The 55,701-nt window shown below is 66.8% G+C and carries 58 protein-coding genes (2 of these 58 cut by a window edge); 34 read left to right on the top strand and 24 right to left on the bottom strand.

The window, feature by feature from the left end; genetic code table 11:
- The 9 genes from nagA to trpE form a co-directional block, all read right to left on the bottom strand.
- On the bottom strand, positions 1–175 hold the start of the coding sequence (nagA, locus tag AC1DYS_RS06550) for an N-acetylglucosamine-6-phosphate deacetylase (protein ID WP_477897205.1). It extends 959 nt beyond the left edge of the window; the window shows 175 of its 1,134 coding nt (coding positions 1–175); its start codon is at positions 173–175; the stop codon falls past the left edge of the window.
- Positions 172–912: a GntR family transcriptional regulator gene (locus AC1DYS_RS06545; RefSeq protein ID WP_477897203.1), complete on the bottom strand. Its 741-nt coding sequence runs from the start codon at positions 910–912 to the stop codon at positions 172–174. The genes nagA and AC1DYS_RS06545 overlap by 4 nt, the downstream gene beginning before the upstream one ends.
- The gene (locus tag AC1DYS_RS06540) at positions 909–1,784 is read right to left on the bottom strand and encodes a glucosamine kinase nucleotide-binding domain-containing protein (RefSeq protein WP_477897201.1); all 876 of its coding nucleotides are present in this window, start codon (positions 1,782–1,784) and stop codon (positions 909–911) included. Before AC1DYS_RS06540 ends, AC1DYS_RS06545 begins: the two co-directional genes overlap by 4 nt.
- A 186-nt stretch (positions 1,785–1,970) precedes the next feature.
- Positions 1,971–2,699, bottom strand: a complete 729-nt coding sequence (locus AC1DYS_RS06535) for a uracil-DNA glycosylase (protein ID WP_477897199.1) — start codon at positions 2,697–2,699, stop codon at positions 1,971–1,973.
- The gene (trpC, locus tag AC1DYS_RS06530) at positions 2,696–3,484 is read right to left on the bottom strand and encodes an indole-3-glycerol phosphate synthase TrpC (RefSeq protein WP_477897197.1); all 789 of its coding nucleotides are present in this window, start codon (positions 3,482–3,484) and stop codon (positions 2,696–2,698) included. Before trpC ends, AC1DYS_RS06535 begins: the two co-directional genes overlap by 4 nt.
- Positions 3,485–3,569: 85 nt before the next feature.
- Positions 3,570–4,601, bottom strand: a complete 1,032-nt coding sequence (gene trpD / locus AC1DYS_RS06525) for an anthranilate phosphoribosyltransferase (RefSeq protein WP_477897195.1) — start codon at positions 4,599–4,601, stop codon at positions 3,570–3,572.
- Between the two features lie 11 nt (positions 4,602–4,612).
- Positions 4,613–5,623: a low-specificity L-threonine aldolase gene (gene ltaE, locus AC1DYS_RS06520; RefSeq protein WP_477897193.1), complete on the bottom strand. Its 1,011-nt coding sequence runs from the start codon at positions 5,621–5,623 to the stop codon at positions 4,613–4,615.
- Positions 5,620–6,204: an aminodeoxychorismate/anthranilate synthase component II gene (locus tag AC1DYS_RS06515; protein WP_477897191.1), complete on the bottom strand. Its 585-nt coding sequence runs from the start codon at positions 6,202–6,204 to the stop codon at positions 5,620–5,622. Before AC1DYS_RS06515 ends, ltaE begins: the two co-directional genes overlap by 4 nt.
- On the bottom strand, positions 6,205–7,689 hold the full coding sequence (gene trpE / locus AC1DYS_RS06510) for an anthranilate synthase component I (protein ID WP_477897189.1): 1,485 nt from the start codon (positions 7,687–7,689) through the stop codon (positions 6,205–6,207).
- Between the two features lie 420 nt (positions 7,690–8,109).
- Between trpE and AC1DYS_RS06505 the strand changes: the two genes are divergently transcribed.
- Positions 8,110–8,730: a chalcone isomerase family protein gene (locus tag AC1DYS_RS06505; protein ID WP_477897299.1), complete on the top strand. Its 621-nt coding sequence runs from the start codon at positions 8,110–8,112 to the stop codon at positions 8,728–8,730.
- 54 nt (positions 8,731–8,784) lie between these two features.
- Here AC1DYS_RS06505 and AC1DYS_RS06500 read toward each other — a convergent pair whose 3' ends face one another.
- The 5 genes from AC1DYS_RS06500 to rpe all read right to left on the bottom strand — a co-directional run bounded on the left by AC1DYS_RS06500 (position 8,785) and on the right by rpe (position 15,718).
- On the bottom strand, positions 8,785–9,435 hold the full coding sequence (locus AC1DYS_RS06500) for an HAD family hydrolase (protein ID WP_477897187.1): 651 nt from the start codon (positions 9,433–9,435) through the stop codon (positions 8,785–8,787).
- Positions 9,436–9,515: 80 nt separating this feature from the next.
- The gene (mdeB, locus tag AC1DYS_RS06495) at positions 9,516–12,209 is read right to left on the bottom strand and encodes an alpha-ketoglutarate dehydrogenase (RefSeq protein WP_477897185.1); all 2,694 of its coding nucleotides are present in this window, start codon (positions 12,207–12,209) and stop codon (positions 9,516–9,518) included.
- 68 nt (positions 12,210–12,277) lie between these two features.
- Positions 12,278–14,209 carry a YhgE/Pip domain-containing protein gene (locus tag AC1DYS_RS06490; RefSeq protein ID WP_477897183.1) on the bottom strand — a complete coding sequence of 644 codons (1,932 nt, stop codon included), beginning with the start codon at positions 14,207–14,209 and terminating at the stop codon, positions 12,278–12,280.
- 56 nt (positions 14,210–14,265) lie between these two features.
- On the bottom strand, positions 14,266–15,015 hold the full coding sequence (locus AC1DYS_RS06485) for a DNA-formamidopyrimidine glycosylase family protein (protein WP_477897181.1): 750 nt from the start codon (positions 15,013–15,015) through the stop codon (positions 14,266–14,268).
- 13 nt (positions 15,016–15,028) lie between these two features.
- Entirely contained in the window at positions 15,029–15,718 is a 690-nt protein-coding gene (gene rpe, locus AC1DYS_RS06480; protein ID WP_477897179.1) for a ribulose-phosphate 3-epimerase, read from the bottom strand.
- A gap of 34 nt (positions 15,719–15,752) precedes the next feature.
- Here rpe and apaG point away from each other — a divergent pair, with 34 nt between their 5' ends.
- The 3 genes from apaG (at position 15,753) to mltA (ending at position 19,464) form a co-directional block, all read left to right on the top strand.
- Positions 15,753–16,127, top strand: coding sequence for a Co2+/Mg2+ efflux protein ApaG (gene apaG, locus AC1DYS_RS06475; RefSeq protein ID WP_047487117.1), 375 nt, complete (start codon positions 15,753–15,755; stop codon positions 16,125–16,127).
- 13 nt (positions 16,128–16,140) lie between these two features.
- A complete protein-coding gene (locus AC1DYS_RS06470; protein ID WP_477897176.1) occupies positions 16,141–18,177 on the top strand; it encodes a site-specific recombinase in 2,037 nt (678 codons plus the stop codon).
- Positions 18,178–18,414: 237 nt separating this feature from the next.
- Positions 18,415–19,464 carry a murein transglycosylase A gene (mltA, locus tag AC1DYS_RS06465; protein WP_477897174.1) on the top strand — a complete coding sequence of 350 codons (1,050 nt, stop codon included), beginning with the start codon at positions 18,415–18,417 and terminating at the stop codon, positions 19,462–19,464.
- Between the two features lie 114 nt (positions 19,465–19,578).
- Here mltA and AC1DYS_RS06460 read toward each other — a convergent pair whose 3' ends face one another.
- From AC1DYS_RS06460 to AC1DYS_RS06445, 4 genes are all read right to left on the bottom strand, one after another.
- Complete coding sequence (locus AC1DYS_RS06460; RefSeq protein WP_477897172.1) at positions 19,579–19,992, bottom strand: globin family protein; 414 nt, start codon at positions 19,990–19,992, stop codon at positions 19,579–19,581.
- A gap of 106 nt (positions 19,993–20,098) precedes the next feature.
- A complete protein-coding gene (locus AC1DYS_RS06455; RefSeq protein WP_477897170.1) occupies positions 20,099–20,221 on the bottom strand; it encodes a hypothetical protein in 123 nt (40 codons plus the stop codon).
- Positions 20,222–20,320: 99 nt separating this feature from the next.
- The gene (locus AC1DYS_RS06450) at positions 20,321–20,533 is read right to left on the bottom strand and encodes a DUF3606 domain-containing protein (protein WP_477897168.1); all 213 of its coding nucleotides are present in this window, start codon (positions 20,531–20,533) and stop codon (positions 20,321–20,323) included.
- A 114-nt stretch (positions 20,534–20,647) separates the two neighbouring features.
- Positions 20,648–21,760, bottom strand: a complete 1,113-nt coding sequence (locus AC1DYS_RS06445) for a GGDEF domain-containing protein (RefSeq protein WP_477897166.1) — start codon at positions 21,758–21,760, stop codon at positions 20,648–20,650.
- Positions 21,761–21,939: 179 nt separating this feature from the next.
- Here AC1DYS_RS06445 and AC1DYS_RS06440 point away from each other — a divergent pair, with 179 nt between their 5' ends.
- The gene (locus AC1DYS_RS06440; protein ID WP_477897164.1) at positions 21,940–22,713 is read left to right on the top strand and encodes an alpha/beta fold hydrolase; all 774 of its coding nucleotides are present in this window, start codon (positions 21,940–21,942) and stop codon (positions 22,711–22,713) included.
- On the opposite strand, the gene AC1DYS_RS06435 is transcribed toward AC1DYS_RS06440, so the two are convergent.
- Complete coding sequence (locus tag AC1DYS_RS06435; RefSeq protein ID WP_047487132.1) at positions 22,694–23,161, bottom strand: nuclear transport factor 2 family protein; 468 nt, start codon at positions 23,159–23,161, stop codon at positions 22,694–22,696. The genes AC1DYS_RS06440 and AC1DYS_RS06435 overlap by 20 nt on opposite strands.
- A 403-nt stretch (positions 23,162–23,564) precedes the next feature.
- Here AC1DYS_RS06435 and AC1DYS_RS06430 point away from each other — a divergent pair, with 403 nt between their 5' ends.
- The 11 genes from AC1DYS_RS06430 to AC1DYS_RS06380 all read left to right on the top strand — a co-directional run bounded on the left by AC1DYS_RS06430 (position 23,565) and on the right by AC1DYS_RS06380 (position 35,638).
- Positions 23,565–24,563 carry an ABC transporter ATP-binding protein gene (locus AC1DYS_RS06430; protein ID WP_477897162.1) on the top strand — a complete coding sequence of 333 codons (999 nt, stop codon included), beginning with the start codon at positions 23,565–23,567 and terminating at the stop codon, positions 24,561–24,563.
- On the top strand, positions 24,560–25,633 hold the full coding sequence (locus AC1DYS_RS06425; RefSeq protein ID WP_477897160.1) for an ABC transporter ATP-binding protein: 1,074 nt from the start codon (positions 24,560–24,562) through the stop codon (positions 25,631–25,633). Before AC1DYS_RS06430 ends, AC1DYS_RS06425 begins: the two co-directional genes overlap by 4 nt.
- A 27-nt stretch (positions 25,634–25,660) precedes the next feature.
- The gene (locus AC1DYS_RS06420) at positions 25,661–27,175 is read left to right on the top strand and encodes an ABC transporter substrate-binding protein (protein ID WP_477897158.1); all 1,515 of its coding nucleotides are present in this window, start codon (positions 25,661–25,663) and stop codon (positions 27,173–27,175) included.
- Between the two features lie 21 nt (positions 27,176–27,196).
- Positions 27,197–28,138: an ABC transporter permease gene (locus AC1DYS_RS06415; RefSeq protein ID WP_477897156.1), complete on the top strand. Its 942-nt coding sequence runs from the start codon at positions 27,197–27,199 to the stop codon at positions 28,136–28,138.
- A 12-nt stretch (positions 28,139–28,150) separates the two neighbouring features.
- On the top strand, positions 28,151–29,035 hold the full coding sequence (locus tag AC1DYS_RS06410) for an ABC transporter permease (protein WP_477897154.1): 885 nt from the start codon (positions 28,151–28,153) through the stop codon (positions 29,033–29,035).
- A 25-nt stretch (positions 29,036–29,060) separates the two neighbouring features.
- Positions 29,061–30,668 carry a gamma-glutamyltransferase family protein gene (locus tag AC1DYS_RS06405; RefSeq protein ID WP_477897152.1) on the top strand — a complete coding sequence of 536 codons (1,608 nt, stop codon included), beginning with the start codon at positions 29,061–29,063 and terminating at the stop codon, positions 30,666–30,668.
- 102 nt (positions 30,669–30,770) lie between these two features.
- Positions 30,771–31,274, top strand: a complete 504-nt coding sequence (locus AC1DYS_RS06400; RefSeq protein ID WP_477897150.1) for a hypothetical protein — start codon at positions 30,771–30,773, stop codon at positions 31,272–31,274.
- Position 31,275: 1 nt separating this feature from the next.
- On the top strand, positions 31,276–31,944 hold the full coding sequence (locus AC1DYS_RS06395; RefSeq protein ID WP_477897148.1) for a PspA/IM30 family protein: 669 nt from the start codon (positions 31,276–31,278) through the stop codon (positions 31,942–31,944).
- Positions 31,941–32,567 (top strand): YqiJ family protein, encoded by a 627-nt coding sequence (locus AC1DYS_RS06390; RefSeq protein WP_477897146.1) that lies wholly within the window; start codon positions 31,941–31,943, stop codon positions 32,565–32,567. Before AC1DYS_RS06395 ends, AC1DYS_RS06390 begins: the two co-directional genes overlap by 4 nt.
- A 52-nt stretch (positions 32,568–32,619) precedes the next feature.
- Entirely contained in the window at positions 32,620–34,317 is a 1,698-nt protein-coding gene (locus AC1DYS_RS06385) for a flotillin family protein (protein WP_477897144.1), read from the top strand.
- 112 nt (positions 34,318–34,429) lie between these two features.
- Positions 34,430–35,638 carry an alkane 1-monooxygenase gene (locus AC1DYS_RS06380; protein ID WP_477897142.1) on the top strand — a complete coding sequence of 403 codons (1,209 nt, stop codon included), beginning with the start codon at positions 34,430–34,432 and terminating at the stop codon, positions 35,636–35,638.
- A 17-nt stretch (positions 35,639–35,655) separates the two neighbouring features.
- Here AC1DYS_RS06380 and AC1DYS_RS06375 read toward each other — a convergent pair whose 3' ends face one another.
- From AC1DYS_RS06375 to AC1DYS_RS06365, 3 genes are read right to left on the bottom strand one after another with little or no spacing between them, the layout of a single operon-like run.
- A complete protein-coding gene (locus AC1DYS_RS06375; protein ID WP_477897140.1) occupies positions 35,656–36,507 on the bottom strand; it encodes a tetratricopeptide repeat protein in 852 nt (283 codons plus the stop codon).
- On the bottom strand, positions 36,504–37,424 hold the full coding sequence (ku, locus tag AC1DYS_RS06370; RefSeq protein ID WP_477897138.1) for a non-homologous end joining protein Ku: 921 nt from the start codon (positions 37,422–37,424) through the stop codon (positions 36,504–36,506). Before ku ends, AC1DYS_RS06375 begins: the two co-directional genes overlap by 4 nt.
- A 1-nt stretch (position 37,425) precedes the next feature.
- On the bottom strand, positions 37,426–37,620 hold the full coding sequence (locus AC1DYS_RS06365; RefSeq protein WP_477897136.1) for a DUF3606 domain-containing protein: 195 nt from the start codon (positions 37,618–37,620) through the stop codon (positions 37,426–37,428).
- A 200-nt stretch (positions 37,621–37,820) separates the two neighbouring features.
- Between AC1DYS_RS06365 and AC1DYS_RS06360 the strand changes: the two genes are divergently transcribed.
- The 13 genes from AC1DYS_RS06360 (at position 37,821) to AC1DYS_RS06300 (ending at position 50,014) form a co-directional block, all read left to right on the top strand.
- On the top strand, positions 37,821–38,294 hold the full coding sequence (locus tag AC1DYS_RS06360; RefSeq protein ID WP_477897134.1) for a Spy/CpxP family protein refolding chaperone: 474 nt from the start codon (positions 37,821–37,823) through the stop codon (positions 38,292–38,294).
- The gene (locus AC1DYS_RS06355; protein WP_477897132.1) at positions 38,278–38,820 is read left to right on the top strand and encodes a methyltransferase family protein; all 543 of its coding nucleotides are present in this window, start codon (positions 38,278–38,280) and stop codon (positions 38,818–38,820) included. The genes AC1DYS_RS06360 and AC1DYS_RS06355 overlap by 17 nt, the downstream gene beginning before the upstream one ends.
- A gap of 28 nt (positions 38,821–38,848) precedes the next feature.
- A complete protein-coding gene (locus AC1DYS_RS06350; protein ID WP_477897130.1) occupies positions 38,849–39,541 on the top strand; it encodes a response regulator transcription factor in 693 nt (230 codons plus the stop codon).
- Positions 39,538–40,827: a HAMP domain-containing sensor histidine kinase gene (locus AC1DYS_RS06345; protein ID WP_477897128.1), complete on the top strand. Its 1,290-nt coding sequence runs from the start codon at positions 39,538–39,540 to the stop codon at positions 40,825–40,827. Before AC1DYS_RS06350 ends, AC1DYS_RS06345 begins: the two co-directional genes overlap by 4 nt.
- Before the next feature lie 76 nt (positions 40,828–40,903).
- On the top strand, positions 40,904–41,494 hold the full coding sequence (locus AC1DYS_RS06340) for a helix-turn-helix domain-containing protein (RefSeq protein WP_477897126.1): 591 nt from the start codon (positions 40,904–40,906) through the stop codon (positions 41,492–41,494).
- Complete coding sequence (locus AC1DYS_RS06335; RefSeq protein ID WP_477897124.1) at positions 41,491–42,018, top strand: GNAT family N-acetyltransferase; 528 nt, start codon at positions 41,491–41,493, stop codon at positions 42,016–42,018. The genes AC1DYS_RS06340 and AC1DYS_RS06335 overlap by 4 nt, the downstream gene beginning before the upstream one ends.
- 152 nt (positions 42,019–42,170) lie before the next feature.
- On the top strand, positions 42,171–42,977 hold the full coding sequence (locus AC1DYS_RS06330; RefSeq protein WP_477897122.1) for an inositol monophosphatase family protein: 807 nt from the start codon (positions 42,171–42,173) through the stop codon (positions 42,975–42,977).
- A gap of 620 nt (positions 42,978–43,597) precedes the next feature.
- Complete coding sequence (locus tag AC1DYS_RS06325; RefSeq protein WP_477897120.1) at positions 43,598–45,148, top strand: beta-propeller fold lactonase family protein; 1,551 nt, start codon at positions 43,598–43,600, stop codon at positions 45,146–45,148.
- 461 nt (positions 45,149–45,609) lie between these two features.
- Positions 45,610–45,828, top strand: coding sequence for a DUF4287 domain-containing protein (locus AC1DYS_RS06320; protein WP_477897118.1), 219 nt, complete (start codon positions 45,610–45,612; stop codon positions 45,826–45,828).
- Positions 45,829–45,953: 125 nt separating this feature from the next.
- Positions 45,954–47,036, top strand: coding sequence for a type II asparaginase (locus AC1DYS_RS06315; RefSeq protein ID WP_477897116.1), 1,083 nt, complete (start codon positions 45,954–45,956; stop codon positions 47,034–47,036).
- A gap of 111 nt (positions 47,037–47,147) precedes the next feature.
- Positions 47,148–47,924, top strand: coding sequence for a MipA/OmpV family protein (locus tag AC1DYS_RS06310; protein ID WP_477897114.1), 777 nt, complete (start codon positions 47,148–47,150; stop codon positions 47,922–47,924).
- Between the two features lie 37 nt (positions 47,925–47,961).
- Positions 47,962–48,648, top strand: a complete 687-nt coding sequence (locus AC1DYS_RS06305; protein ID WP_477897112.1) for a response regulator transcription factor — start codon at positions 47,962–47,964, stop codon at positions 48,646–48,648.
- Positions 48,617–50,014, top strand: a complete 1,398-nt coding sequence (locus tag AC1DYS_RS06300) for a sensor histidine kinase (RefSeq protein WP_477897110.1) — start codon at positions 48,617–48,619, stop codon at positions 50,012–50,014. The genes AC1DYS_RS06305 and AC1DYS_RS06300 overlap by 32 nt, the downstream gene beginning before the upstream one ends.
- Positions 50,015–50,107: 93 nt before the next feature.
- Here AC1DYS_RS06300 and AC1DYS_RS06295 read toward each other — a convergent pair whose 3' ends face one another.
- Positions 50,108–51,136, bottom strand: coding sequence for an alpha/beta hydrolase family protein (locus AC1DYS_RS06295; protein WP_477897108.1), 1,029 nt, complete (start codon positions 51,134–51,136; stop codon positions 50,108–50,110).
- A gap of 198 nt (positions 51,137–51,334) precedes the next feature.
- Here AC1DYS_RS06295 and AC1DYS_RS06290 point away from each other — a divergent pair, with 198 nt between their 5' ends.
- The 4 genes from AC1DYS_RS06290 (at position 51,335) to AC1DYS_RS06275 (ending at position 54,321) form a co-directional block, all read left to right on the top strand.
- A complete protein-coding gene (locus AC1DYS_RS06290) occupies positions 51,335–51,685 on the top strand; it encodes a YciI family protein (RefSeq protein ID WP_477897106.1) in 351 nt (116 codons plus the stop codon).
- The gene (locus AC1DYS_RS06285) at positions 51,670–53,019 is read left to right on the top strand and encodes an RNA polymerase sigma factor (protein WP_477897104.1); all 1,350 of its coding nucleotides are present in this window, start codon (positions 51,670–51,672) and stop codon (positions 53,017–53,019) included. The genes AC1DYS_RS06290 and AC1DYS_RS06285 overlap by 16 nt, the downstream gene beginning before the upstream one ends.
- Positions 52,977–53,582: a methyltransferase domain-containing protein gene (locus tag AC1DYS_RS06280; RefSeq protein WP_477897102.1), complete on the top strand. Its 606-nt coding sequence runs from the start codon at positions 52,977–52,979 to the stop codon at positions 53,580–53,582. The genes AC1DYS_RS06285 and AC1DYS_RS06280 overlap by 43 nt, the downstream gene beginning before the upstream one ends.
- 367 nt (positions 53,583–53,949) lie before the next feature.
- Positions 53,950–54,321: a VOC family protein gene (locus AC1DYS_RS06275; RefSeq protein WP_477897100.1), complete on the top strand. Its 372-nt coding sequence runs from the start codon at positions 53,950–53,952 to the stop codon at positions 54,319–54,321.
- A gap of 6 nt (positions 54,322–54,327) precedes the next feature.
- On the opposite strand, the gene AC1DYS_RS06270 is transcribed toward AC1DYS_RS06275, so the two are convergent.
- Positions 54,328–55,245, bottom strand: coding sequence for a LysR family transcriptional regulator (locus AC1DYS_RS06270; protein WP_477897098.1), 918 nt, complete (start codon positions 55,243–55,245; stop codon positions 54,328–54,330).
- 104 nt (positions 55,246–55,349) lie between these two features.
- Between AC1DYS_RS06270 and AC1DYS_RS06265 the strand changes: the two genes are divergently transcribed.
- On the top strand, positions 55,350–55,701 hold the start of the coding sequence (locus tag AC1DYS_RS06265; protein ID WP_477897096.1) for an SDR family oxidoreductase. The gene runs 398 nt beyond the window's last position; only the first 352 of its 750 coding nucleotides appear in the window; the start codon lies at positions 55,350–55,352; its stop codon lies off the right edge, out of view.

The raw sequence follows: 55,701 nt of genomic DNA, 5'->3' as shown, positions 1-55,701 counted from the left end.
GAACGTGCAAGTCGATGAAGCCGGGCACGATGAGCGGCAGTGCCGAGTCGCGAGCTTCCCGCTCGTCGACGGCATCGCCGGTGATGCCTGCGACCCGGCCGTCGTCACCGATTGAAATCTCGCCACGCACGAAGCCGCGCGGTGTGAGGACGTGGCCCTTCAACGAGGTACTCATCCTTCTCGCCTCATCTCAGCCACGAAGTCGTAGTAGTCGCTGCGGCAGTACGAATGCGTCAGCTCCACCGCCTGGCCCGATTCGAGGTAGCCAATGCGGGTGATGAACAGCACCGCCTGCCCAACCGGCACGCCGAGCTGCTCGGCCAACCGCGGCTGCGCATTGAGCGCGCGGATGTGCTGCAGCGCGCGCACGGGCGCCATGTGAATGCTGGTCAGATATTCGTAGAGCGAGCCGGTGACCGCCTCGGCGTTGGGCAGCACCGTCTGCGGCAGCACGCTCATCTCATAGGCCATGACAACGTCGTCGGCGAGACGCAAACGCTCCAGCCGCGCCACGCGTGCGCCGGGCGAGAGGCCCAGGCTCAGCTGCTCGTCGGGCACGGCCGAGGTGATGGCGCGCTCGAGCCAGCGAGACGACGGTGTGTAGCCGCGCTGGTGCAGCTCTTCGGAGAAGCTCGTCAGGCGCGACAGCGGCTGCTCGATGCGCGGCGCGATGTAGTTGCCCGAACCGCGGCGGCGCACGATCAGGCCTTGGTCGACCAACTGGTCGATGGCCTTGCGCGCGGTGACGCGCGACACGTCGACCGACTCCGACAACACGCGCTCCGACGGCAGCGCTTCGTCGGCCTGGTAACGGCCATCCCGGATGGCCTGCCCGAGCTTGCGCGAGAGCTGCACATAGAGCGGCGAGCTGTCACGCGGGTCGGGCTTGAATTCGAACAAGGGTTTGCTCATCGATCGGTCTCGATCTCACGTCGAATCAAAGTCAGCGCGCCGGCGGCGGGGCCAGCGGCCTCAGTCACGCAACGGCGACGCACTTCAGGGGACAGGCGGTGGGCCAGGCGCTTGCCCACGCTGCCCAGCACCGCCAAAGGAAGATGGCCCGGCGCATCGAGCGCCAAGGCCGTGACATCGAGCGCGCTCACTGCGCGGCTGAGCAAAGCTGCTGCGGCCGAGTCGCTGGCCTCACAGTCGAACACGGCAGGCGCCAGCTGCGCGTAAGCGAACTGGCCGGCGTTGCCGCACCAGGCCTGCAGGCTTTCGCGATCGCTGCCGCAGGCGGCCCACACGCGGCGCACCAGCGGGCTGGCCTCGGCACGACCATCCATCGCTTGCTGCGCGAGGTTCACTGCATGCACGCCCAGCCAGGCACCGCTGCCTTCGTCGCCGACCGGAAAGCCCCAACCGTTCGCGCTGGAGCGCGACCCGTCGGCACGCCATACCTCGCCGATGGCGCCCGTGCCCGCCGCAACGATGGCGCCCGGCCGGCCCGCATGCGCGCCCACCAGCATCACGAACGAATCGGTCTCGACCAGCAGCCGGCCGAAGCCCGGGTTTTGCGCAATGAACGCGTTGTACCAAGGCGCATTGTTGGCACCCGACAAGCCCGCGGCCAAGCCGCAGTGCGCCCAGGGCGCTGCGGCTAGGCCGGCATGAGAAAACGCCGCGCGGACCGCCTCCTGCACCTGTACCCAGGCAGGCTCGATGCCCTGGCCCAGCGCCGACGGCCCTGCCTCACCCTGGCTGAGCACGACACCATCGGGGCGCGCCAGCAAGGCACGTGTTCCCGATCCGCCGCCATCCACCCCGATGAGAAAGTCGACCATCTCGCTGATGCCTCCGGTTCTGTGTTTTGCGGCTGTTCCCCGGGCATGACGCCCGTCGATAGAACCAGTTTAGTACCAGTAATACCAATGCGTCAATTGGTATTACGAAACTTAACTCAGGCTTTGGCCGCTTCTCCGAGGCATGCCCGGAAAGGCCACGCAAATTCGATACCAGTCTCAGGCCAGCTAGGCGCCGATCCAGTCGACCGGGCCGCCGCGCGAGGCGAGGAACGCGTTGGCAGCGCCGAAGTGGCCGTTGCCTACAAATGGCACCGGCGGCCGGCGCGCCGACAGCGGCGAGGGGTGGTTGGAACTCAGCACCAGCGTGTCGGCCGGAGCACCGGCATGCGCACGAATCAGCGGCTCGAAGCGCTGCGCATGCGCGCCCCACAGCAGGTAGACGCAGGGCTGCGGGCGCTCGGCCACTTCCACCAGCAGCCGCTCGGTCAGGCTTTCCCAACCGCGCTTGGAGTGGCTGGCGGCCTGGCCATCTTCAACGGTCAGCGTGGTGTTGAGCAGCAGCACGCCCTGGTGGGCCCAGCCTGAAAGATCGGTGCCGGCAGGTGCCGCGCCAAACTCGCGCTGCAGCTCGACGAAGATGTTGCGCAGGCTCGGCGGCGTGCGAATGCCATGCGGCACCGAGAACGACAGGCCATGCGCCTGCCCGGGGCCGTGGTACGGGTCTTGTCCGAGGATGACGACGCGCACGGCCGCGAGCGGCGTGAGCGTCAACGCCCGCAGCAGCTCGGCTGGGTAGACGATCGCACCGGCGGCGATGCGCTCATCGACGTAGGTGATCAGCTTCAGCGCCTGAGGCGTCTTGCGCCAAGCCTCGACGATCGGTTGCCATGACGCCGGCACGCGATCGAGCACACGCTCCAGCGGTTCAGCCAGGCGTGTCGGCGGGTGGATCAACTGAACAGCTCCGCCAGCGCGGCCCCGGGGTCGGCTGCGCGCATGAAAGCCTCGCCGACGAGGAAGGCATGGACGTTAGCGTCGCGCATGCGCTTCACATCGGCCACACCGAGGATGCCGCTTTCGGTGACCAGCAGGCGCTCGGGCGGCACGCGCGGCAGCAAGCCCAACGTGGTGTCCAGCGTCACCTCGAAGGTGCGCAGGTTGCGGTTGTTGATGCCGAGCAGCGGCGTCTTCAGCCGCAGCGCACGGTCGAGTTCGGCGCCATCGTGCACTTCGACCAGCACCGCCATGCCGAGCGCGTGGGCCTGGGCCTCTAGGTCGGCCATCTGCGCATCGTCGAGGCAGGCGGCGATCAGCAGGATGCAGTCGGCCCCCATCGCGCGGGCCTCGAACACCTGGTAGGCGTCGACCATGAAGTCCTTGCGCACGATGGGCAGGCTGCAGGCGGCACGCGCTTGTTCGAGGTAGGCGGTGGCGCCCTGGAAGAACTGCACGTCGGTCAGCACGCTGAGGCAGGCAGCCCCATGGCGCTCGTAGCTCGCCGCGATCTCGGCCGGAACGAAGTGCTCGCGCAGCACACCCTTGCTCGGGCTGGCCTTCTTCACCTCGGCGATCACCGCGGCCTGGCCTGCGGCGATCTTGCTGCGCAAGGCACCAGCGAAATCGCGCACATCGGTCCGGCCTTCAGCGTCACGGCGCAGCGAAGCGAGATCGCGCTGCTTGCGCGCTGCTGCGACCTCTTCGCGCTTGACCGCAACGATCTTGTTCAGAATGTCGCTCATGACTGCCCCTCGTCAGCGGGGTACCGCCGCCGATCCCCCAAGGGAATACGGGCCGGCTTGGGAGCGGCCCAGCGCTCTGCCCGGCTCATGACTTGAACTGCTGCGTGGCCGCAACGAACTGGCTCAGCTTCTTCATCGCGCCGCCCGAGGCCACCACTTCGCGTGCGCGCTTCACGCCTTCGGCCACCGAGCTCGCCACGTTGGCGCAGTACAGCGCCGCGCCGGCATTGAGCAGCACGATGTCGCGCATCGGCCCGTCTTCGTTCGCGAAAGCGCGCTGGATGCATTGCACCGACTCGGCCTTGTCGGCCACCTTGAGCACGCGGGTGTCGTACACCGGCATGCCGAAGTCGCTCGGGTGCACGACGTACTCGCGCACCTCGCCGTTCTTCAGTTCGCCCACCAGCGTCTCGCCAGACAGCGAGATCTCGTCCATGCCGTTCATGCCGAAGACCACCATCACGTGGTCCGACCCGAGCCGCTGCAGCACGCGCACCTGGATGCCGACCAGGTCGGCGTGGAACACGCCCATCAGCTGATTGGGCGCGCCGGCGGGGTTGGTGAGCGGCCCCAGGATGTTGAACAGCGTGCGCACGCCCAGCTCCTTGCGGACCGGCCCGGCGTGCTTCATCGATGCATGGTGGTTGGGCGCGAACATGAAGCCGATGCCGGTCTGCTCCAGGCACAAACCCACCTGCTCCGGCGTGAGGTTGACGTTGGCGCCGAAGGCCTCGAGCACGTCAGCACTGCCGGTGCTCGATGACACGCTGCGCCCGCCGTGCTTGGCCACACGCGCGCCGCCGGCGGCGGCAACGAACATCGCTGCGGTGGAGATGTTGAAGGTGTGCGCGCCGTCGCCGCCGGTGCCGCACAGGTCGACCATGTTGGCCTTGTCGGCCACGTTCACCGGCGTCGCGAACTCGCGCATCACCTGCGCGGCCGCGGCGATCTCGCCGATGGTTTCCTTCTTCACGCGCAGGCCCATCGCAAAAGCCGCGATCATCACGGGCGACATCTCGCCGCTCATGATGCGGCGCATCAGCGTGAGCATCTCGTCGTGGAAGATTTCGCGGTGATCGATGATGCGAGCCAGCGCTTCGGTGTTGGTGATGCTCATGGCGTGGGCTTTCAGGCAGTCAGGTGTTCGCGCACCGCGGCGATGGCACGGTCGACGCCAGCGGCATCGACGTCGAGGTGCGTGACGAAGCGCAGGCGGTACAGGCCGGTGGCCAGCACGCCGCGCGACTTGAGGTAAGGCAGCAGCGTCTGCGCACGCTTGCCTTCCACGTCGATGAAGACCATGTTGGTCTGCGGTGGCTCGACACGCACGCCGGGGATGCCTTGCAGACCCTCAGCCAGCCGGCGCGCCAGTGCGTGGTCATCGGTCAGGCGCGTGACGTGGTGGTCCAGCGCATGCAGCGCCCCCGCCGCCAGAACACCCGCCTGGCGCATGCCACCACCGAGCATCTTGCGCCAGCGGTGCCCGCTCTTGATCAGTGCCTTCGAGCCGCACAGGGCCGAACCTACAGGAGCGCCCAGGCCTTTGGAGAAGCAGACCGAGACGCTGTCGAAGTGTTGTGCAATGTCTTTCGCCGTCACGCCAAGCGCGGTGGCTGCGTTGAAGAGCCGCGCGCCGTCGAGGTGAGTGGCCAGCCCGTGCTTGCGGGCGAGCGCGGTCGCGTCGGCCATGTAGCTCAGGCTCAGCGCCTTGCCGCCCAGCGTGTTCTCCAGGCACAGCAAGCGGCTGCGGGCGAAATGCGAGTCGTCGGGCTTGATGGCAGCAGCGATGTCAGCCAGCGCCAGCGTGCCGTCGGCCTGGTGCTCCAGCGGCTGCGGCTGCACGCTGCCGAGCACCGCCGCGCCGCCGCCTTCCCAGCGGTAGGTGTGCGCCATCTGCCCGACGATGTATTCGTCGCCACGTCCGCAGTGGCTCATCATCGCGACGAGGTTGCTCTGCGTGCCGGTGGGCACGAACAGCGCCGCCTCCTTGCCCAGCATGGCGGCGATGCGCTCCTGCAACGCGTTGACCGTCGGGTCGTCAGCGAACACGTCGTCGCCGACCTCGGCGCGGGACATGGCGTCGCGCATGGCGGCAGTGGGTCTGGTGACCGTGTCGCTGCGCAAGTCGACGATGTTCATTTCTTCAACTCCAGGAAGTTCTTCAGCATCGCGTGCCCGTGTTCGGTGAGGATGGACTCGGGATGGAATTGCACACCTTCGAGCGGCGTGGGCGTACCGGCCAACTCGCGGTGCCGCACGCCCATGATCTCGTCGTCTTGCGACGTGGACGTGACGTCCAGCGACGAGGGCAGCGATTCACGCTCGATCACGAGCGAGTGGTAGCGGATCACCGTGAACTGCCCGGGGAGGTCGCTGTACACGCCCTGCCGGTCGGTCGTGATGATGTCGGTCTTGCCGTGCATCTGCGTCTTCGCGCGGATGATCTTGCCGCCCAGTGCCGCGCCGATGGCCTGATGACCCAGGCACACGCCAAGGATCGGCAGCTTGCCGGTGAACTGCTGGATGGCGCTCACGCAGATGCCGGCTTCGGCAGGCGAGCATGGGCCCGGTGACAGCACCAGCTTGGTGGGCTTCAACTCGCTGATGCCTTCGAGCGTGATCTCGTCGTTGCGGAACACACGCACGTCTTCACCCAACTCGGCGAAGTACTGCACCAGGTTGAACGTGAAGCTGTCGTAGTTGTCGATCATGAGCAGCATTTAGAAGCCCTCCTCGACGAGTTCAGCGGCGCGCAGCAACGCACGCGCTTTCGCTTCGGTTTCTTTCCACTCCAGCTCGGGCACCGAATCGGCGACTACACCCGCGGCCGCCTGCACGTACAGCACGTTGTCCTTGACGATGCCGGTGCGGATGGCGATGGCCACGTCCATGTCACCGGCAAAGCTAAGGTAGCCACAGGCGCCGCCGTAGATGCCGCGCTTGACCGGCTCCAGCTCGTCGATGATTTCCATCGCGCGCACTTTGGGCGCACCGGTCAGCGTGCCGGCCGGGAAGGTGGCGCGTAGCACGTCGAGGCTGGTCATGCCGTCTTTCAGCAGGCCTTCGACATTGCTGACGATGTGCATCACATGCGAATAGCGCTCGACGGTGAAGGCCTCGGTCACCTTCACGCTGCCGGTCTTGGCGATGCGCCCGATGTCGTTGCGCGCCAGGTCGATCAGCATCACGTGCTCGGCGCGCTCCTTCGGGTCGCCGCTCAGTTCGGCTTCGAGTGCCTTGTCTTGCTCGGGCGTGGCACCGCGCGGGCGTGTGCCGGCCAATGGGCGGATGGTGACCTTGTCGCCCTCGGGCGTGTGCTCCTGCCGCACCAGGATCTCGGGCGAGGCGCCGACGATCTGGAAGTCGCCCATGTCGTAGAAGTACATGTACGGCGATGGGTTCAGAGAGCGCAGCGCGCGGTACAGGCTGAGCGGCGACTCGGTGTAGCGCTTCTGCAGTCGCTGGCCGATCTGCACCTGCATCATGTCGCCGGCGGCAATGTAGTCCTTGGCCTTGAGCACCGCCGCGATGTAGTCGCTCTTGGCGAACTCACGCTCCACTGCATGCGAGGTGCCGCGCTTCACGGGCGGCGCGGTCACGCTGTACTTGAGCTTGTCGGTCAGCTCGGTCAGGCGGCGCTTGGCGCGAAAATAGGCCTCGCTCTGGCCAGGGTCGGCATAGACGATGAGGTAGAGCCGGCCCGACAGGTTGTCGATCACCGCCAGTTCCTCGCACTGCAGCAGCATCACGTCGGGCGTGTCCAGCCCACCCGGCAACTGGGTCTTGGAGAGCTTGGGCTCGATGTAGCGCACCGCGTCGTAGCCGAAGTAGCCGGCAAGGCCACCGCAGAAGCGCGGCAGGCCCGGCCGCAATGCGACCTTGAAACGCTTCTGGTAGGTGGCGATGAAATCGAGCGGGTTGCCTTCGTGCGTTTCGACCACCTGGCCATCGGTCACGACCTCGGTGTGAAAGCCGGTCGATCGCAGCAGGGTGCTGGCCGGCAGCCCGATGAACGAATAGCGGCCGAAGCGCTCGCCACCCACCACCGATTCGAGCAGGAAGCTGTGCCGGCCGCTGCCAGACCCGTGGGCCAGCTTGAGGTACAGCGAGAGCGGGGTTTCGAGGTCCGCGAAGGCCTCGGCCATCAGCGGAATGCGGTTGTAGCCTTGAGCGGCAAGGCTCTTGAATTCAAGTTCGGTGATCACGTTGCAGGGCCCTCCACGGCCCGGCGGGCGGCCTGAGTGTGGCCCGCATGGTGATTAGATTCAAACGGTTGGCAGCAGCGAAGCAGCCAGTGGAGCCGGGGCGCGCAACGCTCCGAAGAAGAGAGCGGCCAGCGGCAAACTAAACCCAAGCAGGCTGGCAACGCCAGGGCCATGCTCCCCGGTCGTTCGACCCTTTGGTTTGTTTGCGCGCAATGAACATGCAAAAAGTGTAGCAGGGTGACCCACCCCGGAAGACGCGGCCACGCAGGGTGTGGAGTTGTTCCGCGCTTCACCTAGGCTTTTCCCTCAGATCAAGCCGATCGTGACTTCGGCACGTCTGATCTATCGGCAATTTTGGGAGAATGGCCGGCTGCTCAGAGCACGCCCGTGCGACAGCCTTTGAACGTGGAGATTCTTGTGATCCATCGTCTGATCCTTGCAGCGGCTTTGTCGCTCGGCACCTTGAACCTGGCCCATGCGCAAGCCGCGGCCGCCGCTCCCGCCGTTGAACTGGCGGGCGTGAAGTATGAAAACACCGAAACCGTGGCCAACACGCCGCTGGTGCTCAACGGTGCCGGCATTCGCTACAAGGCCATCTTCAAGGTCTACACCGCAGGCCTCTATCTCACGAAGAGGGCCAACACGCCCGAAGCCATTCTGGCCACGCCCGGCCCCAAGCGCGTTCACATCGTGATGCTGCGCGACATCAACGCCAGCGAGCTCGGCAAGCTCTTCACGCGCGGCATGGAAGAGAACGCGCCACGCGACGAGTTCTCGCGCTCCATCCCCGGCACGCTCGCGCTGAGCGACCTGTTCTTCGAGAAGAAGAAGCTGGTGGCGGGCGATGCGTTCTCTGTCGACTGGATTCCCGGCACAGGCACCATCATCATGATCAACGGCAAGGCATCGACGGCACCGATCAAGGAGCCGGAGTTCTTCACCGCGTTGCTGCGGATCTGGCTCGGCAAGTCGCCGGCCGATTCGATGCTGAAAGATGCGCTGATGGGCATCGACCCGAAGAGCCCCAAGCGCGGCAACTGAGCCGCTCAGGGACCAACAAAAAGCGCCGCATGCGGCGCTTTTTTCATGCCGGCGTCATGCCAGCGCATCCAACCGCGCGATGACGCCATCGGCATCCACACCCGTCACCGGCTCGCCGTGGTTGTAGCCGTAGTTCACCAGCAGCACCGGGCAGCCGGCCGCGCGTGCGGCACGCGCGTCGTTGCTCGAGTCGCCAATCATCAGCGTGTGCCGCGGCAGCGTGCCGAGCGCTTCGCAGGTCTTGATCAAAGGCAGCGGATCGGGCTTCTTGCGCTCGAAGGCATCGCCGCCGAACACAAGCTCGAAGAAGTGCGCGAGGCCTTTTCTCGCAAGCAAGGGTTTGGCAAAGGCAGTCGGCTTGTTGGTCAGGCAGGCCAGCTTGAGGCCACGTCGCCGCAAAGCCGCCAGGCCTTCGGTCACGCCGGCATAGACCTTTGAATGGTCGCCGTTGAACCGCAGGTAGTGGTGCTGGTAGCGCGCCCACGCGTCGTCATACAGCGCTGCGGGCGCGCCCACGTGGGCCAACGTGCTGCGGATCAGGTGCTCCGAGCCCTTGCCGACCGTGAGCTCGATGAAGGGGCGATCGACCAACGCCAGCGACAGATCGGCCAACACCGCATTGAGTGCGGCTTCGAAGTCGCCGAGTGTGTCGATCATCGTGCCGTCGAGATCTACGATCGCGGCTTGCCAGGACGGGTTCAGCATGCGTAGTGGTTGGATAGTGAGACAGCATGGAGCGACGGATTCTTCCATTCGCTTCGCGCAAAGCGGGAGCGCGGGTTCCGTCAGCGCCGCCAGGGCGAGTCCTCAGCCGTGGCGATGCGATAGCGCGCGATGGCCGCCGCGCAGTCGTCGGCATCCACGCGGCCTAGCGCCCGCAACGCGCTCAGCGCCGCCAGCACGATCTGGTGCCGGTCGACCTCGAAGAACTCGCGCAGTGCAGCGCGCGTGTCGCTGCGACCGAAGCCGTCGGTGCCGAGCGCGGTAAAGGGTGCGCTGACATAGCCCGCCACCAGCTGTGGCCAAGCGCGCACGTAGTCGGTGGCCGCGACGATGGGCGCGTCCCCCGGCAGGCACTGCTGCACGTGAGAAAGGCGCGAGACTTCTTCCGGATGCAGCCGGTTCCAGCGCTCCACCTCGCGCGCATCGCGCGCCAGCTCGCTGAAGCTGGTGGCGCTCCACACCTCGGCCTGCACACCCCAGTCGTCGGCCAGCAAGGCAGCGGCCTCGATCACCTCGCGCAGGATCGTGCCGGAGCCCAGCAGCCGAACCGTGCCGCGGTGCTCGTGCACGGCCTGCACCGAGTATCGATACAGACCCTTCACCACGTCGGCGGCCACGCCCGGCGGCAGGCTGGGCTGGGCGTAGTTCTCGTTCATCAACGTGACGTAATAGAACGCGTCTTCGCGCTGCTCGAGCATCTGGCGCATGCCGTGGTCGAGGATCACCGCGAACTCGCCGGCGAAGCACGGGTCGTAGGCGTGGCAGTTGGGCACGGTGGACGCCTGCAGCAGGCTGCTGCCGTCCTGGTGCTGCAGGCCTTCGCCGCCGAGCGTGGTGCGGCCCGCGGTGGCGCCGAGCAGGAAGCCGCGCGAGCGCTGGTCGGCCGCGGCCCAGATCAGGTCGCCCACGCGCTGGAAGCCGAACATCGAGTAGTAGATGTAGAACGGCAGCATCGCCATGCCGTGCACCGAGTAGCTTGTGGCTGCGGCCGTCCAGCTGCTGATGGCGCCGGCCTCGCTGATGCCTTCTTCGAGAATCTGACCGTCACGCGCTTCGCGGTAGCTCAGCACCGAGCCGATGTCTTCGGGCTCGTACTGCTGGCCTTCGCTCGAATAGATGCCGACCTGCTTGAACAGGTTGGCCATGCCGAAGGTGCGCGCCTCATCGGCCACGATGGGCACGACGCGCGGGCCGAGCGCAGGGTCCTTCAGCAGCGCGGTGAGCATGCGCACGAAGGCCATGGTCGTACTCATCTCCTTGCCGTCGGCCTCGAGCGCGAAGGCGGCGTAGCTGTCCCGTGGTGGCACAGGCACCGGCGCGTCCTGTGCGCGGCGCACGGGCAGCGGGCCGCCCAGCGCGGTACGGCGTGCGTGCAGGTAGCGCATCTCCGCGCTGTCGGGCGCGGGCTTGTAGAACGCGAGGTCGGCCACCTGGTCGTCACTCAGCGGCAGCGAGAAGCGATTGCGGAAGGCCACCAGGTCTTCGCGCTCGAGCTTCTTCTGCTGATGCGTCGTCATGCGGCCCTGCCCCGCGAGGCCCATGCCGTAGCCCTTCTTGGTCTGCGCCAGGATCACGGTCGGGCGGCCCTTCGTCAACGCGGCCTCGCGGTACGCGGCATGGATCTTCACGATGTCGTGGCCGCCGCGCTTCAGCCGGTCGATCTGCTCGTCGGTGAGGCCTTGCGCCAGGGCGGCGAGTTCGGGGTTCTGGCCGAAGAAGTGCTCGCGGTTGTAGCGGCCGTCTTTCGCGGCGAAGGTCTGGAACTGCCCGTCGACCGTGGCTGCGAAGGCCTTGGCGATGGCGTTGTGTTCATCGCGCGCGAAGAGGCCATCCCAGTCGGAGCCCCACACCAGCTTGAGCACGCGCCAGCCGGCGCCAGCGAACAGGGCTTCGAGCTCGTCGATGATGCGGCCGTTGCCGCGCACCGGGCCATCAAGCCGCTGCAGGTTGCAGTTGACAACCCACACGAGGTTGTCGAGCTTTTCCCGCGCTGCCAGCGTCAGCGCGCTCATGCTCTCGGGCTCGTCCATCTCGCCGTCACCGAACACACCCCACACCTTGCGCGCCGACGTGTCCTGCAGACCGCGGTGCTGGAGGTAGCGCATGAAGCGCGCGTGGTAGATCGAGCTGATGGGCCCGAGGCCCATCGAGCCGGTGGGGAACTGCCAGAAGCTCGGCATCAGCCAGGGGTGCGGGTAGCTGCTGAGGCCTTGCACGCCGGCACGCTGGGCGGTGATCTCCTGCCGGTAATGGGCCAGGTCGTCGGCCGTCAGCCGCCCGTCGAGAAAGGCGCGTGCGTAGACGCCAGGGGCGGAGTGCGGCTGGAAGAACACCAGGTCGCCGCCGGTGCCGTTTTCGGCGCCACGGAAGAAGTGGTTGAAGCCCACCTCGAACAAGTCGGCCGCGCTGGCATAACTCGCGATGTGGCCGCCGAGTTCACCGTAGGCCTGGTTCGCGCGCACCACCATCGCGAGCGCGTTCCACCGCATGATGGACGCGAGGCGCTCCTCGATCGCCAAGTCGCCAGGGAACGGCACCTGCGCCTGCACCGGGATGCTGTTGATGTACGCGGTGCCACGCGGAGCGCGCCAGTCGACCGCAGGCGCCATCGCCAGGTGGGCCAGCATGTCCATCACCTCACGCACCCGCTGAGGGCCGGCAGCGGCGAGCAGCGACAGCAGCGCGCTGCGCCACTCTTCGGTTTCTTCGCGATCGGGATCGAGGTCGATGCGGGTCTGTGATGAATGGTCGCCCATGGCCAACTCCTTTTGATCCGACTGTAGGGCCGGCGCTCAAGCCCCCACGAGAGGCAACGGCGCGGCGCTCAGAGGTCCAGCGCGGGGCGGTGCTCGTCGCCGCTGACGAAGCGCCACTGCCCCACCAGCGTGGAGACCACGAAGGCAATGGCCGCCGTCAGCATGATCATGGACCACGACGCGAGCCACGCGTTGTCGTACGCGCCGAACAGGCTCGCCCGGAAGGCCCGCACGACCCAGGTAAAGGGCAGCCACGGGCTGAGGCCGCGGAACAGGTCGCCGCTCAGCTCGACCGGCAGGATGCCGCCCGACGACGACAGCTGCAGGATCAGGAAGACCAGCGCCAGCGCCTTGCCCACGTCGCCGAAGGCGCGCGTCAGCGCCAGGATGATCAGCAGGAAGGTCACCGACGCGAGTGACAGCGTGAGCCAGAAGGCCGCGAGGTTCGGCACGCTGACGCTGAGCAGCAGCGTGAGCATCAGCAGCACGATGGTGGCCTGCAACACCACCAGCCCCGACAGCAGCGTGAGCTTGCCCAGCACCTGCGCGATGCGCGAGGCCCCGCGGGCCGACTCGGGCAGGCGGCGCAGGTGGAAGATGAACGCCATCATCACCGCGCCCAACCACAGCGCCACCGGCACGAAGTTGGGCGCGAAGCCCGTACCGTTGTTGGCCACAGGCGCCACCACTTCGACCACGGGCTCCACCGAATCGGCGAGGCCGCGTGCGCTGCCTTCGAGCGAGGGCGTGTCGCTGGGCAGCGAGGCGTCGAGCAGGTCGAGGCCGACCGCGAGCCGTGCCGAGCCGGCGTGCAGCTTCTCGACGCCGCCCTTCAGCGCGAGCGTGCTTTGTGCAAGCGTGTTCATGCCGTTGCGGAATTCATCGAGCTTGCCGTCCTCGGGCAGCTTGGTGGCGAGCGTGTGGATGTTGTCGCCGAGTGTGGTCACGCCCTCGGTCAGCTTGCCGACCGCACCGTTGAGCTTGGTGGCGCCGTCGGTGAGCTGGGCCTGGGCGCTGCGTGCCCGCTGCAGCCCGGCGACGAGCTGCTCGCCGCCGTCGCCGAGCGTGTCGGCCGCCTTCGCGACCTTCTCGCCGACGAAGAGGATGTCTTGCGTCTCGTCGCGCATCTGGCGTGCGCCATCGGTGAGGCGCTGAGCGCCTCCCTGCAGTTGCTCCAGGCCGCGGCCCAGTTCGACGTGGCCGTCGGCCAGTGTGCGCGAGCCCTGCTTGAGGGCCGACAACTCGGAAGCGGCAGGCCGCTTCGCATCCATCGTGCGCACACCGGCACCGGCCTGCTTGAGCCCGCTTGTGAGCTGGCCGGTGGCGTCGCCGAGCTTGCGTGCGCCGTCGCTCAACGCGCGGGTGCCGGTCTCGGTCTGCACCAGGCCGGCGTCGAGTTCATGCGAGCCGGCGCGCAATTGCGCCACGCCCTCCTTCAGGCTGCGCACACTGCGCTGCGAGCCGGCCGCCGTGGTCAGCACCAGCTCCCAGCGCTTCTCGTTCAGCGTCTCGTTGACCTGGTGGCCGAGTTCGGCGGCGAAGCGGCGCGCCATGCCGGCTGCTGTGTAGTTGTTGCCTTCGGAGGTGTAGATGATCAGGCGGCCCGCTCCAGCCTGCAGGCCCGGCACGGCATTGGCGCTGAAGTCGCGCGGGATGATGAGCGCGAGCACCGCGCTGCCTTCGCGCACGGCCTTGCGGGCCACCTGCTCGTCGGTGTAGATGTGAAAGCCGAAGGTGTGCTTGGCCTGCAGCGAGGCCGCCAGCTCGGCACCGACCTGGGCCCGCTGCCCCCGGTACTCGACCCCGGCGTCGAGGTTGACGATGGCCGCCGGCAGCAGCGAGGTGCGTGCCGCCGGGTCCCACACGCTGGCCAGGTAGATGAAGGCATAGAGGGCCGGAATCAGCAGCACTCCCAGCACCGACCAGCCTAGCGTCGGAAAGCGCTTGAACAGCCCGGCTTCAAGACAGGCAATGGCCCAGGCATCGCGCAAGGTCTTCATCGTGGGGTTTGTCCGGTGGTGCCGAAGAATACGCGAGGGCGCCCGGCCTTGCCGGGCTACGGCAAGGTCGCGTCGTAGCGCTTCTGGCAGCGCTCGCAGAAGAAGCTGCGGCGCTTCATCTTGCCCAGCTCGGCCAGCACGAAGGGGATCTTGCAGCGCGGGCAGATGCGCTTCGTGTGGGCCAGCCAGTGCTGTTTCAGCACGTTGGCCTTCTTCCACTCGAGGAACTCGAACCCGTACTGGCGCGCCTGCGCCACCAGTTCACGCAGCTTGGCGGCCGGCAAGGCGCCCACGACCGACAGAGGATGCAGCCGGATGCGGAACAGCACCTCGTTCTTGATGATGTTGCCCACGCCGGTGAACACCGTCTGGTCGAGAAGCGCATCGCACACCAGCGCACCGGGCATGGCACGAAGCTGGCGCCGGACATGCGCTTCGTCCCACAGGTCCGACATGATGTCGGTGCGCCAGTCGTAGGTGTTCTCGAGGCGGCCTTCCACGCAGGCCACCGAGCAGGTGTAGAAGTTGAGTTCGTCGCCGCCGTCGAACACCAGCCCGAGCCGCGGCTGGGTGTCGGGCTTGCGTTCGTTGATGCGGTAGGTGCCGAACATCAGCAGGTGGATGCGCACCGAGAAGCTCTTCAGCTCGATCAGGAAGTGCTTGCCCCAGCTGCGCAGCGCCACGACGCGCTGGCCCACAAGGCGCTCCTTGTCGATCTGGGCGTAGCCTTCTGCGCGAGCGATCTTCTTGCCCGCGAAGCCCGCGGCCTGCTCCCTCAGGATGACGATCGACGGGCCTTCGGGCATCGGGAACTACATGTCAGCTGCGCCCGAGCTCCGCACGCATGGCGTCGATCACGGCCTTGTAGTCGGGTTTGCCGAAGATCGCGCTGCCGGCCACGAAGGTGTCGGCACCTGCATCGGCCACCTGGCGAATGTTGTCGACCTTGATGCCGCCGTCCACCTCGAGCCGGATGTCGCGGCCGCTCTTCTCGATGATCTTGCGCGCCTGCTCGATCTTCTTCAGCGCAGCCGGGATGAAACTCTGCCCGCCGAAACCGGGATTCACGCTCATGATGAGGATCAGGTCGACCTTGTCGATCACCCACTCGAGCACGTCGAGCGGCTGCGCCGGGTTGAACACCAGGCCGGCCTGGCAGCCTTCGGCCTTGATGAGCTGCAGCGTGCGGTCCACATGCGCGCTTGCATCGGGGTGGAAGCTCACGAGATCGGCGCCCGCCTTGCAGAAGGCCTGTGCAAGCGCATCGACCGGCTGCACCATCAGGTGCACGTCGATCGGCACCTTCGTGCCGTCGGCGGCGACCGAATGCTTGCGCAGCGCCTCGCAGATCATCGGCCCGAACGTCAGGTTGGGCACGTAATGGTTGTCCATCACGTCGAAGTGAATCCAGTCGGCACCGGCAGCGATGACCTCGCGCACTTCGTCGCCCAGGCGAGCGAAATCGGCCGACAAGATGCTCGGTGCAATGCGGTAGCGGGGCTTTGTCATCCAACGATTCTAGGAGCGTCCCTAGAATCCGCGCATGCTCAAACCCGAATTCACCTGCAGCGTCAGCGTTCGCCATCTGCCCGAACAATCGGAGCCCGACAACGGCACCTACGCCTTCGCCTACACCATCACCATCCGCAATACCGGCACGGTGACGGCGCAGCTGATCGCGCGGCACTGGGTCATCACCGACACGCGCGGCCACACCGAAGAAGTCCGCGGCCTCGCGGTCGTCGGCCAGCAGCCGCTGCTCAAGCCGGGCGAGCGTTTCGAATACACCAGCTGGACGCACATCGCCACGCCGCAGGGCAGCATGCGCGGCACGTTCTTCTGCATGACCGAAGACGCACAGCCGTTCGACACGCCGGTGCCGGAGTTCGGTCTCTCGCTGCCGTCGGCGCTGCATTGATCGCGCCGCGTTGATGGTGTTCCAACGGAAGAAGACAGCCGGGCCGAAAAAGAAACCGGGACCGTGGGACCTGAGCGCCCTGCTCAACGCCGCCGACGCATCGGCCAGCCTGCCCGAACGCCACCTGTGGCTGGTGCGCTTGCTGGAATGGCTGCGCCACGCGGCCCAACCCGTGGAAGAAGCGCCCGAGAGCAGCCAGCAGAAACCCGCGCCGCTGCTGCGCCTGCGCCACCTGCTCAATGTGCTGGAGCGCAACCCCGAGTACCAGGCGCAGGTGTCGGCGTTGCTCGTGCGCTTCTGGCGCGAGGTCGACACGCCAGCGTTGCTCGCCGACTTCGGCTTTGCGCCGCGCATGGCGCTGGCGAGTGAATTCGGCCAGCGCCTCCGCATGCGACTGTTGCCAGCCTCGCCGGCCACCACCAACCTCGCCGAGCTGTTCCGCCTGCTGTTCCCGGACCCGCGCGACGCGCTGTGGCTCGACCAACTTGACGGCGAGACCATCCACCGCATCACTGCGCTGCTGCAGGTGCCTGAAGAAGGCCATGTGGCCGCCGACTGGCGCACGCCGTTTCTCGACGCGATCATGTTCCTCTCGAGCGCCGTGCGTGCCTCGGGCTTCTCGCCGATGCTGCGCCAGCGCATGAGTCCCGAGCTGCTGGTCGAGGCGCCGTTTCGCCAGCTCGCGAGCGTCGCCGAGCAGGTGCGCCAGCATGCGATTTCGGGCGACACGGCGGCGCTGCTGCGTGAAGCGCAGTTCTTGCGCGCGGTGCTCGACAGTTGCCGCCGCTGTGCGCTGAGCGTCAACGATCACTTGGAGGAACACGGCGTCTCGGTCGACGTGGTGTTCGAGATCGACCAGCTTTTGCAGCGCACGCATCGCATCGAAGAGCTGCTGATCTGCGTGGTGAGCCCCGAGCCAGCACCCGAGGTGGTGAAGCTCGTGGCCGGCCTCGTGCGCACCGCCGAAGAGCGGCGCAGCCTGCGTGCGCTCTTTGCGATGCACTACTCGCTGCTCGCGCGCAAGGTGGCCGAGCGCAGTGCCGAGACCGGCGAGCACTACATCACCCGCGACCGTTCGGCGTACCGGGCGATGCTGCAGGCCGCAGCGGGTGGCGGTGCGGTGCTGGCCGGCACCACCTTCATGAAGTTCTTCGTGCTGGCGATCGGTCTCGCGTCGTTCTGGTCCGGCTTCTGGGCCGGCGTGAACTACGCCGTGAGCTTCGTGCTGATCCACCTGCTGCACTTCACGGTGGCCACCAAGCAGCCCGCGATGACGGCACCGGCCATGGCCGACAAGCTCGCCGACGTGGGCAGCGACGAAGCGGTGGAAAGTTTCGTCGACGAAGTCGCGAACCTGATCCGCTCACAAGCCGCCGGCATCGTCGGCAACCTGACAGCCGTGGCGCCGCTGGTGCTGGCCGTGCAGCTCGGCTGCCAGGCGATCTTCGGTGCGACGCCGGTTACCCCGAAGGATGCGCACCACGTGCTGGAGACCCTCACGCTGCTCGGCCCCACGCTGCTGTTCGCGGCCTTCACCGGCGTGCTGCTGTTTGCGAGTTCGATCATCGCGGGCTGGGTCGAGAACTGGTTCGTCTGGCACCGCATCGACAGTGCGATCGCCTGGAACCCACGCATCGTCGCCCGACTCGGCTCGGCGCGCGCTCAGCGCTGGGCGGTCTACTGGCGCACCAACATCTCGGGCTTCACGGCGAACATCTCGCTCGGCTTGATGCTGGGCATCGTGCCGTCGGTGATGCTGTTCTTCGGCTTGCCGATCGAGGTGCGGCACGTCACGCTGTCGACGGGCCAGTTGGCCGCCGCGGTCGGAGCGCTGGGCTTCGACATCTTGAAGCAGCCTCCGTTCTGGTGGTGCCTGGCCGCCACGCTGCTGACCGGCGTGCTGAACCTCGGCGTGAGCTTCTTCCTGGCCTTCAAGGTGGCACTGCGCTCGCGCGGCGTTCGCCTGACCGACCGCAGCCGCATTTACCGGGCGATCCGCCAGCGTCTGTGGCATCACCCGCTGTCGTTCGTGCTGCCGCCGAAAGGCTAGCGCGGCTCGTCATCCTCACGGCGTTCACCGCCTTTGCGACCGGAGAACATGGTCCACCACACGATCAACCCCAACACGGCCAGCGCACCCAGCGCTTCGAGCACCAACAAACCCATGATGACTGTCTTCCTCGGCGGCAGGAGGCTCCTGGCGGCAGCGATTCTAGGTGTGCTCGCCGCGTGCGCGAGTGGGCCCGTCTACTCGCCATCGACGCCTTCGCCATCGACCCCATCTTCTGTGCCTCCCGTTGCCGAGAAGCCCACGGCTCCGGCGGTGCCCCCCGTCGTGATGCAGCGCAGCCGCTCGCGCTGGGTGAGTGCCGACTGGTCCGAGCTGCCCGGCTGGGAGGCCGACGCCACCGCCGAACTCTGGCCCGCACTGCAGCGCGGCTGCGACAAGCCACCGCTCGAATGGGCGCGCATCTGCAGCGATGCACGCAGCGTCACGCCAGCGTCCGACGCATCGGCGCGCGCCTGGCTGCGCCAGCGCCTGCAGCCGTGGCGGGTGGAGTCGGCCGAGGGGTCCGCAGACGGGCTCATCACCGGCTATTTCGAACCGCTGGTGGAGGCACGACGCGTGCCGACCGGGGCCTTTCGCATCGCACTGTATGGGCCACCGCCTGACTTGACCACGCGCAAGCCGTACTGGACGCGTCAGCAGCTCGACACCAGCACCAGCGCGCAAGCGTCGTTGCGCGGCCTGGCACTGGCCTACGTGGCCGACCCGCTGGATGCGCTGATCCTGCAGATCCAGGGATCGGGGCGCCTGCAGCTCACCGAAGCCAACGGCCAGCGCAAGCTGCTGCGCGTGGCCTACGCCGGCCACAACGACCAGCCCTATAAATCAGTGGGCCGCTGGCTGATCGAACAAGGCGAGTTGCGCGCCGAGCAAGCCTCGTGGCCAGCGATCAAGGCCTGGGCACGCGCCAACCCCAAGCGCCTGAACGAGATGATGTGGAGCAACCCGCGTTATGTGTTCTTCCGCGAAGAGCCGCTGCCCGATCCCGCCGTCGGCCCGAAGGGCGGGCAGAACGTGCCGCTGACGCCGGGACGATCGATCGCCGTCGACGTGCAGAGCGTTCCGTATGGAGTGCCGGTGTGGCTCGACACCACCGAGCCCTTGTCGAACACGCCGCTGCGGCGGGTGGTGATGGCGCAGGACACCGGAACCGCGATCACCGGCGCCGTACGGGCCGACTACTTCTGGGGGTGGGGCGACGTGGCTGAGCAGCAGGCCGGCCGGATGAAGCAGCCCTTGAGGATGTGGGTGTTGTGGCCAAAGAATTAGCCCCCCAGTCGCTTCGCTCCTGCCCCCGAGGGGCGCCACCCAGCGGCCCGGCAAAGCCGGCTCCGCGGGCGTTGCTTGATGAGTGCGCCGCTCCGCTTGCACGGAGAGCACGAGTCAAGCCGGTACCCGGGCCGCTTCTTTCATCGTCTGAGACACCACGCCGTACACATCGATCCAGGCCTCACGAACCTCGGGCGTGAACGCCACACCGGTGCCCTGCTCGAGCGTGCTCAGCAACGCCGTGCCAACCGTGTCGTAGTGCTCGTCGCGCACTCCGTAGTCGGCGTGGCGGCGCCCCAGACTTTGCAGCACCGGGATCAGCGTGTGCGGCTTGTCGAGCAGGCCGACCGCCTGGCCGATCATCTTCATGAGCTGCTCGCCTTGCGCGACCATGTCGCTCTTGAACAGCTTCTGCAGCGACGGGTCGAGCGCGAACAGGTTGGCGTAGAACAGCTCGGCCGCCTGGGGGGCGATGGGCTCGACGAGGTCGAAGCTCTCTTTCACCAGCTGGGTCGTGTACTCATCCATGACGAATCCTCCGAACGGTGCATGGCGACGCGTGCCGGCAAAAGTGATGCAAGCAGCGAGCCGCCCCGGGGCGGTGCGACCGGAGAGAGGAAACCCGACAGGAAGGTCAGATCAGGCTGTGGGCCAGCCGGATGACGACGATCGACGCGGCGGCGAATGCCACCAAGACCCAGTTGGGTAGAAACCCTTGGGGTGCGTGGTCGTGGCGATGACGATGTTTGTCAATCATGTGAGTTCCAGCAGCAAGACCGACCTGAATGGGCGGTTCGTAGGCGGCCTGGCAATGTGTTTGAGGCCGCCGGTTCCAAATAGCGAGCTTCGTGCCAGCTCAGTGGCGGTGCCGACCGGTGGGGCGGCCAAAGAATTCGATGTAGTGCGCCACGGCGTCACCGTTGTCACCGACCAAGCTCACCGCGTGGTGGATCTGGTGGTCGGGCACGTCGAGCAGCCAGGACCAGCGCGCCACCTCCAGCGGGTCGGCGAGGTCGACGTGGGGATACGCAGGGCCTTGGAGCGATGGGGAGCTGTGATCGGGGTGCATGGCATCACGGATGACGTTTGGATACCTGAAATATCGGCCGATCACCCTGCTGACTTGAGACTTGCCACCCAGTGAAGCCACCGAACTCTGGGCTCAACTTCTCGCGAAGCTGGTTCAGGCGACGACCGTGCGGTTGCGCCCCGCCGTCTTGGCCCGGTACATGGCCCGGTCGGCGCGCTCGATGATGGCTTCCATGCGGTCGTCGATGCCGCACACGCCGATCCCCGCGGAGAAAGTCACGCCGAGCCGCGGTGCGATGTGCTCGAAGCTGCGCGCGGCCAGTTGCGCACGCATGCGTTCGACGCACACCAGCGCGTCTTCGGCGGTGGTGTTTGGCAGCATCAGCAGGAATTCTTCACCACCCCAGCGGGCCAGCGCATCGCCGGCACGCAGGCCGTGGGTGATCACGTCGGCGAATATCTGCAGCACTTGGTCGCCGGCCTGGTGGCCGCAGACGTCGTTGACGCGCTTGAAGTGATCGATATCCATCAGCACCATGCTGATCGGCTGGCGGTTGCGCTGCTGGCGGGCACGCTCGGCCATCATCAGCGTGGTCATGTGGCGGCGGTTGGACAGGCCGGTGAGTTCGTCCTGTGTGGCCAGCAAGCGGTTTTGCGACAGTGCGCGCTCGAGCTGCATCTTCTGCTCGCGCAGCTTAGTGCGGATGGCGCTGAGCTGGCCGGCGAGCCAGCCGATGGTCGGCACCATCAGCGCCACGATCAGGAAGTTGAGCAGTTCTTCACGCGGGGGGAACTGCACCGGCTGGCTGTAGGCACACCAGGCCATCGTGAGGCCGAGCAGCAGCACCGCCAGGGCGCCGATGCGGCGCGCCTGCACCGGCGTCAACGCAAACACGCCGAAGAACTGGCCGGTGAGCAGCGCCATCAACATCGCACCACGAATCGGGCCGGCAATCACATATGCGGCACAGCCCGCCAGCAAACAGAACAGGCTTTGTGCCTGTGTGAGGGCGGGGTCGGCTTCGAAGCGCAGACTGTGCCCGCTCCGAACGACGGCATAGAACACTGCCGAGACACTCATCACCGTGGCGGTGAGCAAAGTGGCGGGCCACAGGCCGATGACACCGAGCCACACGCCCAGCCAGGTGATCGCGCTCAGGCCCACATACATGAGCACGGCCACCAGCGCCTGCTGCACACGCGCGTGCTGGCTTCGTTCGGCGCCCATGACGACGTCGACCCATCGGTTCACTTCAGCTCGATTCATGTCTGGCTCGTTATCGGCGGCGTCCCGCCAAGCTGAACGGTACCCCTTCATCGCGCTGTCGCAAAGCGTGCACGATGCAATCGGGCCCCCCTGAACCGGGGTCATGTAACGAGTGCATCACGCCGCGTCTCGACGGCTGTCACAACGACGTCAGGCCCGGGCCTTAGGCTCGGCGCCTCATGACCCCTTGGATCCTGCTGCGCGGCCTGACGCGCGAAACCCGGCACTGGGGCGAATTCCCCTCTCGGCTCGGGGAATTCGGCGCACCCGTGCTGGCATTGGACCTGCCCGGAAACGGCCGTCTGTGCCGCGAGGCGAGCCCAGCCAGCGTCGAGGCGATGGCCGATCACGTCCACGCCCAACTGCAGAGCCAGGGCCACGCACCACCTTACAGACTGTTGTCGATGTCACTCGGCGCGATGGTCGCAGTGGCGTGGGCACATGCCCGCCCAAGCGAGGTCTCTGGCGCGGTGCTGATCAACACCAGCCTGCGCCCGTTCAGCCCGTTCACCCAGCGGCTGCGTCCTGCCAACTACGCCACGCTGATGGGCATGGCGCTGACCGGCGACGAGGCCCGCTGGGAAGAGGCAGTGCTGCGCCTGACGACACGCCTGGCGCCAGTCGGCCCAGCCCGTGTGCGCCTGCTCGACGCCTGGGTCACGTGGCGCCGCGAGTGCCCGGTGTCGCGAGCGAACGCGCTGCGCCAGTTGCTGGCCGCAGGGCGCTACAAGGCGCCCGCAGCGAAACCGGCGGTACCGATGCTGGTGCTGACGAGCACGCACGACAGCCTCGTCGACACCCGCTGTTCGGAGCGCCTGGCCGCAGCGTGGCAGTGCGACATCGCCCGCCACCCGCGGGCCGGGCACGACCTGCCGCTGGACGACAGCGCCTGGGTGCTCGCGCAGATCCAGCGCTGGCTAGCGGATCAGCTGGTCACAGCCCCAGATCGCTGAGGCTCGCGTGGTCGTCGGGACGGCGACCGAGCGGCCAGTGGAAGAGCCGGTCCTCGGCCTTGATCGGCAGGTCGTTGATGCTGGCGTAGCGGCGCATCATCAGGCCCTGTTCGTTGAACTCCCAGTTCTCGTTGCCGTAGCTGCGAAACCACTGGCCCGAGTCATCGTGGAATTCATAGGCGAAACGCACGGCGATGCGCGCACCGTCGAAGGCCCACAGCTCCTTGATCAACCGGTAGTCAAGCTCGCGTGCCCACTTGCGCTGCAAGAACTCCTTCACCTGCGCGCGGCCGACCGGGAACTCGGCGCGGTTGCGCCAGCGGGTGTCTTCGGTGTAGACGCCGACCACCCGATCGGGGTCGCGCGAATTCCAGGCATCTTCGGCCATGCGCACCTTCTGGCGCGCGGTGTCGGCGGTGAACGGGGGCAGCGGGGGGCGGCTTTCCATGATGTCTCCAGAATGGGTTGGCCCCGAGCTCGGGGCCGGCCGAACATACAAGCTATCGAAGCCTGGCACGACCGACGGGTTTATCGCGCCGAGCCGCGCCACGATGCCACATGCCATGGCGTCGAACAGGGTCTTGCATACAAATTGGTGCGCAGCATGCACTTGAATGCCATCATTTTTTGCGCGCGCCCGGTATGCACTGCGTCTCACGCGGTGCCTGCGGTGAAGCAAGCCATGGCACATGGCTTGCGTTTCGTCGCCTCCTGATCTTTAGGACACCGGATGCTGCAACTGCCTGGAAGGCCGATGGAATGAGCGGGTCGATCGTCGTGCGCGATGGTCACGGGTGCGTCGGCACCTCGATCGCCAGCCGCTTCCACACCCAAGCGAACTCACCGACACGATGACCGCGTTGCTCGAGGTACGCGGCCTGCGCACGCACTTTCGCACCGAGGAAGGCGAATTCCCCGCGGTCGACGGCGTGAGCTTCTCGGTCGACGCCGGCCGCACGCTGGCCATCGTCGGCGAATCAGGCTGCGGCAAGAGCGTGACCTCGCTGTCCATCATGGGCCTGGTGCCCAACCCGCCGGGGCACATCGAAGGCGGCTCCGTTCGCTTCGAAGGCCGCGAGCTGGTCGGCGCGCCGATCGACGTGATGCAAGACCTGCGCGGCAACGGCATGGCGATGATCTTCCAGGAGCCGATGTCGTCGCTGAACCCCGTGTTCACCATCGGCGAGCAGATCGTCGAAGGCCTGTTGCGGCACCGCAAGATCAACCGCGCCGAAGCCACCGAGCGTGCGATGGCCATGCTGCGCAGGGTGCGCATCCCGGCACCCGAGCAGCGCTTTCACGAGCACCCGCACAAGCTGTCAGGCGGCATGCGCCAGCGCGTGATGATCGCCATGGCTCTCGCCTGCGAGCCGCGCCTCTTGATCGCCGACGAGCCCACCACCGCGCTCGACGTGACCATCCAGGCGCAGATCCTCGACCTGATGCGCGAGTTGCAGCGCGAAACCGGCACCGCCATCATCCTCATCACGCACGACCTCGGCGTGGTGGCCGAAGTGGCCGACGAAGTGGTGGTGATGTACGCCGGCCGCATCGTCGAGCAGGCACCGGTGCAGCAGCTGTTCGACGAGCCGCAGCACCCGTACACCATCGGCCTGCTCGGCTCGATCCCGCGGCTCGACGGCGAACGCACGCGGCTCGCGTCGATCGAAGGCCAGGTACCGAGCCCGCTGCGCCGGCCCAGCGGCTGCAGCTTTGCCGACCGCTGCCCGTTCTCCGATGCGCTGTGCCGCGCCGCCGTGCCCGAGCTGCGCGACGTCGGCCCACAGCACCGCTCGGCCTGCCGCAAAGCGCCGCTCGACCCGCAGGTGTTGATGGAGGAGGCCGCGTGATCGACGCCCCACTGCTGCAGGTGCAAGGCCTCGTGAAACACTTCCCGGTGCGCCGCGGCCTCTTCGGCCGTGTGAGTGGCGCCGTGCGCGCGGTCGATGGTGTCGACCTGCAGATCCGCGCCGGCGAGACGCTGGGCGTGGTCGGCGAGTCGGGCTGCGGCAAGTCGACGCTCGGGCGACTGGTGCTGCGCCTGATCGACGCCACCGCCGGTGAAGTGCTTTTCGACGGCAGCGCGCTTGGCTCGCTCGACGCTGCCGCACTGCGCGCACAGCGCCGGTCGATGCAGATCATCTTCCAGGACCCGTACTCGTCTCTCAACCCGCGCATGACAGTCGGCCAGACACTCGCCGAGCCGCTGATGCTGCACGGCCTGCATGCCGGCCGCCACCGCGAACGCGTGGCCGAGTTGCTGCACACCGTGGGCCTCGCGGCCGAGCACGCGCAGCGCTACCCGCACGAGTTCTCCGGCGGCCAGCGGCAGCGCATAGGCATCGCCCGCGCACTCGCCGTCGAGCCCAAGCTCATCGTCTGCGACGAGGCCGTGTCGGCGCTCGACGTGTCGGTGCAGGCGCAAGTCGTCAATCTGCTGCAGGACCTGCAGCGCCGTTTCGGCATCGCCTACCTGTTCATCGCACACGACCTCGCGGTGGTGAAGCACATCGCCACGCACATCGCCGTGATGTATCTCGGCCGCATCGTCGAGACGGCGGACAAACGCGCGCTGTTCACTGCGCCCCGCCACCCGTACACGCAGGCGCTGCTGTCGGCCATTCCCTTGCCCGAACCCGGCTTGCAACGCGAACGCACGCTGCTGGCCGGCGATGTGCCCAGCCCGCTCAAGCCACCCACCGGTTGTCACTTTCACACCCGCTGCCCGCATGCGCGGCCGCTTTGCTCCGAAGCCACGCCGCCGCTCGAGTCGATCGACGGCCATGCCGTGGCCTGCCATTTCTGGCGCGAGATCCCGCCCCCAGCCGCACTGCCGCAAGCCGCAGCGATCACCCCGGCGCGGGCACGGCTCGCACGCTTGCAATCTGCTTTCGTTTCGCCGTCCGCGGCGGCTCCCTGAGAACCTTTGTCTTTGGAGATTGACCCGATGAAGCTTTCTGCCCGACTGCTCTGTTCCGCGCTGCTGCTCGCGCTCGCACCCTTCGCGACGCAGGCGCAAACGCTGCGCGTCGGCCTCGCCGAAGACCCCGACGTGCTCGACCCCTCGCTCGCGCGCAGCTTCGTCGGCCGCGTGGTGTTCAGCGCGCTGTGCGACAAGCTGTTCGACATCGACGAGAAGCTCGCCATCCAGCCGCAGCTCGCGACTGCGTACGAATGGTCGGCCGACAGCAAGACGCTCACGCTGAAACTGCGCCAGGGCGTCACCTTCCACGACGGCGAGAAGTTCGACGCTGCCGCCGTCAAGTTCAACATCGAGCGCCACAAAACGATGCCGGGCTCCAACCGCCGCGGCGAGCTGGCACCGGTGGCGAGTGTCGACGTGGTCGATGCCAGCACCGTGAAGCTCATCCTCGCCGCGCCCTTCTCGCCACTGCTCGCGCAGCTGGCCGACCGCGCCGGCATGATGGTCTCGCCCAAGGCTGCTCAGGCCGCCGGCGACAAGTTCGGCCTCAAGCCGGTGTGCTCCGGACCGTTCAAGTTCGTCGAGCGCGTGGCCCAAGACCGCATCGTGCTCGAGCGCTACCCGCAGTACTGGAACGCCGCCGCCATCCATTTCGACAAATTGGTCTACACGCCGATCCCCGACGCCACGGTGCGCTTGTCCAACCTCAAGGCGGGCCAGCTCGACTTCATCGAGCGTGTGGCCTCGAGCGACATCGCCAAGCTGCAGTCCGACAAGAAGCTCAAGACCTCGCGCATCACCGAGATCGGCTACCAGGGCATCACGATCAACATCGGCAAGAGCGAGAAGGCCAAGCAGAACCCGTTGGGCCGCGATGCGCGCGTGCGCGAAGCCTTCGAACTCTCGCTCGACCGCACCGGCCTGGCCCAGGTGGTGATGGACAAGGAAGCCACCGTCGGCAACCAGTGGGTCGCACCGACCAACGCCTACTACGCCAAGAACGTGCCGGTGCCCAAGCGTGACATCGCGCGCGCCAAGCAGCTGCTGAAAGAAGCCGGCGTGCCCAACCCGAGCTTCACGCTCGTAGCACCCACCACCTCCGACGCGCAGCGCCTGGCGCTGGTGGTGCAGGCCATGACGCGCGAAGCCGGCTTCGACGTGAAGATCCAGGCGGCCGAATTCGCGACCTCGCTCAACATGGCGGACAAGGGCGACTACGAGGCCTACATCCTCGCGTGGAGCGGCCGCGCCGACCCCGACGGAAACCTGTTCAGCTTCCATGGCTGCAAGCAGCCGCTCAACTACACGGGCTACTGCGACCCCGAGACCGACAAGCTGCTGAACCAGTCACGCGAGTTGCGCGACCCGGCCGAGCGCAAGAAGGTGTTCGACCAGATCGCTGCCCGCGTGACGAAGGAGCGCCCGGTGATCTATCTGTACCACCGCAACTGGCTGTGGGCGTACACCGCCAGGCTGTCGGGCGTGCGCGAGATCCCGGACGGGTTGCTGCGCGTCACCGGGTTGAAGCTGGCCTCCTGACACCACGCCACCACGCCGCCGATGTTCGACTTCTTCATCAAGCGCGTCGCAACGATCGTCCCGACACTGGTCTTCGTGTCGATGCTGATCTTCGGGCTGCAGCAACTGCTGCCCGGCGACCCGGCCATGATCCTCGCCGGTGAAGACCAGGACCCGACCGTCGTCGCCTACCTGCGCACCAAGCTCCACCTCGACGAGCCGCTGCCCATGCGCTATGCGTACTGGGTTGGCGGCGTGCTGCACGGCGACCTGGGCGAGTCCGTTCGCAGCCAGGAGCCGGTGCTGCACCTCGTTCTGCAGAAGCTGCCCGTCACGGTGGAGCTCGCGCTGCTGGCGTTTGTGATCGCTCTCGTCATCGGCATCCCGGCCGGCGTGGTCTCGGCGGTGGGGCGCGGCACGGCGTGGGACTACGTGGCCAACGTGTTCGCGCTGTGGGGCATCTCCACGCCCAACTTCTGGCTCGGCATTCTGATGATCATGCTGTTCTCGGTGCAGCTCGGCTGGCTGCCAGCCTCGGGCTACGTGAGCCCGTTTGAAGACCTCGGCGCCAACCTGGCCGCGATGATCATGCCGGCCTTCGTGCTGGGCAACGCCATCGCCGCGGTGCTGATGCGCCACACGCGCAGCGCGATGCTGCAGGTCATGTCGGCCGACTACGTGCGCACCGCCCGCGCCAAGGGCCTGAACGAGCGCACCGTGGTGCTCAAGCACGCGCTGCGCAATGCGCTCACGCCCATCATCACGTTGGGCGCGCTGGAGCTCGGCACGCTGTTGTCGGGCGCGGTGCTCACCGAGCAGGTGTTCACCATCCCCGGCTTCGGCAAACTGATCGTCGACTCGGTCTTCAACCGCGACTACGCGGTGGTGCAAGGCGTGGTGCTCGTCACCGCCACCGCCTACATCGTGCTCAACCTGTTGGCCGACATGGCCTACTTTCTCGTCAACCCGCGGTTGAGAAGCTGAGGCGCCGAACCAATGTCTGCCGTGCTCCCCGCGCCCCTCACCAACGCCCCGGCCACGCCAGCCGGTCCGTGGCGCCGTGCCTGGCGCAAGCTGCGCCGCCGGCGGGGGGCACTCGTCGGCCTGGCCGTCGTGCTCGCCTTCATCGCGATGGCGCTCTTCTCGCCGTGGATTGCGCCGCAAGACCCGATCGCCACCAGCTGGAGCGCCATCCGCCAGGCGCCCAGCGCAGAGCACTGGTTCGGCACCGACGAGATCGGCCGAGACGTGTTCTCGCGCGTGATCTGGGGGACGCGCGCCTCGCTGCTCGCCGGCGTGGTGTCGGTGACCATCTCGCTGTTGCTGGGCGTGCCCATCGGCCTGGCCGCGGGCTTCATCGGCGGCTGGGTCGACGGGCTCATCTCGCGCATCACCGACGCCTTTCTCGCCTGCCCGTTTCTCATCCTCGCCATCGCGCTCGCGGCCTTTCTCGGCCCCAGCCTTACCAACGCGATGATCGCCATCGGCGTGTCGGCCACGCCGATCTTCGTGCGGCTCACGCGGGCACAGGTCATCAACGTGAAGGTCGAAGACTTCATCGAAGCCGCGCGCGCGGTCGGCAACCCGCCGCTGCGCATCGCGCTGCGCCACGTGTTGCCCAACATCGCCGCGCCGGTCGTGGTGCAGGCCACGCTGGCCATCGCGTCGGCCGTGATCGCCGAAGCCAGCTTGTCCTTCCTCGGCCTGGGCCAGCAACCGCCCGCGCCGAGCTGGGGCAGCATGCTCAACACCGCCAAGAACTTCATCGACAACGCACCGTGGATGGCCGTGTGGCCAGGCCTGTCCATCTTCGGTCTGGTACTGTCTTTCAATCTGCTCGGCGACGGCCTGCGCGACGCGCTCGACCCCCGCCAACGCTGACCCTCCCGATTCACCGGACGCGACCATGAACTTCGACTGGAACAACCCCTACCCCACCATCCGCAGCCCGCTGATGGCACGCAACGTCGTCGCCACCTCGCAGGCACTGGCCTCGCAGGCCGGCGTGCGCATGCTGCTCAAAGGCGGCAACGCGGTCGATGCGGCCATCGCCGCGGCGGCGGCGCTCACCATCGTCGAGCCGGTGTCCAACGGGCTGGGCAGCGACAACTTCGCCATCCTCTGGGACGGCAAGGCACTCCACGGCCTCAATTCATCGGGCGTGGCGCCTGCAACGTGGAACCCGGGCTACTTCCGCAAGAAGCACGGCGACGCCTTCCCGGTGCGCGGCTGGGACACCGTCACCACGCCCGGCGCGGTGGCCGGCTGGGTCGCCTTGTCCACCCGCTTCGGCAAGCTGCCCTTCGGCGACCTGCTCGAGCCGGCGATCGAGCTGGCCGAGCGCGGCCATGGCGTCGGCCGCATCGTCTCCGACAAGTGGGGCCGCCAGGTGCCGTTTCTGAAAGACCAGCCCGGTTTCGCGGAGGCGTTCATGCCACGTGGCCGCGCGCCCGAGCCGGGCGAGCGCTTCGTCTTCGCGGAGGCTGGCGCCACGCTGCGCAAGATCGCAGCGACCAAGGGCGAGGCCTTTTATCGCGGTGAAGTCGCCGAGATGCTGGTCGCGCATTCCAAGGCGAATGGCGGCAGCATGGCGCTTTCGGACTTGGCCAACTACCAGCCCGAGTGGGTCACACCGATCCAGAAGAACTTCGCCGGCTACACAGTGCACGAGATTCCGCCCAACGGCCAGGGCATCGCCGCGCTGATGGCGCTGGGCATGCTCGAAAAGCTCGACCTCGGCCGCCTGCCGGTCGATGGCGTCGAGTCGCAACACCTGCAGATCGAGGCGATGAAGCTCGCCTTCGCCGACACCTACCGCTGGGTCGCCGAGGAGCGCTTCATGAGCGAGGTAACGGCGGCCGACCTGCTGAGCGACGGCTACCTCGCCGAACGGGCCAAGCTCATCGACCCGCGCCGCGCTGCCGACCCGGCGCACGGCATGCCACCGAAGGGCGGCACCATCTACCTCACTGCCGCCGACGAGAGCGGCATGATGATCAGCTTCATCCAGTCGAACTACATGGGCTTCGGCAGCGGCGTGGTCGTGCCCGGCACCGGCGTCAGCCTGCAGAACCGCGGCCACGGCTTCACGCTCGACGAGAAGCACCCCAACGTCGTGGCTGGCGGCAAGCGCCCGTTCCATACCATCATCCCCGGCTTCCTCACGAAAGATGGCAAACCGCAGATGAGCTTCGGCGTGATGGGCGGCAACATGCAGCCGCAGGGCCACTTGCAGACGCTGGTGCGGCTGCTGGTCCACCGCCAGCAGCCGCAGGCCGCCTGTGACGCGCCGCGCTGGAAGGTGGCCACGGGCCTGTCGGTCGACTTCGAATCCACCATGTCGCCCCAGTTGGTCGACGGCCTCAAGGCACTGGGCCATCGCTCAGAAACCACAGCCGATTCGTACATGGATTACGGCAGCGGCCAGTTCATCTGGAAGCTGAGCGACGACCTGGAAGACGGCTACGTGGCCGCCAGCGATTCGCGGCGCGACGGGCACGCGGCGGGGTACTGAGCTGATTGACGTCGTGGCCTCGTGGCGCCACAAACATCGCGCTTGACAAACGAATTCATATGAATACGATTGCATTCATTCGAATTCTTAGGTTGAGCGCGAATGGTCACACAAGCCATGACGATGGAGCCTCTGTCGGCTCGAATCCCCAGCGATCTCTACCTGTGGCTGGCCCAGCTTCGAGTTGAAGGTGCCACCACCAACAGCGACAAGCTCCGGATCCTGCTGGGCCAGTTGAAGCGCCAGCACGACGGGGCGCTGGACTATGTAGCCGCCCACAGCTGGGCACGAGACATGACGGGCCGCCTGCGTGAAGCCTTGGTGCGTACCGAAAGCCGAACCGGCCGCCATTCCGAGGTGCTCAACTTGCTGCTTGAGCACCTGACGACAACACTTGCCTTGGCAGTCAGCTCGGCCCCCACCGACGAGGCAGAAGCCGCGAAGCTCGAAGACGCGCTCGTGAGGCGCAGCTTCGCGCTGTGCGAAGCCTTGCTACGGCAGGCCACCACCACCTCGGCTGCCGCCTACGACCCGGCAGTGGTGCGACGACACACCGCCGCAACGATTGAATTGGCCACAACGATCAACAGCCTCAAAGGAGCCTGACATGTCTGATTCCCTCAAAAACAGAGTTGGCCGAGTCATCGCCGGCGGCATACACGCGCTGCTCGACCGCATCGAGGACCAGGCACCCGAAGCAGTGATGGAGCAATCGATCCGTGAGGCGGACTCGGTCATCAACGACGTTCGCCACGAGTTGGGGCTGGTCAGTGCCAACCGCCATCTCGCACAGCATCAGCATTCCGTGCTGAACGCGCAGCATGAGAAATTGGTTGGCCAGATCGAACAGGCCTTGCAGCAGAATCGCGACGATCTCGCCACCTCGGCGGTGGCGCGTCAGCTCGACATCGAAGCGCAGATTCCCGTTCTCGAGACAACCCTGGCAGAGTACGCACGCCATGAAAACGAGTTGCAAGGCTACGTCGCCGCATTGCTGGCGAAGAAACGCGAGATGGTGGATGCGCTCAGCGAGTTCCGCAAGAGCCGCACTGCGGCATTGCAGCAGGCAAGCGGAGGCACCAGCACCTCGGCCGACCAGCGCATGAGTGCCGTCACCGGCGCCTTTGATCGCCTGTACGAACGACAGACGGGGCTGTCTGGAACGGCACGCAACGTGAGCATGCAGCAGGCAGCCAACCTGAAGGAGCTGGATGACCTCGTCCGTGCCAACAAGATTGCAGAGCGCATGGCACAGCTGAAAGCCGGCAAGGCATGAACTTGTTCACCGCGGCGGAGACATTGCCCTTCGGCGTTGCGTTCGCCCTCATCGTCGCGATTGCACTGCTCGAAGGCTTCGGCATGCTGTTGTCCCTGAGCCCGAGCAACCTGCTCGATCACGTCTTGCCCGACATCGACGGTGATACCGGCATCGACCGCGTGCTCGGCTGGCTGCACATTGGCAAGGTTCCATCGCTGGTCCTGCTGGTGGTATTTCTCAGTGGCTATGCATTGTTCGGCTACGGGCTGCAGATGGTCGTGCACGGCATCTTCGGCTTCTACCTGCCCGGCTGGCTCGCAGGCCTCGTCGCGATCCCCTCGGGCATGGCGACAGTCCGCAGCCTCGGTGCCTTGGTCGCGCACATCATTCCTCGCGACGAAACCAGCGCCGTCAGCGAAGTGACGCTCATAGGCCGCGCCGGCGTCATCTCTGGCGGCACAGCTCGTCGCGGCTTGGCTGCCCAGGCGCGAGTGCGCGATAGCCATGGCCGCACGCACTACTTGATGGTCGAGCCTGACATCGACGACGAGCTCTTTGAAGAGGGCGCCCAGATCCTCATCGTCAAAAAGGCGGGGGCGTTCTACCGCTGCATTGCGAACCCGCACCCCACCTTGCTCTGATCCGTACCGCAACAACCCAAGATCGACAAATCTACCGAGGGAGAACCAGACCATGAACAATCTGATCGAGATGGCCGGCATGGCCGGCATCGCGTTGATCACGCTGCTGACAATCGGCATCATCTTTGCGCGCCTGTACAAGCGCTCGACCAAGGAAACCGCTTTCGTGCGCACTGGCCTCGGTGGGCAGAAGGTCATCATGGACGGCGGGGCCATCGTGCTGCCTGTGTTCCATGAGCGGGTGCTGGTCAACATGAACACGCTCAAGCTCGAGGTGGTGCGCAGAGAACGCGAAAGCCTGATCACCAAGGACCGCATGCGCGTCGACGTCACCGCCGCCTTCTTCGTACGTGTGAAGCAGACCGAAGAAGCCGTGAGCATTGCAGCCCAGACGCTCGGCGCTCGCACGATGAGCCCCGACGAGCTGAAGGCGCTCGTCGAAGACAAGTTCGTCGACTCGCTGCGAGCCACTGCCGCCACCATGACGATCCAGGAGCTGCAAGACAAGCGCCGCGACTTCGTTCAAGCCGTGCAGAACGCTGTGGCCGAAGACCTGGAGAAGAACGGCCTGGAACTCGAGTCGGTGTCGCTCACCAGCCTTGATCAGACCGACAAGCAGTTCTTCAACCCGAACAACGCCTTCGACGCGGAAGGCCTGACGCGGCTCACCGAGCAGACCGAGGCCCGGCGCAAGCAGCGCAATGACGTCGAGCAGGACACCGAAGTCCAGGTGCGCACCAAGAACCTCGAAGCGAGTCGCCTGAAGCTCACCATCGAGAAGGACCAGGAGTTCGCCTCACTCTCTCAAAAGCGCGAAATCGAAAACACGCGTGCTGAACAAGCCGCACTGATCGCGACGCAGCAAGCCGAACGCAACCGCGAAGCCGAAGCCGCCAAGATTCAGGCGGAGCGGCAAGTCAGCGAAAAGCGCATCGAGGCCGAACGCGAGATCAAGGGCGCCGAGATCGAGAAGAACCTGTCGATCCAGACGCGCGAGATCGAGCTCGAACGCAAGACCGAAATGTTGCGCGCTGAGCAGCGCAAGCAGGTGGAGATTGCACGCCAGGACACGCAGATCGCCATCGCCACCAAGTCGCGCGAACAGTCCGACGCCGACTCGGCCGCCAATCTCGCGCGTGCCGAAGCTGTGAAGGCCGAGGAAGCCGTCAACACCGCTCGGCAGGTGGCCGTCGCCGAACGCGAGAAGAGCATCCAGCTGATCGAGGCGTCGAAAGAAGCCGAGCAGAACGCCATCAGCGTCAAGGTCTCGGCCTCTGCCGAGAAAGAAGCCGCACTTGACCGTGCCGAAGCGGTCACCATCGAAGCCAAGGCTCGCCAGGCCGCCGCGCTGGCCGAAGCAGAAGGCAAGCGGGCCATCAACGAAGCGCTCAACACCTTGTCCGCGGCGCAGATCGATCTGCAGATCCGAACTCAGTTGCTGCAACAGTTGCCTCAGATCCTCGAACAGGCCGTCCGCCCGATGGAGAAGATCGACTCGATCCGGATCTTCCAGGTCAGTGGCATGCCGGGAGCGCCGTCCGCAGGGCCCGGCGAGGGCGGAGCGCTTGGCTCGGGAGCCACATTCCCTGAACAGGTGATGAACTCTGCCTTGCAGTACCAGTTGGCCAAGCCGATCGTCGATGCCGTGATGAAAGACGCCGGCCTGTCCAACGAAGGCATCACCGGAGTCGCACACGCCTTGTCAGGCATGCTGAAGAAACCGACGACCCTGGATCCGGTCGGCGGGTAGGAGCGCCAGTCAGCCGCTGACACGCCGAGCGCGACGGCATCAGGGGCTCGCGTGTGCCAATTGACCCACGCGCCTCGCAGATCAAGAATCTCCTGCACTCGCAGGAGAGCCCATGACCAAGCTGTACGCCACGGTCGACCCTGAACAGGGGCGCGTCGAATACCGCGACCGCAAGCGGTGGTGGTGGCTGCTGTCGGTGGTGTACCCGCTGATCCCTTTCACCGGCATGGCCTTGCATGCGTACACCGGGCATCAGATTGCGCTCGGCCTGCCGCTCGTCATCAGCTACGGCCTCATGCCGCTGCTCGACCTCTTGATCGGTGAAGACGAGAACAACCCGCCTGAAGCTGTGGTGGCGCAGGTCGATGCCGACCGCTACTACCGCTGGCTTACCTGGATCGTGGTGCCGCTGCACTTCGTCGCGCTCATCGGCTGCGCGTGGTGGGTGGGCACGCACGAGCTGTCGTGGTGGGCAATCGTGATGATGGCCTACATCGCCGGCACCGACTCGGGCCTGGGCATCAACACCGGCCATGAGCTGGGCCACAAGCACACGGCCGTCGAGCAGTGGCTGGCCCGCCTTGTGCTGGCCGTGCCAGCGTACGGGCACTTCACCGTGGAGCACGGGCGCGGCCATCACCGCTACGTGTCAACGCCCGAAGACCACGCCAGCTCGCGCATGGGCGAGAGCATCTACCGCTTTGCGCTGCGAGAGCTGCCGGGCGGCATCCGGCGCGCATGGCAGCTGGAGAAGCAGCGCCTGGCGGCCGAGAAGCACTCGGCCTGGAGCCTGCACAACACCATGCTGCAGTCGTATGCCATCAGCGCCGTGCTGCAGATCGGGCTCGTGATCGCCTTCGGCTGGGTGATGCTGCCCTTTCTGGCCATCCACAACATCGTGGCCTGGTGGCAGCTCACCTCCGCCAACTACGTGGAGCACTACGGCCTGCTGCGCGAGCGGCTGCCGAGCGGGCAGTACGAAACGCCGCAGCCGCACCACTCCTGGAACACCAACCACCTGGTGACCAACCTCGCGTTGTTCCACCTGCAGCGCCACTCCGACCACCACGCCTACCCGTCGCGGCGCTACCAGTCGCTGCGGCACTTCGAGCACCTGCCGCAGTTGCCCAGCGGCTACTTCGGCATGTTCCCGCTCTCGTACATCCCGGCCCTGTGGTTCAGGGTGATGGACCCGCGGCTCATGGCCTTGCCGCACGTGAAAGGCGACCTCTCGCGGGTCAACGTGGACCCGAGCAGACGGCAGTTGATCGAGGCGCGTTATGGCAAGGCACATGCCGAGGGTGAGCACCTGGCCGCCTGACACGCCAAGGCAGCGGTCTATCGCTGCAAACGCCGGTACTCACCGTAATGCCGCAGCGCCTTCTGCGGTTGCCCCACCTGCTCATGGATTCGCGCCAGGTTGAAGTGCGCATCGGCCAGCTCCGGGTCGATCGCAATGCACCGCTCATAGCTTCCGATCGCTTCGGCATGCCGGCCCAGGTCTTCGAGTGCGATGCCGTGGTTGAAGTGCAGCAGCGGCTCGTTCGGCAGGCGCTGCACCGCCTCGGCCAGCAGCGCCACCGCGTCACGGCACTTGCCTTGCTCGCACAGCAGGGCACTGAGGTTCACGTACGCGTCGGTGTCCATGGCGTCGGCCTCGATGGCGCGCCGATAGGCTCTCTCTGCAGCCGGCTTGTCGTGCGCTTCGAGCGCCTGGGCCGTCGCGTACCAGTCTTCGCTGTCAGGGGCTGGCGGCAGATCGGGCACGTCCGCCGCGGGCGTGCGCTCCAGGAACGCCACGTTGTCACCGGCAGCAGCGACGTCGAAGTCCATCAGCAGCTGGCCTGACTCGGCCGCCCACTGCAGCGCGCCATCGCGCACCGCCACGTCACTGCCGACCGCCGTGATGCGCAAGCCGGTGAGCGGCAGTTCCCGCGGCAGCGTGGCCTTCAGCCTGCCCAAGGCGCGCAGCACCTTGCGCGGCGGAATGTTCGCCGCGCGCAGCCGGTGCGCGGTGCGCAGCAGCACCACGTCCTGAAAGCTGAAGCGGTAGGCATTGCGCGGGCCGCGGGCGGGCTGCACGAAGCCGGCGTCGATGAGCGCCGAGACCACGCTGGCGGACAAACCCAGCATCGATTGGACGCTGCGCAGGCTGAAGCTCGCTTCGTGCGCGGCCGGCGCGGTGCTCACTTTCTCGCTCGTGCGCGGGCCGGTGCGGCAGCGGGCGCGGCAGCAGCAGCGCGGCGCGCAGGCTTTCTCTCTTTCAGTGCGCCCGCGGGTATCGGAGCTTCTTCTGCCTTGGCCGGCGCAGCCTTGCCACCGCCCCGCTTCGCGAGGCTGGCGCGGAGGGCGTCCATCATGTCGATCACCTGGCCGCCGCCGGTGCTGCGTGTGTCGTCCGGGTGCTCGTTGACCACGATGTTCTTGCCGGCGATCTTCTTGTCGATGGCCGCAAGAATGCGCTGCTTCTCTTCGTCCTTGAACTCGGCCGGGTCGTAGTTGTCGACCGAGATCTGCTCGATGAGCTGGGTGGCCAGCTGCACCTCGGCCGGCGAGACGGGTACCTTTTCGATGTCGAGCTCGCGCATCGAGCGCACCTCGTCGGCGTAGAGCAGCTGCTGCAGCACAAGGCCGTCTTCGTTAGGCCGCACCTGCACCACGTATTGCTTGCCCTTCCACGACCACCGCGCCAGGGCGCAGCGCCCTGTCTTGCGCATGGCTTCCATCAGCAGCGAGTAGGGCTTGGCGCCCCGCTTGTCGGGGCCAAGGAAGTAGGCCTTGTCGTAGTAGATCGGGTCCACAGCCTTGTCGGGCACGAAGGCCACGATGTCGATCACGTGGCTGGCCTCCGCGTCGAGCGCCTTCAGTTCTTCGGGTGTGAAGACGACGAAGCGGTCGGCCTCAAACTCATAGCCGCGGACCATCTCCGAGCGTTCGACCACCTTCTGCGTCTTCTGCGAGATGTACTGCTGCTTGACACGCGAGCCGTCCTTGGCGAGCAGGTTGAAGCCGATGGAGCCGGAGCTCTCGGTGGCCGAGTACACCTTCACCGGGATCGAGACCAGCCCGAAACCGAGGGTCAGCGACGCGATGGAGCGGGCAGCCATGTCATGCCGCCCGGCTCTTCGTGGCCTTCAGGTGGCGCTCGACGTCGCTCGCCTGCGGGCCGACGGCCTTCACCGCCGCCTGCAGCTGCTCTGCCGAGACGCCAAGCTTGCGTGCCCAGTACTGCACCTCGTGCACTTCTTTCAGATTGATGCGCGAGCGGTCGGGCTCGCCGCGGTTCTTCAGGTCGTCTGCCATGGCGCTCTCCTGCGGGGAAAGGCTCAGGCTACGTCGCCGCGCACCGCTTGAGCGTCAGGCAGGAAGCAGATCGCGTGTAGGACGGTATCCACCCCCGCCCTGAAAAGAAACGAAACAAAGCGATCCCTGCGTGAAAGGATAGCACGGCCCCGCGCCGCGACCATTCGTTTCATGTTCAACCGACCCGAAAGGATCACCCCATGAAACCCTGGATCAAACGCACGCTGATCGGCGTCTTCGGCGCCTCCCTCCTGATCGGCGGCCTGTCTGCCTGCTCGCACCGCATGGGCGGCCACTGGGGCAGCAACATGACCGAGGCCGACCAGGCCAAGTGGCGCGAGCGCATGGTCGACCGCGCCAGCAGCAAGCTCGACCTCGACGCGGCGCAGAAGGCCAAGCTCACCGTCCTCGCCGACACCTTGAGCGCCCAGCGCAAGGTGATGGTGGCCGGCGGCGGCGAAACCCTGCCAGCGATGAAGGCCGTGCTGGCGGGCTCGCAGTTCGACCGCAGCCGTGCGCAGGCCCTGGTCGAGGCGAAGACGGCCGCCATGCGCGAGGCGTCGCCGGCAGTGATTGCCGCCGCGGCCGACTTCTACGACAGCCTGAAGCCCGAGCAGCAGCAGAAGGTGCGCGGCTACCTCGAACGCGGGGGCCACCATGGCTGGCGCGGCTGACGCAGGCCGCGGCCTGGTGGTCGTCGCCCGCCCGGCGACGGCGCAACACGAAGACGGGAACGAGCACGCGCTGCGTGCCCGCATCGCAGCGCTGCCAGCCAGCGTTGTCGCGCTGGCGCTCGGCAGCGGCGCGCTGGCTGCGCACTTCGCGCTCTGGGGCGATGCCGCGCCCTGGGGCCGAGCCGAGGTGACGGGTGGCGCCATCGCGGTGTTCGGCCTCGCGGTCGCACTGTGGGCCGCGGCGCTGTTCCGCGCCGCCGGCACGCCGATCGCGCCGAGCGACCAGCCAACGCAGCTGATCGAAGAAGGCCCGTACCGCTTCAGCCGCCACCCGATGTACGCGGGCACGGTGTTGACCCTGCTGGGCGCGGCCATCAGCCTGGGTGTGCCGCTGCTGGCGGTGAGCGCTGCGCTGTTCGCCGCGCTCGTGGCCACGGCGCACGTTCCGCACGAAGAGGCGCAGCTCGCACGGCGCTTCGGCGGCTGGCACCGCGACTACGCCGGCTCGGTGCGCCCATGGCTGTGATGCCCGGTGATGTGTCAGCATCTCGCCTATGCACCGCATTCTGTTGATCGACGACGACGAAGACCTCGCGCCGCCGCTGGCCACCTACCTGCGGCGCTTCGACCTCGAGCTCGACAGCGCCACACGGCCGAGCGAGGGCTTCGCAAAGCTGGCGGCGCAGAGCTATGACGCCGTGATCCTCGACGTGATGCTGCCCGAGATGGACGGCTTCGAGGTCTGCCGCCGCATCCGGCACGACAGCGAGATTCCGGTGCTGATGCTCACCGCGCGCGGCGACCTCACCGACCGTGTGGTCGGCCTCGAGCTGGGTGCCGACGACTACCTGCCCAAGCCCTTCGAGCCGCGCGAACTGGCGGCGCGGCTGCAGACCATTCTTCGCCGCGCGCGCACGACGAACGGCGATGCCGACCGCAACGGCAAGCTGCTGCTGTTCGACGGCCTGCAGATCGACCCGATGCGCCGCGAGGTGAAGCGCCAGGGCGGCGACCTGGTCGAACTCACCGGCACCGAGTTCGAGCTGCTGGTGATACTGGCCCGCGAGCCCGGCCGCGTGTTCAGCCGCGACGAGATCCTCAACCGCCTGCGCGGGCGCGACGCCGACCTCTTCACCCGCGCTGTCGACATCCTCATCAGCCGCCTGCGCCGCAAGCTGGAGCCGCTGCCCGTGATCAAGACCCTGCGCAACGCGGGCTACACCTTCGCCGGAGTGCCGCGCTCGTGAGCTGCCGGCCACCCCACCGCCGCTGGGCGCACAAGCGGTGGCACCAGCGCTGGCCGCAGCGCTTCCGGCATTCGCTGCGCTGGCGGCTGGTGGCACTGTTCCTGATGCTGGCGGTGTTCACGGTCATCGTGTTCGTCGGCGGCACGCGGCTCGCGTTCGGCAACGGCTTCGAGGTGCTGGTGAAGCCGCTGCTGTCGGATTACGTCGACCGCCTGGCTGCCGACCTCGGCACACCGCCCGACGTGGAGCGTGCCAAGGCGCTGGTGGCGCGCTTGCCGATCTCGGTGCGCATCGACGGGCCCGACCTGCACTGGGCCTCTCACCCCAGCCACAAGGTGATGACGAGCGACGGCATGTTCACCCGCAGCAGTGCCGGGGGCTACCGCGTCCAGTTCGGCCTGGGCGACATGGCCTGGCGCGACCGGCACCCCTGGGGCGGCCTGTTGCCGCTGTTGGGCCTGCTGCTGCTCACGCTGCTGGCCTACGCCACCGTGCGACGCCTGTTCCGCCCGCTCGACGACATCCGCGCGGGGGCGCTGCGCTATGGCGAAGGCAATTTCAGCGCGCCGATCCCGGTGCGCCGCAACGACGAACTGGGCGACCTGGCCACGCAGGTGAACGACATGGCCACCGGCCTGCAAGGCATGCTCAAGGGCCAGCGCGCCCTGCTGCTCGCCATCAGCCACGAACTGCGCTCGCCCCTCACCCGTGCGCGGCTCAACGCCGAACTCTCGGCCGACAGCGCCGAGCGCCAAGCCCTGCTGCGCGACCTTGCACTGATGAGCGAGCTGATCACCGACCTGCTGGAAAGCGAACGCCTTGCCGCCGGCCCCGCCGCACTCACGCGCGATGCCACCGACCTCAACACGCTCGTGCGCGAAGTCGTGGCCACCGGCTTCAGCAGCCAGCCCATCCAGCTGTCGCTCGCGGATGACGTGCCGCCGCTGCTGCTCGACCGCCCGCGCGCAACGATGCTGGTGCGCAACCTGATCGACAACGCGCTGCGCCACGGCAGCAGCACGGGCGAGCCAGTGTTCGTCAGCACCCGGCTCGAAGGCGATGAGGTCCGCATGCTGGTGCGCGACCACGGCCCCGGCGTGCCCGAGGATCAGCTGTCCAAGCTCGCCGAACCTTTCTACCGCCCAGACATAGCCCGCACCCGCTCGGCCGGAGGGGTCGGCCTGGGCTTGTACCTCTGCCGGCTGGTCGCCCAGTCGCACGGTGGCACGCTGGTGCTGCGCAACGCGTCACCGGGGCTGGAGGTCGAGGTTCGCTGGCCGGTCTGAGGCCAGGCCAACGAGGAACGGCGGCAGAACAGGCTGCGTCAGTTTACTGGATGTGTATTTCCAGTAAACTGGATGCATGGACATCAACACCCTCATTGCCCGCCGTGTGCGCGAGCTGCGCGACACACACGGCTTCTCGCTCGACGCGCTGGCCGAACGCAGCGGCGTGAGCCGCTCCAACATCTCGCTGATCGAGCGCGGCCAGAGCAGCCCGACGGCGGTGGTGCTCGACAAGCTGGCCACCGGCCTGGGCGTCACCGTCGCGTCGCTCTTCGAGGTCAGCGCAGAACCGGTGGCCGAGCCGTCGCCCATGGCTCGCGTGGCCGAGCAGCCGGTGTGGAAGGACCCAGCCTCCGGCTACGTGCGTCGCAACGTGTCGCCCCCTGGTGTGGGCTCGCCGATCCAACTGGTCGACGTGATCTTTCCGGCCGGCCAGCGTGTGGCCTACGACACGGCCCGCGAGGTCGAGACACACCAGCAGGTCTGGATGATCGACGGCACGATGGAGATGACGGTGGGCGGCACCCTGTGGCGCCTGGAGACCGGCGACTGCCTCGCGATGAAGCTCGACGGCCCCCTCGTCTACCGCAATCCGACGCGCAAGCCCGCGCGCTACCTCGTCGCACTCGTGGCGCCGACCCCCATGCCCAGCCGGAGAAGCTCATGAACGATGCCATCACCATCCGCCGTGTCGGCCCCAACGAAGCCGCCACCTGCGTCGACGCACTGGCCGACGTGCTGATCGACTGCGTGCAAGGCGGCGCCTCGGTCAGCTTCATGTGGCCGCTGCCGCGCGAACGCGCGCTGACTTTCTGGCTCGACGTGGCCAACGGGGTGGCACGCGGCGAGCGCGTGCTGCTGGTGGCCGAAGACGCAGAAGGCCGCATCGTCGGCACGGTGCAGCTGCTGATGAACCTGCCCGACAACCAACCACACCGCGGCGACGTCGCCAAGATGCTGGTGCACCGCAGTGCCCGCCGGCGCGGCGTGGCGCAGCAGCTGATGACGGCTATCGACGAGGTGGCGCGCGAGGAAGGCAAGACCGTGCTGGTGCTCGACACCGTGACCGGCGGCGACGCCGAGCGCCTGTACGAGCGCGCCGGCTGGCAGCGCGTGGGCAGCGTGCCCAAGTACGCGCTGATGCCCGACGGCGCCTTCTGCGCGACCACCTTCTTCTACAAGCACCTGTGATGGTGCGAGGCGCGAACCGGCGTCATGTGACTCGCAACATAGCCTCACCGCCGTTCGCACTGCACCCCGCCACCGTTCGCCCTGAGGTATCGAAGGGCCGCGCCGGCCTCGATACGATGAGTCACCCACCCGTGACCCCATCGAGCCTGCGCATGACCGACCACCCCCTCTACAGCGGCACCCTCGCCCCCGCCGAACGCGCCGAGTTCGTGCCCTTCATGCACGAGCTCGCCGCCATCAGCGGCGCCGCCATCAAGCAGCACTACCTGCAAGGCACGCCCGTCGAGCGCAAGAGCGACGAGAGCCCCGTCACCGCCGCCGACAAGCGCGCCGAAGAAGTGATGCGCCTGCTCATCACGCAGCGCTACCCCGACCACGGCATCCTCGGCGAGGAATACGGCATGGAGCGGCCCGACGCCCGCTACCGCTGGGTGCTCGACCCGATCGACGGCACCAAGGCCTTCGTCAGCAACTGCTTCATCTTCGGCAGCCTGCTCTCACTGCTGCGCGACGGCCGCCCCATCCTCGGCGCCATCTCGCACCCGCTCACCGGCCACGTGCTGATGGGCCTGGGTGGCGGCCCCACGCTGCTCGGCGACCGGCCTGTGCGCGTGCGCCCCGCGCCGAAGCTCGAAGAAGCCACCGTGCTGTCGACCGGCCACTGGGAAATGATGAAGCGCCCCGACGGCGCCGCCTTCGAAGCCATCTCGCGCCGCGCCCTGCTCTACCGCACCTGGGGCGATTGCCACGGCTACTTCCAGGTCGCCACCGGCGGCGCCGACGCGATGTTCGACCCGGTGCTCAAGCCCTGGGACATCTGCGCGCTGGTGCCGGTGATCGAAGGGGCCGGCGGGAGAGCGACGGCGATCGATGGGAGCGATCCGGTCAACGGGACCGACATGCTGGCGAGCAGTGGGGCGTTGCATGAAGAGTTGCTGAAGTTGATAGCGGCGCGTTGAGTCTTCCGGAACAGGTACGCTTAATCGGGCCAATAGGGTCAACAAGAGCAGGCATCCTTCTCTTTATGGCCGCAGTAGTTGGCGCAGCCGTTCTGAGCCGGTCGTATGCAAGTGGAAATGCACTACTCAAATGCATGTCAGTCCTGCTTGGCGGGTGTTTGGTCTATTCTTTGCTGCGCGGAGTCGTACGCGCGAGGCAAGTCAAACTTGTACCTTCTGAGCATCAAAGCAGCCTTGTCGCTCTCGATGGCTTCCGCGCGATCGCGGGGGGCTTGGAAAAGGACGAAATTCAAGGTCGAAATACTTAGATTGCTGGCCTTGCTTATGGAACTAGTGCTAATCGTTTGGCTTGCTGGTTATGTAGTTCGGTGGTTCCTAACCCTCCATCAACTGGACGTCCGATGGCTGCGCCCGCTGGCCGCCGTTTATGTCAAACGCCACGCCTTTCTTCGACGCTCTGGTCGGCTTTAAGGCGAGGACTTCAGAAGCCAGAGTGACAAGCGCCGATTGCGCCAGCGCGTTGGGGGCGTAGCCCCGGCTACAGGTAGGCCGTACCGTTCGAGCCTAATTAGGTGCTCACCATTACACTGCGTCCAGACGCGTCAAAGGGGGAGGCACAAGTGAGAAAATTCCTTGCTGTACTGGTGGCAGTGATGGTTGTAGGCTGCGCTGGTGATGAAGGCGGCACGGGTTCGGCTCTCGCTTCACACACTGTCGGGGGCTCGATCACGGGACTTGCCGTGCCGGGCCTGGTGCTGATCAATGGGAGCTACTCTGTCAGTCCCACTCCCGGCAACAGCACTTTCCGCTTCACCACGGCTCAGGCCGAAGGGACCTCATACAACGTCGCGGTACAAACTCAACCGCCCGGCGTGTCGTGCTCCGTTCTGGGAGGTACCGGAACGGTTGGTTCCACAGATGTCTCGACTGTCTCTGTTACCTGTTCGCCGCTCTTGTATTCCATCGGGGGGTCAGTTATCGGGTTAAGTGGAACGGGACTCGTGCTGGCCAACGCTAGCGACTCAATTGACGTGGCCCCTGGAGCCGCGGAGTTTGTCTTGCCAGGCATTCCGAATGGGTCAACCTATCAGGTGACGATCAAAACCCAACCGTTCGGTCAGTCGTGCTCGCTGGCTTCGGCTAGTGGCACGATTCAATTGCAGGGCGTGTCAAGCATAAAGGTCACTTGCCAGGCGCACATGTTGTACGTTGCATCGGACGTCAGCAACGTCATTGATCAACTCCCGATCGATGCTTCGGGCGCGCCATCTACGGCAAATGCGGTGAGTATCGCCTCCGACTCTTATCCGAGGCGATTGGCGCTTTCGCCTGACGGCACTCGCTTGTATGTCGCAGCCGCAGGCGCGGCAGCTGTCGATGTATATGCGGTTGGCGCAGATGGCCTCCTGGCTTATGCGACGCCAGCTAGCATCGCGACGGGCGGAATCCCGACCGGTATCGCATTCACTCCCGATGGCAAGTACGCCTATGTTTCAAGTGCTCAGTCGAGTTCAATATGGATGTATGCAGCTGGGGATGGTGGCAGCCTCAGTGCCTTGTCACCCGTCTCGATTGCAGCAGCATCTGGAACATACGGTTTGGCAGTTTCTGGCGGGTGGCTGTACGCAGTGGGAGGCGGGGCCGTCTCGATGTTCAGCATTGGTGCCGATGGCGTGCTTGCGCCCCTTCCCGTCCCCAGCGCCCAGACGGGATCGGTGCCGTACAACATCGTGATCGCCCCCGACGGCCGATTCGCGTACTCGGTCAACTATGGCGATAACTCGATTCGAGTATTCGCGATACAAGTAGACGGCTCTCTGGCTCGCGTCTCTATTGGTGATGTGTCGACGGGAGGCTCGGGGCCGACCGACATGGTCTTCAGTTCCGATGGCCGGTCCGCCTACGTTCCGAACTTCTACGGCGACTCGGTCGCACAGTATTCGGTTGGTGCCGACGGGACGTTGACACCAATGTCTCCCGCCACGGTTTCTAGCGGCGGTGAAGGGCCGGTCACAGTGGCAGTCGACACAGACGGAAGAACCATATACGTGGGCAACTTGCGCAGCAATTCGATCGCCACTTTCAGAACAAACACGGATGGCACTCTCGCTGATACACCCATCGCTGTGATCAGCACTGCCGCGCGCCCCTATCACTTGATTGCCCGTTAGGAGGCATAGCCGCCTCCTCTGGCCGGCGCTGGTTCCGCGGCCGCGGCCGCGGCTGCATCTGACTCGGCTCTACAGGGTTGCTGCCGCCGAACGCTAGGCTGCGCTCGCTGGTGCCTAATCCTTCCTTCATGCTTACACGAACCCGCGCCGCCTAGGGCAATTGTTCCCTCGACCGACTAAAAGACCGAGACGAAAAAATCCCGCTGATACGGGCTTCGTCGAAAGAAGACTTTTCCAAGTGCCGCACACCAGCTGTCCAAACAGCAAAAGAATGCCGCTGCGTGTCGCAGCCACCAACAGATACCCGTCACAAAGGCCACGGTCGCTCGCTTTTCACTCAAAACACCGCGAGCACGCAGCCTTTTTGTAGGTGACATGTCGATTTTTGTTCCGCTCATTCGTCATTGCGATGGAGGCTCGTTCGCGAGCACCGCCATCTCAACACCCTCGGAGCGCTCGACATGTCATTCCAGGCCTACCTCGACAACATCTTCGCCAAGACCGGCAAGACCCCCGAAAACTTCAAGTCGCTCGCAACCCAGGCGGGTGTGTTCAAGCCCGACATGAAGGCAGGCGAGCTGCTCGCCTGGCTCAAGAGGGAACATGCGCTCGGCCAAGGCCATGCCATGGCGGTGTGGGCTGTGTTCAAGAGCGAGGGCTGGGTGCGCAGCAGGAAGTGACGCCCGTCTCATCGCCAAGCCGGGGCTGGTAACGAGGCCATGTGGGCATGAGGTACGCTGCCGCCGCTGCCGGTCTGGCGCATCCCTTGCATACCAACAATCACATTCACTGGAGACCCCCACCCATGCTCAAGCTGCATCGATTGATCCACGGCGTTGTCATCGCCTCTCTGTTCAGCACGCTCGGCGCCTGCGCGCAGGTGCCTGCCGCGCCTGCGGCCAAGGCCAACATCGTGGTGCTGGCCACCGGCGGCACCATTGCCGGTGCGGGCGCGAGTGCGGCCAACAGCGCCACCTACCAGGCGGCCAAGGTGCCGGTGGACAAGCTGATCGCAGGCGTGCCCGAGCTGGCTGACATTGCCAACGTGCGCGGCGAGCAGGTGTTCCAGATCGCCTCCGAGAGCTTCACCAACGAGAAGCTGGTGACGCTGGCCAAGCGCGTGGCCATTCTCGCCAAGGACCCGGGTGTCGACGGCATCGTGATCACGCACGGCACCGACACACTGGAAGAAACCTCCTTCTTCCTGACGCTGACCGTGCACACCGACAAGCCCATCGTGGTGGTGGGCTCCATGCGGCCGGGCACCGCCATGTCGGCCGACGGCACGCTGAACCTGTATGACGCGGTGGCCGTGGCCTCTGACAAGGCCTCGCGCGGCAAGGGCGCGCTGATCGTGATGAACGATGACATTCTCTCGGGCCGCGACGCGGGCAAGCGCATCAACATCAAGACCAACGCCTTCGGCAGCCAGTGGGGCGCACTCGGCTCGGTGGTGGAAGGCAAGACCTACTGGTTCCGTGCGCCGGTAAAGCGCCACACCAACGGCAGCGAGTTCGACATCGAGAAGATCGACACGCTGCCGATGGTGAGCATCGTCTACGGCTCGGGCGAGATGGGCACCTACATGGCCGAAGCCGCGGGCAAGGCCGGCGCCAAGGCCATCATCCACGCCGGCACCGGCAACGGCTCGGTGCCCAACTACGAGGTCGACACGCTGAAGGCGCTGCGCTCGCAAGGCATCCAGATCATCCGCTCGGCCCGCGTGCCCGACGGCTTCGTGCTGCGCAACTCGGAGCAGCCTGATGACAAGTACGACTGGGTCGTCGCGCACGACCTGAACCCGCAGAAGGCCAAGATCCTCGCCGCGCTGGCGCTCACCAAGACGCGCGACACGAAGGAACTGCAGCGCATCTTCTGGGAGTACTGAGCCGCTCCTTACCCGTCGATACAAGCCCGGGGCGCTGCCAGCGCCCCGGTAAGTGTTGGGTAATGAGGTAGCCGGCAGCATGCGCCCTTGTCCAACGCTGCTGGAGTTTTCGTGACCCACCTTGCCCACCGCTTGACGATGCTGGCTGGCATCGCCGCCCCGCTGTTTGCTCTTGCCATCGCCAGCTCCCCGGCGCTGGCGCAGGAATCCAACGCCACCTCGCAATGGGCCCTCGGGGTCGGCGTGGGCACGCAGAACCAGCCCTACCGCGGCATGGACAGCGAGACCCGCGTGCTGCCGCTGCTCATCTTCGAGAACCGCTGGGTGCGCGTGGCCGGGTTGGGCGCCGAACTCAAGCTCTACAACGACGGCCCGTTCTCGCTCGGGCTCGCCGCCCGCTACTCGCTGTCTGGCTACGAGAGCGGTGACGCGCCCATCCTCAACGGCATGGACGAGCGCAAGGGCGGCCTGTGGGCCGGCCCGATTGCCGGCTTGCGCACGGACTTCGGCAACTTCACCGCCGAGCTGCTGGGCGATGCCTCGGGCCACAGCAAGGGCACGCAGGTGAAGCTGGGCGTGGACTACCCGTTCCCGATGGGCGACTTCCGCTTCACGCCGAGGCTGGCCACGATCTGGCGCGATGCCAAGTACGTGGACTACTACTACGGCGTAGAAGCCCACGAGGTGCGTGCCGACCGGCCGCTGTACGAAGGCCGCTCGACCACCGACTACGAGCTGGGCTTGCGCACCGATTACCGCATCACGCCGAACCACAGCGTCTTCTTCGACGTCAGTGCCACCGGCTTCGGCAAGGCCGTGAAAGACAGCCCGCTGGTCGACCGGACCACACAGACATCGGTGCGCCTGGGGTATGTTTACCGCTTCTGATCGCTGACGCCGATCGCCACCGGAACCCGCCGCCCTCATGAACCGCATTGCCGTGGTGGAAGACCACGAGCGCCTGGCCGCCCTGGTGCGCAAGGCGCTCGCGCGTGCCGGCATCGAGGCCGACGTCTTCGCGCGCATCGACGCCGCGTGGCACGCGCTGCAAGACACGCCCTATGCGGTGCTGGTGGTCGACCGCGGCCTGCCCGATGGCGACGGCCTCGCGCTCGTGCGGCGCCTGCGTGAAGCGGGGCGGCTCACGCCCTGCCTGATGCTCACCGCGCGAGACGCCCTGCACGACCGCGTGGAAGGCCTGGAGTCGGGTGCCGACGATTACCTCGTCAAACCCTTCTCGATGGAAGAGCTGGTGGCGCGCGTGCGTGCGCTGCTGCGCCGGCCGGCCGCGCTGCAAAGCCTGTCGCCCTCTTTCGGCGACGTGCAGGTGCAGCCCGAGGCCGGCTGCATGGTGTGCGGCAACGACTCGATCACGCTCGCGCCGGCGGAGCTGCAGATCTTGCTGGGCCTGGTGCGCGCCGGGGGGCAGACGCTGCGCCGCAGCGCGCTCGAGACTGCCGCTTGGGGGCTGGCTGAGGCCGTCACCCCCAACGCACTCGACGTGGCGCTGCACCGCCTGCGCAAGAAGCTGCAGGCCATCGGGTCCACATTGCAAATCGTCAACGTTCGGAGCCACGGCTATGCGCTGCGAGAAGCCACGCTGGCGCCATAGCCTGGCGGCCCGGCTGCTGGCCGGGTACCTGAAGGCGCTGCTCTTCACCGTGGGCGTGGTGGGCGCAGCAGCGGCCATCCTGCTGACCTGGTACCAGGAGGTGGTCGACCGCTCCATCCTCATCAGACAGGCCAGCAGCGTCGCGCGCGACCTGCGGTACGACGCGCAGGGCCGCCCGTCCGCGGTGGAGCGGCAGCATGGCATCGGCTGGTTCTACCAGTCTCTGGGCAAGGACATCAAGTACTGCGTCGTCGACAGCCAAGGGCACGTGGTGCTGGCGTCCGAGCCGATGGACAAGGCGCTGGCACCGCCAGACCAACCCTTCGACGCGGAGCGCGACGTGTTCGCCCTGCAGATGGGCGACCAGCAGTTCGATGTGGCGACCGTGCCGGCACCGTCGCCGTCGTCGGCATCGCCTGAGCGCTACCACGTGCAGGTGGCGCTCAGCGAGCGTGGCAGCGACCTCGCCCGCATCGTGATCCTCAAGCCGCTGGTAAAGGCTGCGGTGTGGACCTCGCTCGCATCCGTGGTGCTGCTCGGCATGGTGCTGGCCATCGTGATGCGCCGCACACTGGTGCCGCTGCGCGAGGCCTCGCTGGCCGCGGCGCGCATCCAGCCCCACAACCTGGGCGCGCGCCTCTCTACGGAGCGCATGCCGACCGAGTTGCAACCGCTGATCGATGCATTCAACCTGGCGCTGGAGCGGCTGGAAAAAGGCTACCGCGTGCAGCAAGAGTTCCTGGCGGGCGCTGCGCACGAACTGAAGACGCCGCTGGCCCTGATCCGCGGCCAGATCGAGATGAGCGGGCCGGCGGATACCTGCGCCGACCGTCTCAACCTGCTGCACGACGTCGACCTGATGGCGCGCCAGGTGCACCAGCTGCTGCACCTGGCGGAGGTGAGCGAATCGCAGAACTATGTGCTCGAGCCGATTTCCCTTGCGTCGGTGGCGAGCGACGTGACGGGTTACCTCGCGCGCCTGGCCGATCGCCGGCAGGTGTCGCTGAACCTGGTGGCCGACGCGGATGCGGCGCCGGTGAATGCCGACCGGTCGGCGCTCTTCGTGCTGGTGAAGAACCTGGTCGAGAACGCCATCCAGCATTCACCTGCAGGCGGCACGGTGACGATGTCGGTCGACGCGGCGTGCCTGCGTGTGCGGGACGAAGGCGCGGGCATTGCCGACCATGAGATGCCGAAGCTCTTCGAGCGCTTCTGGCGCGGCGAGCAGCGGCGCGACGAGGGTGCGGGCCTCGGCCTCGCGATCTGCCGTGAGATCGCGGTGACGCATGGCTGGCAGCTCAGTGCGGGCAGTGCCTCACCGGGGGCGGAGTTCACGCTGCGCTTCAGGCCGGCTGTTGCCGAGTGACAAACTCCGTTCGCCCTGAGGTATCGAAGGGTACGCCGTGCACTGCGCTGCCCTTCGATACCTCAGGGCGAACGGAAAAAAGGGGGCGCTACCTCAAGTCTGCCGAGCGGCCAACGCAGCCAGCGCAGAAGGCTTGGCTAGGATGGCCTTCCAGCTCTCACCCCAGCGCACCATCGCCTGCGCATCGCCATCGAAGGTGCGGCCGAAGAAGGCCAGCGCCAATTCCTTGGTGGCCGTCTTCACCAGCGGGTTGAGCGAGATGCCGCCGGTGCCGGCGCGGTCGGTGAACATGCTGTGCGAGCCGCCTTCGTAGACGACGAGCGTCTTGCGCGGGTCGGCCACCGCGTCGAACACGGCGATGCGGTCGGCAGCCCCCGAGCGGTAGCCGGGGATCTGGATCACATCTTCTGTGGCCGTGACGTGCAGTGTGGGCACGGCCACCTGGCCGAGCACGGCCGTAAGGTTGCGCTCGCCGTAGAAGGGCGGTGCCGAGATCACCACGGCCGCGGCGAATCGCTGGTCGCGGAAGGCAAGCCAGTGGTCGCCGCGCTCGACGCGCGCGCCGATGGCCAGCAGCGTCGAGTTGGCGCCGTACGAATGGCCAGCCACGACGATGCGGCGGCGGTCGATGGCGGCGCTGAAGACCGCAGGGGTGAGTTCGAGCACCTGGTCGAGCGCGAACGTGAGGTCCTTGACGCGTGCGATGGCCTCGCTCTCTTGCGCCGCGGCCTGCAGCCGGCTCACCATGGCCAGCGGGTTGCCGCCCCAGACCGCCGAATCGCTGCCGACGTGCTGCACATGCAGGCTCGCATACCCATGGCTCGCCCAGTGCTTGCCGAGGTAGCTGTAGCCGCGGCGCGAGCCGCCGATGCCGTGCGAGAACACCACCAGCGGCACCGAGGCGCCTGCGCCATTCGGCCAATACAGGCGGGCTGGCACGGCGCGGTCGCGGCGGCTGTCGACCCAGTCGAAATCGATCTCCCGGTAGGCCGGCGTGAGCTCCTGAGCCCGGGCGAAGCGCGGCAGCAGCGGGAGCGTACCGGCCAGCAGCAGCGCGCTGCCGAAGCGCCTGCGCTGCAGGTCGAGAGGGCGGGGTGAGGTGGAGAGCTGGGTTGGCTGCATGGGGCCTGCCGAAGGAGTGGTCTTCGCCAGCATGTTGGCCTCGAAACACTTTCTGCTCACTTACCGGAGCGGCCGGCCTACGATTGAGCCGCCCCCGACAAACACTCTTTCGAGGCCCTCTGTCGAAATGCGCCTGAGCGATCCGTCATTGTCAGGCGAGGCATCCGCTTCGCTTCAATGCCACACGGAGAACCCACCATGCAATACATGCTCCTGATCTACACCGACGAAGCCGCCACGCCCGCGCCCAAGCCCGGCGAGGCAGTCACCATCAGTCCCGCCTACGTCGCCTACACACAGGCCTTGCACGAAGCCAAGGTCTGGCGTGCCGGCGACCGCCTGAAACCCATCTCCACGGCCACCACGGTGCGCATGGTGAATGGCCGCAGCGAGGTGCTCAACGGGCCGTATGCCGAAACCCGCGAGCAGCTCGGCGGCTACTACCTGATCGACGTGCCCGACCTCGACGCCGCCCTGTCGTGGGCGGCCCGCTGTCCTGCTGCCAGCCGAGGCCACGTGGAGGTGCGCCCGCTGTGGACGATGTCGTAGACGCGCCCACCCGCCAGGCCGCCGAGGCGGTCGCGCGGCGCAGCTACGGCAAGCTGATTGCCTTTCTCGCCGCGCGCACGCGCGACGTGGCCGGGGCGGAAGACGCGCTGTCCGAAGCCTTTGCCGCCGCGCTCGCTGCCTGGCCCGAGAGCGGCGTGCCGCGCAACCCCGAGGCCTGGCTGCTGACCGCTGCGCGCCGCAAGATGATCGACGCCGCACGCCAGCGCCACACCCGCGACGGCACGGCCGAGCACCTGGTGCTGCTGGCCGAGTTGGCCGCGGGCGATGACGACGACCCCGAAGCCATCCCCGACGACCGGCTGGCGCTGATGTTTGCCTGCACGCACCCTGGCATCGCGTCGGAGGTGCGCGCGCCGCTGATGCTGCAGGTGATCCTCGGCTTTGACGCAGCCACGATCGCATCGGCGTTTCTGGTGGCGCCCTCGACCATGGGCCAGCGGCTCTCGCGGGCCAAGGCCAAGATCCGCGATGCGGGCATTCCGTTTCGGGTGCCGGTGCAGCACGAATGGCGCGAGCGGCTCGATGCGGTGCTCGAAGCCATCTACGCCACCTATGCCGAAGGCTGGGTCGACGCGGCCGGCACCGACCTGCGGCGGCGCAACCTGGCCGAAGAAGCCATCTGGCTCGGCAGCCTGGTGGCCGCGCTGTTGCCGCAGGAACCCGAGGCGCTGGGCCTGCTCTCGCTGATGCTGCATGCCCACGCGCGCCGCAACGCGCGGCGCGATGCGCAAGGCCGCTACGTGCCGCTGGCCGAGCAAGACCCCGCGCTGTGGGATGCGGCGATGATTGACCAGGCCGAGGCGCTGCTGTCGTGCGCGGCTAGGTCACGCGCCGTGGGGCGCTACCAGCTGGAGGCGGCGATCCAGTCGGCGCACGGCGTGCGGCGGCGCAGCGGGCGCGCCGATTGGCAGGCCATCGAGCAGCTCTACGACGCGCTGGTGGTGATGACCGGCTCACCGGTGGCCGGGATCAACCGCGCCATCGCCGTGGCCGAGACGCGCGGGCCGGCGGCGGCGCTGGCGCTGCTCGACGCGTTGGCTGGTGACCCTCGGCTGGCGCAGTACCAGCCGTATTGGGCCGCGCGCGCCGGCCTGCTGGCGCGCATGGGCGATCGCCACGCCGCCGACCAAGCGTACGAACGCGCGATGGGCCTGGAAACCGACGCGGCGGTGCGCGAGTTCTTGCAGCAGCAGCGGCTGGCGCTCGTCACCGCCGACCCGCCTGGCCCCATGGTTCGCTACGATGAACCACCCTCATCACAGGAGCGCCCATGGCCGGACCCGACGTCGACTTCTGGCAAGACCGCTACCTGACCCAGCGCACTCCCTGGGACGACGGCGAAGACGACCCCGAGCTGCTGGCCTGGCTGGCCGACGGCACGCTCTCGGCGAGCGATGCGCCGGTGCTGGTGCCCGGCTGCGGCTCGGGCCGCGACCTTGCCGTACTGGCAATGCGCGGCATCGAGGTGATCGGCATCGACTACGCGCCGGCTGCGGTGGCACTGTCGCGCGAGAGGCTCGCGAGCGCGGACTTGCAGGCACGCGTCGAGCAGGCCGACGTGCTGAGCTGGTCACCGCCTTCACGCGTCGGCGCGGTGATGGAGCGCACCTGTCTCTGCGCCCTGCATCCGGACCACTGGGTTCGCTATGCCCAACAGCTGCACGCGTGGCTGCGACCGGGCGGGCGGCTGTTCGCCCAGTTCGAGCAGGTGCCGCGGCCCGAGTCGGCCGAGGGTTGGGTTCAAGGGCCGCCTTACCACTGCGACATCAACGCCATGCGCGCGCTCTTCACGTCGGAGCGGTGGAGCTGGCCGAAGCCACCATATCCGCGGGGCGCCAGCGGCGATCACCTCAGCGTGGTGCTCACGGCGATCTGAAGAGAAGCCCTGTCTTCACGGGGCTTTTCGAACGTTCGGATACAGGCGGCCCGCATAGAATCTCGTTCATCCAAGGCGCAAACCGACCGCACTACTGGGCGGACAACCGGGAACCCGTACCCCAGCGCCGAGGGAAACCGTCTTGCCGCGTACACAACTGAGTGACTCGCCGCAATGTCCGGAAGACCGAGCCCGCCACCAGAAATGGTCGCGGGCTTTTCTTATGGCTTCGTTGTCTTCGTTATGGCTTCGCCCTGCAGCCGCTGACTGTAGGAAGCGTCCTTCTTCGCACGCCGCCGTCGGCCGATGACTTTTGCGCGTCGGTCGCCTAAGGTAGTCGTTCACGGCTTCACTGCTGGAGAGAACGATGCTGCAAGCCTGTCCGATGTATGCCTACCTGCCGGCGCAAGACGTGACCCGCGCCCGCCGCTTCTACGAAGACAAGCTCGGCTTCAAGCCGGGCCCCGAAGCGGGCGGCGGCGTGAGCTACCAGTTCGCCAACGGCACCGCCTGCTTCCTGTACCCGACGCCGAACGCCTGCACCTCGAAGGCGAGCCAGGCCTTCTGGCAGGTGCAAGACGTCGAGCGCGAGATGGCTGAGCTGAAAGAGCGCGGCGTCGTGTTCGAGGTCTACGACATGCCCGGCCAGAAGGACGGCATCGTCACGGGCGGTGGCGCGAAAGCAGCGTGGTTCAAGGACACCGAAGGCAACATCCTCGCGATCGTGCAGAGCCTCTGAGGCCACTCAGGCGCGAAGGTCGAGACCCTGCACCAGCCGCTTGGCGAGGCGCGGCTGCTTGAGTTGTTCGAGCCACCAGGCGAGCGCGCGGCCCTCGTGGTCGCCTCGCCAGGCCACGTAGAGCGTGTTGGGCTCGCGCGGATCGGCCATGTGCTTTTCAACCAGCTCGCCGCGTGCCAGCAGCCCGCTCGCGCGGTGGCGCGGCAACCAGCCGACGCCAAGGCCGTCGCGCTGGGCAAGCATCTTGGCGCGCATGCTCGGCACGGCCAGCACCGGCTGGCCGCCGAGCACGCCGTAGCTGCGCACGTCGACCCGGCGCGAGGTGTCGGCCACGACGACCGAGCGGTGGGCTTTGACGTCGTCTCGCGTCAAAGGCTCCTTCGCCTTGGCCAAGGGGTGGCGCGGCGACACGGCGAACACCCACTCCATCACGCCCAGCTCGACCCAGCGCAGCGCAGGGATCACCGGCGGCTCGTTGGTGGCGCCGACGATGAGGTCGGCGCGGCCATCGCGCAAGGCATCCCAGGTGCCGCCCAAGACCTCGTGCGTGACACGCAACGACACGCCGGAGCCGAGCTTGTCAAAGCTCTGAATCACCGGCAGCAGCGTCTCGAACTCCAGCACTTCGTCGGTCACGATCCAGAGCCGGTCTTCCCAGCCACCGGCCACCTGCTTCACGCGCTGCGTGAGGCGCGACACGTCGTGCATCAATCGCGCAGCCTCTTGCGCGAGCAACGCTCCGGCCGGCGTGAGCTGCAGCCGGTAACGGCGGCGATCGAACAGCAGCGCATCGAAGCGCCCTTCGAGCTGCCGCGCCGCGTGTGAAACGGTCGAAGGTGCCTTGCCCAGGCGAGCTGCCGCGCGCGACAGGCTGCCGCTCTCGCGGATGGCCTCAAGCAAGGCCAGTTCATCGTGCGACAACATGTGCAACTCCTTCGAACGTGTTCATCGGCACGATGGTACGTAAAGCGCAGCAGCCCGCGCCACCATTCGTTCACGGTAATCCACCGGCATCGAAGGAAATCATCATGACCCGCTTCTCCAACAAGTCAGTTCTCGTCACCGGCGGCAGCAGCGGCATCGGCCTCGCCACCGCGCAAGCGTTCGCCGCGGAAGGCGCACTCGTCGTCATCACCGGCCGCGACGCCGCCGCACTGAACGCCGCTCGCGAGCAGATCGGCGGCAAGACGGTCGCGCTGCAGAACGACGCGGCCGACCTCGCCGGCGCCAAGGCCCTGGCCGCCGAGCTCGCCCGCGCCGACATCCAGCTCGACGCGGTGTTCATCAACGCCGGCGTGGCCAAGTTCGCACCGTTCGCCGACGTGAGCGAAAGTCTCTGGGACCAGACCTTCGACACCAACGTGAAGGGCGCGTACTTCC

The sequence above is a fragment of the Rhizobacter sp. P2_G4 genome, assembly GCF_056403575.1.
Note: the sequence above shows the minus strand (reverse complement) of the source record. Positions and strands in the feature narration are given on the sequence as shown.

Coding starts and splice junctions, on each gene's coding strand:
- AC1DYS_RS06410 (WP_477897154.1), top strand. CDS start 28,151: ATGTCTGCCGTGCTCCCCGCGCCCCTCACCAACGCCCCGGCCACGCCA.
- AC1DYS_RS06290 (WP_477897106.1), top strand. CDS start 51,335: ATGCAATACATGCTCCTGATCTACACCGACGAAGCCGCCACGCCCGCG.
- AC1DYS_RS06460 (WP_477897172.1), bottom strand. CDS start 19,992: ATGGATGAGTACACGACCCAGCTGGTGAAAGAGAGCTTCGACCTCGTC.
- AC1DYS_RS06415 (WP_477897156.1), top strand. CDS start 27,197: ATGTTCGACTTCTTCATCAAGCGCGTCGCAACGATCGTCCCGACACTG.
- AC1DYS_RS06450 (WP_477897168.1), bottom strand. CDS start 20,533: ATGCACCCCGATCACAGCTCCCCATCGCTCCAAGGCCCTGCGTATCCC.
- AC1DYS_RS06515 (WP_477897191.1), bottom strand. CDS start 6,204: ATGCTGCTCATGATCGACAACTACGACAGCTTCACGTTCAACCTGGTG.
- AC1DYS_RS06340 (WP_477897126.1), top strand. CDS start 40,904: ATGGACATCAACACCCTCATTGCCCGCCGTGTGCGCGAGCTGCGCGAC.
- AC1DYS_RS06280 (WP_477897102.1), top strand. CDS start 52,977: ATGGCCGGACCCGACGTCGACTTCTGGCAAGACCGCTACCTGACCCAG.
- AC1DYS_RS06430 (WP_477897162.1), top strand. CDS start 23,565: ATGACCGCGTTGCTCGAGGTACGCGGCCTGCGCACGCACTTTCGCACC.
- AC1DYS_RS06350 (WP_477897130.1), top strand. CDS start 38,849: ATGCACCGCATTCTGTTGATCGACGACGACGAAGACCTCGCGCCGCCG.
- AC1DYS_RS06355 (WP_477897132.1), top strand. CDS start 38,278: ATGGCTGGCGCGGCTGACGCAGGCCGCGGCCTGGTGGTCGTCGCCCGC.
- trpD (WP_477897195.1), bottom strand. CDS start 4,601: ATGAGCATCACCAACACCGAAGCGCTGGCTCGCATCATCGATCACCGC.
- AC1DYS_RS06275 (WP_477897100.1), top strand. CDS start 53,950: ATGCTGCAAGCCTGTCCGATGTATGCCTACCTGCCGGCGCAAGACGTG.
- AC1DYS_RS06435 (WP_047487132.1), bottom strand. CDS start 23,161: ATGGAAAGCCGCCCCCCGCTGCCCCCGTTCACCGCCGACACCGCGCGC.
- AC1DYS_RS06485 (WP_477897181.1), bottom strand. CDS start 15,015: ATGCCCGAAGGCCCGTCGATCGTCATCCTGAGGGAGCAGGCCGCGGGC.
- AC1DYS_RS06500 (WP_477897187.1), bottom strand. CDS start 9,435: ATGCTGAACCCGTCCTGGCAAGCCGCGATCGTAGATCTCGACGGCACG.
- AC1DYS_RS06395 (WP_477897148.1), top strand. CDS start 31,276: ATGTCTGATTCCCTCAAAAACAGAGTTGGCCGAGTCATCGCCGGCGGC.
- AC1DYS_RS06405 (WP_477897152.1), top strand. CDS start 29,061: ATGAACTTCGACTGGAACAACCCCTACCCCACCATCCGCAGCCCGCTG.
- AC1DYS_RS06470 (WP_477897176.1), top strand. CDS start 16,141: ATGGTGTTCCAACGGAAGAAGACAGCCGGGCCGAAAAAGAAACCGGGA.
- AC1DYS_RS06440 (WP_477897164.1), top strand. CDS start 21,940: ATGACCCCTTGGATCCTGCTGCGCGGCCTGACGCGCGAAACCCGGCAC.
- ltaE (WP_477897193.1), bottom strand. CDS start 5,623: ATGAACATCGTCGACTTGCGCAGCGACACGGTCACCAGACCCACTGCC.
- AC1DYS_RS06305 (WP_477897112.1), top strand. CDS start 47,962: ATGAACCGCATTGCCGTGGTGGAAGACCACGAGCGCCTGGCCGCCCTG.
- AC1DYS_RS06365 (WP_477897136.1), bottom strand. CDS start 37,620: ATGGCAGACGACCTGAAGAACCGCGGCGAGCCCGACCGCTCGCGCATC.
- AC1DYS_RS06360 (WP_477897134.1), top strand. CDS start 37,821: ATGAAACCCTGGATCAAACGCACGCTGATCGGCGTCTTCGGCGCCTCC.
- AC1DYS_RS06320 (WP_477897118.1), top strand. CDS start 45,610: ATGTCATTCCAGGCCTACCTCGACAACATCTTCGCCAAGACCGGCAAG.
- AC1DYS_RS06315 (WP_477897116.1), top strand. CDS start 45,954: ATGCTCAAGCTGCATCGATTGATCCACGGCGTTGTCATCGCCTCTCTG.
- AC1DYS_RS06270 (WP_477897098.1), bottom strand. CDS start 55,245: ATGTTGTCGCACGATGAACTGGCCTTGCTTGAGGCCATCCGCGAGAGC.
- AC1DYS_RS06385 (WP_477897144.1), top strand. CDS start 32,620: ATGAACAATCTGATCGAGATGGCCGGCATGGCCGGCATCGCGTTGATC.
- AC1DYS_RS06545 (WP_477897203.1), bottom strand. CDS start 912: ATGAGCAAACCCTTGTTCGAATTCAAGCCCGACCCGCGTGACAGCTCG.
- AC1DYS_RS06300 (WP_477897110.1), top strand. CDS start 48,617: ATGCGCTGCGAGAAGCCACGCTGGCGCCATAGCCTGGCGGCCCGGCTG.
- AC1DYS_RS06335 (WP_477897124.1), top strand. CDS start 41,491: ATGAACGATGCCATCACCATCCGCCGTGTCGGCCCCAACGAAGCCGCC.
- AC1DYS_RS06330 (WP_477897122.1), top strand. CDS start 42,171: ATGACCGACCACCCCCTCTACAGCGGCACCCTCGCCCCCGCCGAACGC.
- AC1DYS_RS06420 (WP_477897158.1), top strand. CDS start 25,661: ATGAAGCTTTCTGCCCGACTGCTCTGTTCCGCGCTGCTGCTCGCGCTC.
- AC1DYS_RS06445 (WP_477897166.1), bottom strand. CDS start 21,760: ATGAATCGAGCTGAAGTGAACCGATGGGTCGACGTCGTCATGGGCGCC.
- AC1DYS_RS06390 (WP_477897146.1), top strand. CDS start 31,941: ATGAACTTGTTCACCGCGGCGGAGACATTGCCCTTCGGCGTTGCGTTC.
- AC1DYS_RS06540 (WP_477897201.1), bottom strand. CDS start 1,784: ATGGTCGACTTTCTCATCGGGGTGGATGGCGGCGGATCGGGAACACGT.
- AC1DYS_RS06455 (WP_477897170.1), bottom strand. CDS start 20,221: ATGATTGACAAACATCGTCATCGCCACGACCACGCACCCCAAGGGTTT.
- AC1DYS_RS06490 (WP_477897183.1), bottom strand. CDS start 14,209: ATGAAGACCTTGCGCGATGCCTGGGCCATTGCCTGTCTTGAAGCCGGG.
- apaG (WP_047487117.1), top strand. CDS start 15,753: ATGCTCAAACCCGAATTCACCTGCAGCGTCAGCGTTCGCCATCTGCCC.
- rpe (WP_477897179.1), bottom strand. CDS start 15,718: ATGACAAAGCCCCGCTACCGCATTGCACCGAGCATCTTGTCGGCCGAT.
- AC1DYS_RS06295 (WP_477897108.1), bottom strand. CDS start 51,136: ATGCAGCCAACCCAGCTCTCCACCTCACCCCGCCCTCTCGACCTGCAG.
- AC1DYS_RS06380 (WP_477897142.1), top strand. CDS start 34,430: ATGACCAAGCTGTACGCCACGGTCGACCCTGAACAGGGGCGCGTCGAA.
- mdeB (WP_477897185.1), bottom strand. CDS start 12,209: ATGGGCGACCATTCATCACAGACCCGCATCGACCTCGATCCCGATCGC.
- AC1DYS_RS06400 (WP_477897150.1), top strand. CDS start 30,771: ATGGTCACACAAGCCATGACGATGGAGCCTCTGTCGGCTCGAATCCCC.
- ku (WP_477897138.1), bottom strand. CDS start 37,424: ATGGCTGCCCGCTCCATCGCGTCGCTGACCCTCGGTTTCGGGCTGGTC.
- trpC (WP_477897197.1), bottom strand. CDS start 3,484: ATGAGCGACATTCTGAACAAGATCGTTGCGGTCAAGCGCGAAGAGGTC.